Annotated in this window: 47 protein-coding genes (2 of these 47 cut by a window edge); 20 read left to right on the forward strand and 27 right to left on the reverse strand. The window is 53.0% G+C overall.

All coding sequences use genetic code 11. The annotated features are described in order from the left end of the window. Positions 1-48 carry the start of a PTS ascorbate-specific subunit IIBC gene (locus KAJ71_RS15130; RefSeq protein WP_248946578.1) on the reverse strand. Its footprint begins 1,350 nt before the window's first position, so only the first 48 of its 1,398 coding nucleotides appear in the window; its start codon is at positions 46-48; its stop codon lies beyond the left edge, outside the window. A gap of 410 nt (positions 49-458) precedes the next feature. On the opposite strand from KAJ71_RS15130, the gene ulaG reads away from it, so the two are divergent. The 7 genes from ulaG (at position 459) to glpD (ending at position 7,788) form a co-directional block, all read left to right on the forward strand. Continuing rightward, entirely contained in the window at positions 459-1,523 is a 1,065-nt protein-coding gene (ulaG, locus tag KAJ71_RS15135) for an L-ascorbate 6-phosphate lactonase (protein WP_248946504.1), read from the forward strand. Positions 1,524-1,666: 143 nt separating this feature from the next. Beyond that, the gene (gene ulaR / locus KAJ71_RS15140; protein ID WP_024527599.1) at positions 1,667-2,422 is read left to right on the forward strand and encodes an HTH-type transcriptional regulator UlaR; all 756 of its coding nucleotides are present in this window, start codon (positions 1,667-1,669) and stop codon (positions 2,420-2,422) included. A 217-nt stretch (positions 2,423-2,639) separates the two neighbouring features. Next, entirely contained in the window at positions 2,640-3,629 is a 990-nt protein-coding gene (locus KAJ71_RS15145) for an autotransporter family protein (RefSeq protein WP_248946505.1), read from the forward strand. Positions 3,630-3,796: 167 nt separating this feature from the next. Continuing rightward, positions 3,797-4,123, forward strand: a complete 327-nt coding sequence (gene glpE / locus KAJ71_RS15150) for a thiosulfate sulfurtransferase GlpE (RefSeq protein WP_248946506.1) — start codon at positions 3,797-3,799, stop codon at positions 4,121-4,123. 158 nt (positions 4,124-4,281) lie between these two features. Beyond that, positions 4,282-5,118, forward strand: a complete 837-nt coding sequence (gene glpG / locus KAJ71_RS15155) for a rhomboid family intramembrane serine protease GlpG (protein WP_248946507.1) — start codon at positions 4,282-4,284, stop codon at positions 5,116-5,118. Positions 5,119-5,151: 33 nt separating this feature from the next. Next, on the forward strand, positions 5,152-5,910 hold the full coding sequence (locus tag KAJ71_RS15160; protein ID WP_021181740.1) for a DeoR/GlpR family transcriptional regulator: 759 nt from the start codon (positions 5,152-5,154) through the stop codon (positions 5,908-5,910). Between the two features lie 369 nt (positions 5,911-6,279). Then, the gene (gene glpD / locus KAJ71_RS15165) at positions 6,280-7,788 is read left to right on the forward strand and encodes a glycerol-3-phosphate dehydrogenase (protein WP_248946508.1); all 1,509 of its coding nucleotides are present in this window, start codon (positions 6,280-6,282) and stop codon (positions 7,786-7,788) included. Positions 7,789-7,884: 96 nt separating this feature from the next. On the opposite strand, the gene glgP is transcribed toward glpD, so the two are convergent. The 6 genes from glgP to asd all read right to left on the reverse strand — a co-directional run bounded on the left by glgP (position 7,885) and on the right by asd (position 18,877). Continuing rightward, on the reverse strand, positions 7,885-10,332 hold the full coding sequence (glgP, locus tag KAJ71_RS15170) for a glycogen phosphorylase (RefSeq protein WP_248946509.1): 2,448 nt from the start codon (positions 10,330-10,332) through the stop codon (positions 7,885-7,887). A 24-nt stretch (positions 10,333-10,356) separates the two neighbouring features. Next, positions 10,357-11,790, reverse strand: coding sequence for a glycogen synthase GlgA (glgA, locus tag KAJ71_RS15175; protein ID WP_248946510.1), 1,434 nt, complete (start codon positions 11,788-11,790; stop codon positions 10,357-10,359). An 82-nt stretch (positions 11,791-11,872) separates the two neighbouring features. Further along, positions 11,873-13,150, reverse strand: a complete 1,278-nt coding sequence (gene glgC / locus KAJ71_RS15180; protein WP_248946511.1) for a glucose-1-phosphate adenylyltransferase — start codon at positions 13,148-13,150, stop codon at positions 11,873-11,875. 12 nt (positions 13,151-13,162) lie between these two features. Further along, positions 13,163-15,148 carry a glycogen debranching protein GlgX gene (gene glgX / locus KAJ71_RS15185; protein WP_248946512.1) on the reverse strand — a complete coding sequence of 662 codons (1,986 nt, stop codon included), beginning with the start codon at positions 15,146-15,148 and terminating at the stop codon, positions 13,163-13,165. Beyond that, a complete protein-coding gene (glgB, locus tag KAJ71_RS15190; protein ID WP_248946513.1) occupies positions 15,148-17,331 on the reverse strand; it encodes a 1,4-alpha-glucan branching protein GlgB in 2,184 nt (727 codons plus the stop codon). The genes glgX and glgB overlap by 1 nt, the downstream gene beginning before the upstream one ends. A 439-nt stretch (positions 17,332-17,770) precedes the next feature. Then, on the reverse strand, positions 17,771-18,877 hold the full coding sequence (asd, locus tag KAJ71_RS15195; RefSeq protein WP_248946514.1) for an aspartate-semialdehyde dehydrogenase: 1,107 nt from the start codon (positions 18,875-18,877) through the stop codon (positions 17,771-17,773). Between the two features lie 202 nt (positions 18,878-19,079). On the opposite strand from asd, the gene KAJ71_RS15200 reads away from it, so the two are divergent. Beyond that, positions 19,080-19,673 (forward strand): YhgN family NAAT transporter, encoded by a 594-nt coding sequence (locus tag KAJ71_RS15200; RefSeq protein WP_025119274.1) that lies wholly within the window; start codon positions 19,080-19,082, stop codon positions 19,671-19,673. A 43-nt stretch (positions 19,674-19,716) separates the two neighbouring features. Here the strand turns inward: KAJ71_RS15200 and gntT are convergent, their stop codons facing one another. Further along, positions 19,717-21,033, reverse strand: coding sequence for a gluconate transporter (gntT, locus tag KAJ71_RS15205; protein ID WP_248946515.1), 1,317 nt, complete (start codon positions 21,031-21,033; stop codon positions 19,717-19,719). A gap of 306 nt (positions 21,034-21,339) precedes the next feature. Between gntT and KAJ71_RS15210 the strand changes: the two genes are divergently transcribed. After that, positions 21,340-21,846, forward strand: a complete 507-nt coding sequence (locus KAJ71_RS15210) for a gluconokinase (RefSeq protein WP_248946516.1) — start codon at positions 21,340-21,342, stop codon at positions 21,844-21,846. 36 nt (positions 21,847-21,882) lie between these two features. Here the strand turns inward: KAJ71_RS15210 and gntR are convergent, their stop codons facing one another. Beyond that, positions 21,883-22,878: a gluconate operon transcriptional repressor GntR gene (gene gntR / locus KAJ71_RS15215; RefSeq protein WP_248946517.1), complete on the reverse strand. Its 996-nt coding sequence runs from the start codon at positions 22,876-22,878 to the stop codon at positions 21,883-21,885. 135 nt (positions 22,879-23,013) lie between these two features. Next, positions 23,014-23,709 carry a pirin family protein gene (locus KAJ71_RS15220; RefSeq protein WP_248946518.1) on the reverse strand — a complete coding sequence of 232 codons (696 nt, stop codon included), beginning with the start codon at positions 23,707-23,709 and terminating at the stop codon, positions 23,014-23,016. A gap of 387 nt (positions 23,710-24,096) precedes the next feature. Between KAJ71_RS15220 and KAJ71_RS15225 the strand changes: the two genes are divergently transcribed. Beyond that, positions 24,097-24,594 carry a GNAT family N-acetyltransferase gene (locus KAJ71_RS15225; RefSeq protein ID WP_248946519.1) on the forward strand — a complete coding sequence of 166 codons (498 nt, stop codon included), beginning with the start codon at positions 24,097-24,099 and terminating at the stop codon, positions 24,592-24,594. 75 nt (positions 24,595-24,669) lie between these two features. Here KAJ71_RS15225 and iolE read toward each other — a convergent pair whose 3' ends face one another. The 4 genes from iolE to iolD form a co-directional block, all read right to left on the reverse strand. Further along, complete coding sequence (gene iolE / locus KAJ71_RS15230) at positions 24,670-25,566, reverse strand: myo-inosose-2 dehydratase (protein ID WP_248946520.1); 897 nt, start codon at positions 25,564-25,566, stop codon at positions 24,670-24,672. A 62-nt stretch (positions 25,567-25,628) separates the two neighbouring features. Beyond that, on the reverse strand, positions 25,629-26,021 hold the full coding sequence (locus KAJ71_RS15235) for an IolE/MocC family protein (RefSeq protein ID WP_248946521.1): 393 nt from the start codon (positions 26,019-26,021) through the stop codon (positions 25,629-25,631). A gap of 40 nt (positions 26,022-26,061) precedes the next feature. Further along, positions 26,062-27,075, reverse strand: coding sequence for a bifunctional inositol 2-dehydrogenase/D-chiro-inositol 1-dehydrogenase (gene iolG, locus KAJ71_RS15240; RefSeq protein WP_248946522.1), 1,014 nt, complete (start codon positions 27,073-27,075; stop codon positions 26,062-26,064). 113 nt (positions 27,076-27,188) lie between these two features. Further along, positions 27,189-29,129: a 3D-(3,5/4)-trihydroxycyclohexane-1,2-dione acylhydrolase (decyclizing) gene (gene iolD / locus KAJ71_RS15245; protein ID WP_248946523.1), complete on the reverse strand. Its 1,941-nt coding sequence runs from the start codon at positions 29,127-29,129 to the stop codon at positions 27,189-27,191. A 593-nt stretch (positions 29,130-29,722) separates the two neighbouring features. Between iolD and KAJ71_RS15250 the strand changes: the two genes are divergently transcribed. Further along, positions 29,723-31,663 (forward strand): bifunctional 5-dehydro-2-deoxygluconokinase/5-dehydro-2-deoxyphosphogluconate aldolase, encoded by a 1,941-nt coding sequence (locus KAJ71_RS15250; RefSeq protein WP_248946524.1) that lies wholly within the window; start codon positions 29,723-29,725, stop codon positions 31,661-31,663. A gap of 208 nt (positions 31,664-31,871) precedes the next feature. After that, the gene (locus KAJ71_RS15255) at positions 31,872-32,708 is read left to right on the forward strand and encodes a MurR/RpiR family transcriptional regulator (RefSeq protein ID WP_248946525.1); all 837 of its coding nucleotides are present in this window, start codon (positions 31,872-31,874) and stop codon (positions 32,706-32,708) included. Between the two features lie 54 nt (positions 32,709-32,762). On the opposite strand, the gene iolB is transcribed toward KAJ71_RS15255, so the two are convergent. Continuing rightward, a complete protein-coding gene (iolB, locus tag KAJ71_RS15260; RefSeq protein WP_248946526.1) occupies positions 32,763-33,572 on the reverse strand; it encodes a 5-deoxy-glucuronate isomerase in 810 nt (269 codons plus the stop codon). A gap of 110 nt (positions 33,573-33,682) precedes the next feature. Continuing rightward, complete coding sequence (locus KAJ71_RS15265; protein ID WP_248946527.1) at positions 33,683-35,188, reverse strand: CoA-acylating methylmalonate-semialdehyde dehydrogenase; 1,506 nt, start codon at positions 35,186-35,188, stop codon at positions 33,683-33,685. Between the two features lie 561 nt (positions 35,189-35,749). Here KAJ71_RS15265 and KAJ71_RS15270 point away from each other — a divergent pair. Both KAJ71_RS15270 and KAJ71_RS15275 read left to right on the forward strand, forming a co-directional pair. After that, the gene (locus KAJ71_RS15270; protein WP_248946528.1) at positions 35,750-37,186 is read left to right on the forward strand and encodes a sugar porter family MFS transporter; all 1,437 of its coding nucleotides are present in this window, start codon (positions 35,750-35,752) and stop codon (positions 37,184-37,186) included. Positions 37,187-37,219: 33 nt separating this feature from the next. Beyond that, positions 37,220-38,056 carry a TIM barrel protein gene (locus KAJ71_RS15275; protein WP_248946529.1) on the forward strand — a complete coding sequence of 279 codons (837 nt, stop codon included), beginning with the start codon at positions 37,220-37,222 and terminating at the stop codon, positions 38,054-38,056. Positions 38,057-38,114: 58 nt separating this feature from the next. Here the strand turns inward: KAJ71_RS15275 and fetB are convergent, their stop codons facing one another. The 5 genes from fetB to KAJ71_RS15300 all read right to left on the reverse strand — a co-directional run bounded on the left by fetB (position 38,115) and on the right by KAJ71_RS15300 (position 43,120). Continuing rightward, entirely contained in the window at positions 38,115-38,888 is a 774-nt protein-coding gene (gene fetB, locus KAJ71_RS15280) for an iron efflux ABC transporter permease subunit FetB (RefSeq protein ID WP_248946530.1), read from the reverse strand. Beyond that, on the reverse strand, positions 38,875-39,552 hold the full coding sequence (fetA, locus tag KAJ71_RS15285) for an iron efflux ABC transporter ATP-binding subunit FetA (protein ID WP_248946531.1): 678 nt from the start codon (positions 39,550-39,552) through the stop codon (positions 38,875-38,877). The genes fetB and fetA overlap by 14 nt, the downstream gene beginning before the upstream one ends. 524 nt (positions 39,553-40,076) lie before the next feature. Further along, positions 40,077-40,247, reverse strand: a complete 171-nt coding sequence (locus KAJ71_RS15290) for a hypothetical protein (protein ID WP_248946532.1) — start codon at positions 40,245-40,247, stop codon at positions 40,077-40,079. Between the two features lie 741 nt (positions 40,248-40,988). Further along, the gene (locus tag KAJ71_RS15295) at positions 40,989-41,729 is read right to left on the reverse strand and encodes a hypothetical protein (protein ID WP_248946533.1); all 741 of its coding nucleotides are present in this window, start codon (positions 41,727-41,729) and stop codon (positions 40,989-40,991) included. Between the two features lie 191 nt (positions 41,730-41,920). Continuing rightward, the gene (locus KAJ71_RS15300) at positions 41,921-43,120 is read right to left on the reverse strand and encodes a BaiN/RdsA family NAD(P)/FAD-dependent oxidoreductase (RefSeq protein WP_248946534.1); all 1,200 of its coding nucleotides are present in this window, start codon (positions 43,118-43,120) and stop codon (positions 41,921-41,923) included. Between the two features lie 305 nt (positions 43,121-43,425). Here KAJ71_RS15300 and pitA point away from each other — a divergent pair, with 305 nt between their 5' ends. After that, complete coding sequence (gene pitA / locus KAJ71_RS15305; RefSeq protein ID WP_248946535.1) at positions 43,426-44,931, forward strand: inorganic phosphate transporter PitA; 1,506 nt, start codon at positions 43,426-43,428, stop codon at positions 44,929-44,931. Positions 44,932-44,995: 64 nt separating this feature from the next. Here the strand turns inward: pitA and uspB are convergent, their stop codons facing one another. After that, positions 44,996-45,331 (reverse strand): universal stress protein UspB, encoded by a 336-nt coding sequence (gene uspB / locus KAJ71_RS15310; RefSeq protein WP_248946536.1) that lies wholly within the window; start codon positions 45,329-45,331, stop codon positions 44,996-44,998. Positions 45,332-45,883: 552 nt separating this feature from the next. Here uspB and uspA point away from each other — a divergent pair. Together uspA and gdhA are read left to right on the forward strand one after the other, a co-directional pair. Further along, positions 45,884-46,318: a universal stress protein UspA gene (gene uspA, locus KAJ71_RS15315; protein ID WP_021181773.1), complete on the forward strand. Its 435-nt coding sequence runs from the start codon at positions 45,884-45,886 to the stop codon at positions 46,316-46,318. A 182-nt stretch (positions 46,319-46,500) separates the two neighbouring features. Beyond that, a complete protein-coding gene (gene gdhA / locus KAJ71_RS15320) occupies positions 46,501-47,844 on the forward strand; it encodes an NADP-specific glutamate dehydrogenase (RefSeq protein ID WP_248946537.1) in 1,344 nt (447 codons plus the stop codon). 69 nt (positions 47,845-47,913) lie between these two features. Here the strand turns inward: gdhA and KAJ71_RS15325 are convergent, their stop codons facing one another. The 3 genes from KAJ71_RS15325 to prlC all read right to left on the reverse strand — a co-directional run bounded on the left by KAJ71_RS15325 (position 47,914) and on the right by prlC (position 52,735). Further along, positions 47,914-49,806: a bifunctional metallophosphatase/5'-nucleotidase gene (locus tag KAJ71_RS15325; RefSeq protein ID WP_248946579.1), complete on the reverse strand. Its 1,893-nt coding sequence runs from the start codon at positions 49,804-49,806 to the stop codon at positions 47,914-47,916. A gap of 131 nt (positions 49,807-49,937) precedes the next feature. Continuing rightward, the gene (rsmJ, locus tag KAJ71_RS15330) at positions 49,938-50,684 is read right to left on the reverse strand and encodes a 16S rRNA (guanine(1516)-N(2))-methyltransferase RsmJ (RefSeq protein WP_248946538.1); all 747 of its coding nucleotides are present in this window, start codon (positions 50,682-50,684) and stop codon (positions 49,938-49,940) included. Between the two features lie 8 nt (positions 50,685-50,692). Then, complete coding sequence (gene prlC / locus KAJ71_RS15335) at positions 50,693-52,735, reverse strand: oligopeptidase A (RefSeq protein WP_248946539.1); 2,043 nt, start codon at positions 52,733-52,735, stop codon at positions 50,693-50,695. Positions 52,736-53,178: 443 nt separating this feature from the next. Here prlC and KAJ71_RS15340 point away from each other — a divergent pair, with 443 nt between their 5' ends. After that, positions 53,179-53,658 carry an Hcp family type VI secretion system effector gene (locus KAJ71_RS15340; RefSeq protein WP_248946580.1) on the forward strand — a complete coding sequence of 160 codons (480 nt, stop codon included), beginning with the start codon at positions 53,179-53,181 and terminating at the stop codon, positions 53,656-53,658. A 653-nt stretch (positions 53,659-54,311) separates the two neighbouring features. Here the strand turns inward: KAJ71_RS15340 and KAJ71_RS15345 are convergent. Both KAJ71_RS15345 and KAJ71_RS15350 read right to left on the reverse strand, forming a co-directional pair. Continuing rightward, positions 54,312-54,791 (reverse strand): DUF1240 domain-containing protein, encoded by a 480-nt coding sequence (locus KAJ71_RS15345; protein WP_248946540.1) that lies wholly within the window; start codon positions 54,789-54,791, stop codon positions 54,312-54,314. Further along, complete coding sequence (locus tag KAJ71_RS15350) at positions 54,788-55,663, reverse strand: hypothetical protein (RefSeq protein WP_248946541.1); 876 nt, start codon at positions 55,661-55,663, stop codon at positions 54,788-54,790. Before KAJ71_RS15350 ends, KAJ71_RS15345 begins: the two co-directional genes overlap by 4 nt. 302 nt (positions 55,664-55,965) lie before the next feature. Here KAJ71_RS15350 and KAJ71_RS15355 point away from each other — a divergent pair, with 302 nt between their 5' ends. Continuing rightward, on the forward strand, positions 55,966-56,808 hold the full coding sequence (locus KAJ71_RS15355) for a 23S rRNA (adenine(2030)-N(6))-methyltransferase RlmJ (RefSeq protein ID WP_248946542.1): 843 nt from the start codon (positions 55,966-55,968) through the stop codon (positions 56,806-56,808). Positions 56,809-57,000: 192 nt separating this feature from the next. Further along, positions 57,001-57,671, forward strand: partial view of a tagatose bisphosphate family class II aldolase gene (locus KAJ71_RS15360; protein ID WP_248946543.1) — the 5' portion only. 184 nt of this gene lie beyond the right edge of the window; the window shows 671 of its 855 coding nt (coding positions 1-671); its start codon is at positions 57,001-57,003; its stop codon lies beyond the right edge, outside the window.

Genomic DNA, 57,671 nt, shown 5'->3' on the forward strand with positions numbered 1-57,671 from the left:
CATCACCTGATTAAAAAAGACGGTGAAGATGGTGTAGAGGGTTTCCATACGGCTCTCCATGTAGCGTTTATGCGCCGTAGGGAACGCCGCTGGTCGCCAGGCCAACGCGTCACCATAACGCAGGGATAAGCTAACCATAGCAATCACAGTGAATCACCAAAAGATCATAAATGATTATTTGTGAACAACCTCTCAAGTTATAGGGTAAAAATTTGTACATTCAACGATCTGGATTGATGACCATTCCATTACCCATTGAATTAAATACAAGTTAATGAATGAGGCGTTGAGCACCAAGCCGAAAACCTGGGGTAAAAGGCCCGATTTAAAGCGACTAAACACCGGTTGTCAGAATAAATAAACGGTGCTAGATTCAGTAAAACAAATCACAACCAATCATAAAATGACTTATTGTGATTTAATATGATACAAAACGCCCTGATGATGAGGAACGAATCATGAGTAAAGTCACTACCATCACCCGCGAATCCTGGATCCTGAACACCTTTCCGGAATGGGGTTCCTGGCTGAATGAAGAGATTGAGCAAGAGCAGGTTGCCCCTGGCACCTTCGCCATGTGGTGGCTGGGATGTACCGGTATCTGGTTAAAATCAGAGGAAAATGCCAATCTGTGCGTCGATTTCTGGTGCGGTACCGGCAAGCAGAGCCACGCTAACCCGCTGATGAAAACCGGCCACCAGATGCAGCGCATGGCCGGGGTGAAGAAGCTACAGCCCAATCTGCGCACCACCCCGTTCGTCCTCGATCCCTTTGCCATCAGGCAGATTGATGCCGTACTGGCCACTCACGATCATAACGACCATATCGACGTCAACGTCGCCGCCGCAGTGATGCAAAACTGTGCCGCCAACGTGCCCTTCATCGGGCCGCAGAGCTGTGTGGATATCTGGCTCGGCTGGGGCGTACCGGCAGAGCGCTGCATTGTGGTAAAACCTGGCGATGTCATCAAAATCAAAGATGTGGAAATCCACGCGCTGGATGCGTTCGACCGCACGGCGCTGATCACCTTGCCGGTGGAGCAAAAAGCGGCGGGCATGCTGCCAGACGGCATGGATCAGCGGGCTGTCAACTACCTGTTCAAGACCCCTGGCGGCAATCTTTACCACAGCGGGGACTCCCACTACTCCAACTATTACGCCAAGCACGGTAACGATCACCAGATCGACGTAGCGCTCGGGTCCTATGGCGAAAACCCACGCGGCATCACCGATAAAATGACCAGCGCCGATATTCTGCGCATGGCAGAATCCCTGAATGCCAAGGTGGTGATCCCGTTCCATCATGATATTTGGTCGAACTTTCAGGCCGATCCGCAGGAAATCCGCGTGCTGTGGGAAATGAAAAAGGACCGGCTGAAATATGGCTTCAAGCCGTTTATCTGGCAGGTGGGGGGGAAATTCACCTGGCCGCTGGATAAAGACAACTTTGAATACCATTATCCACGCGGCTTTGACGATTGCTTTACTCTTGAGCCGGATCTGCCGTTTAAATCCTTCCTGTAACGGTTAAGCATGAGAACGTGATGCCATTGCAGCTTTATGCGCACTTCTGCACACCGATGATTCAAATCGTCAGCAGGTGCGCATATAATCACGGAATATCCCCTGACGACGGGGTAACGTTCTCATTTCCCGACGGAGCCAGCATGACCGAATCACAGCGCCATAATGCCATTCTCGATCTCTTACAGCGTAAGGGGCAAATCTCCGTGGCCGATGTGATTAGCGCCTTCGAGATCTCACCAGCAACGGCGCGCCGCGACATCAATAAGCTCAATGAGACCGGTAAGCTACGCAAGGTGCGTAACGGTGCCGAAGCCACCAGCACCCCACGCCCCACCTGGACGCCGCTCAATATCCATCAGACTCAGCATCTGGATGAGAAGATGCGTATCGCCAAAGCGGCCGCACAACTTTGCCAGGCGGGAGAGAGCGTGGTGATCAACTGCGGCTCCACTGCGTTCCTGCTCGGGCGTGAGATGTGCGGTAAAGAAGTGCAGGTGATCACCAACTACCTGCCGCTGGCCAACTATCTGATCGAACGTGAACACGAAAGCGTGGTGATCATGGGCGGCCAGTATAATAAAAGCCAGTCGATCACCCTGGCTCCCCAAGATGGCGATGCCACCCTGTATGCCGGGCACTGGATGTTTACCAGCGGTATCGGCCTCACCAGCGACGGGCTATATAAAACCGATATGCTCACCGCCATGGCCGAGCAGAAGATGCTCAACTACGTGGGGAAACTGGTGGTGCTGGTCGACAGCAGCAAGGTTGGCCAACGAGCGGGTATGCTGTTCAGCCGCACCGAGCAGATCGATATCGTCATTACCGGGCGCGATGCCGATCCGGCGATAGTCGAGCAACTGCGCCTGCAAGGGGTGGATGTACAACTGGTTTAACCTTTACTCCGCTGCCTTGCTCTATATTTTTGTCATCCTGGGAATATTTTCCCAGAATGACATCTATAAATTAGGAAATATATAACCCCCAACACATCAACCTAATAAATAGATCATCCATTAAACCCAGAGTTAATGCGAAGCCCCTCCATTTTCTCATGACTTTATCGTTTCATCTGGGTACTATTGCGGCAAATTTCCACATGGAGTTGGGATTGTGCCAATAAACAGGAAAACACTCATTGCGGTCGGGATTTATCTGACTACCTCTCCGGCCATGGCGAGCACGGATACCCTCATTGATTATAGTTATCGGCCCGATGCCGGAGTTTATCTGGGTAATCAGGTGGCCGCGTCAACGCTATTTTCTCATACCCTGCACCAAAGAAAGACCGCGCCAGGCGATAGTCAATTCTGGATGCGGCTGTCGGGTTATCACAGCAAGGATCTGAGCGCGGGCGATAACGGTGTACCCGTCGATATGGATCGCCAGGTCTTTATGCTTGGCGGGGATTTGTTGGCCTTGGATAACAATAAAGAGGAGTGGACGGCAGGCCTGATGACCGGCTACGGCCACGCCAAGAGCAGTGCTAACAACGCCACCAGCTCATCCGAAGGCAAGGTCGACGGCTATTCTATCGGCGCTTACAGCACCTGGTATCAGGATAAGAAAAAGCACTCCGGGGCATATGTGGATTCCTGGCTGCAATATGCCTGGTTTAGCAACAGCGTGACCTATGCCCAAGGTAAGCAGAATTATGACAGCACCGGCTTTAGCGCCTCACTGGAAACCGGCTATGCCTTGCAGCCTTTTTCTGCACTCGAGTTGATTATCGAGCCACAGCTGCAGATTATTTATAACCGCTTCGATACCGATAATTATCGGGATCCAGCGGGTGTCTATATTCATCAGGCCGATGTGCCGAACGTCACCTCTCGCGTCGGTATTCGCTGGTACAGCGATCAAGACGATTATACTACCGCGTATCTCGCCACCAACTGGTGGCATAATAGTGGCAAGAACGCGGTTAACTTTAATGATACGCGGGTAGAATCCAACTCTCTGGATGATCTGTTTGAGGTGAAGTTAGGCCTACATTCGCCTAGCACTTACAACATGCAGCTGTGGTTTGAGGGCGGGATCACCATGGGAGCCAACAGCTACCAGGATTACGGCGGCACCTTGGGTGTGAGCTATCGCTGGTAACAACGCTGTGCTGTACGGGGATGTATGAATACCGCAAGCGCATGGATGCGCTAAAGCGGCCAGCTTGAAAGATGACGGGTATAAAGACCCTGCTATTGCTCTGGTCTAAATCCGGCCAATGTTGGATACAATACCGGCATTCCCCCATTACCCGGTATTTTGCAGTTATGGAACAGTTTGAAACGATAGACGTTGTGCAAGCACACCAACGCCTGAAAGACGGTAGCGCCGCGCTGGTTGATATCCGCGATCCACAAAGCTTTGAGGCTGGGCATACGCCAGGTGCTTTTCATCTGACCAATGCCACCCTGTCCGCATTTATGCTGCAAAACGAGTTCGATCGCCCGGTGATGGTCATGTGCTATCACGGCAACAGCAGCCGCAGTGCCGCGCAGTATCTGCTGCATCAGGGGTTTGACGCGGTCTACAGTATTGATGGCGGCTTTGAGGCCTGGGCCCGCCAGTTCCCACAGGACGTTGAAACCTCCGCCTAATCCTCTTTGGGCCGCCTTTCCGGGTGGCCAATTACTGAATTCAGCACTGTTTTTGTCAGATCTCTTCCCTGTGCTCAGGATTTCAACGGTATAATCAGCCGCCAATGCCATCGGCGGTTTTGCCCGTGGCCAAAGTCATCTACTTAGACGGAATACCTATGGTTCGAGTGATCGCCGTATCCAACCCTCGCCTGGCGCAGGCCTTTGTCGATTATATGGCAACGCAGGGGGTTGTACTTGAAGTCCGCACCACGGGCGATACAGCCGAAATCTGGCTGGCGGACGAGGCTCATCTGGAGCAGGTGCAACACGAACTGCAACCGTTCCTGCTCGATCCGCTCAACCGCCGCTATCAGGCCGCCAGTTGGCAGGCAGGCAGCACCGATGCCGGTCTACAGTATCAACCGTTTTCTTACCTGCAAATCATCCGCAGCAAAGCCGGCCCGCTGACGCTTACGGTGATGAGCCTGTGTATTCTGATCTACATCCTGATGCAGATGCTGGGTGATGATACCGTCATGTTCTGGCTCTCCTGGCCGCAAAACAGCTCGCAATATGGCCAGCTGTGGCGCTGGGTCAGCCATGCGTTTCTGCATTTCTCGCTGCTGCACATTACCTTTAACCTGATGTGGTGGTGGTATCTTGGTGGTCCGCTGGAAAAACGCCTCGGCACCGGCAAGCTGTTTGTGATCGCCGTGGTGTCGGCCTTCTTCAGCGGCTGGGCGCAGTCGTTGTTCAGCGGTGCGCTGTTCGGCGGGCTTTCCGGGGTAGTTTACGCGCTGATGGGCTACGTCTGGCTAAGCGGAGAACGCGCACCGGAACGCGGTTTGAACCTGCCACGGGGCTTAATGGTCTTTTCCGCGCTCTGGCTGGTGGCCGGTTATTTCGATATTTTAGGAATGTCGATCGCCAATGCGGCACACGTTGCCGGTTTAGTGATAGGGTTATTAATGGCATTCTGGGATACGCGGCATCGCGCGCACAACGAACAATAACAACCAGGCACATCGGTGTATTAGGGGATTATCGTGAAGCAAACACAGCGTCATGACGCAATTATCGAGTTGGTGCGCCTACAGGGATATGTCAGTACGGAAGAGCTGGTCGAGCATTTTGCCGTCAGCCCGCAAACCATTCGCCGTGATTTAAACGACCTGGCCGATCAGAACAAAATACAGCGTCACCACGGTGGGGCTGCGCTACCTTCCAGTTCGGTAAATACCGCTTATCACGATCGCAAGGTGATGTGGTCGGAAGAGAAAGCCCGCATAGCCCAGCGCGTGGCCAGCCAAATTCCTGATGGCGCCACGCTGTTTATCGATATCGGTACCACGCCGGAGGCGGTAGCCCACGCGTTGATGGGCCATAAAAATCTACGGGTCGTCACCAACAACCTGAACGTGGCCACCCTGCTCACCGCCAAGGAGGATTTCCGTTTGATCCTGGCCGGTGGCGAAGTCCGTACCCGTGATGGCGGTATCATGGGCGAAGCCACGCTGGACTTTATCTCCCAGTTCCGCCTTGATTTCGGCATTCTCGGCATCAGCGGCATCGATATGGATGGCTCATTGCTCGAATTCGACTATCACGAAGTGAGAACCAAACGCGCGATTATCGAAAACTCCCGCTGCGTGATGCTGGTTACCGACCACTCCAAGTTTGGCCGTAACGCGATGGTGAACCTGGGGAACATGAACCTGATTGACTATCTGTTTACCGATCAGGCTCCGCCACCTAGCGTGATGAAGATTATCGAGCAATACGACGTGCAGTTGGAACTCTGCTGATCGCCCCTCACCCTAGCCCTCTCCCTGCGGGAGAGGGGACCTAACGCGCCACAGATTAGCTCCTGCGCCCTACCTCCGCACTGGCTTAACGCCCTCGTTCTGACCAGTCAAAATGCCACTTCCTCCAAACACAGCACCGTTGCAGCTCCCTCTCCCTGTGGGAGAAGGTTGGGGTGAGGGGCCTATGCCGCAGCTTTCGCAGAACCAATACCCCTGTTATTTGTATACCTACTATCACCAAACTGTTACCTCTATCACGCAAGAATGTTTTTGTTTGGTTAACTCTTGGCTTGTTTGTTGGTTTCCGATTACAATAATGAGCGAAAACGAACATAAAAGAGCTATTTCGAACACCTGGAGGAAGTGAACGTGGAAACCAAAGACTTGATCGTTATCGGTGGCGGTATCAACGGTGCTGGCATCGCAGCCGATGCTGCCGGGCGGGGGCTATCCGTTCTGCTACTGGAAGCGCAAGACTTGGCCTGTGCTACGTCTTCCGCCAGTTCAAAACTGATCCATGGTGGCTTACGCTACCTGGAACACTACGAATTCCGTCTGGTCAGCGAAGCGCTGGCCGAACGCGAAGTGCTGCTGAAACTGGCACCGCACATCGCCTTCCCCATGCGTTTCCGCCTGCCGCATCAGCCCCATCTGCGCCCGGCCTGGATGATCCGCATTGGCTTGTTCCTGTACGATCATTTGGGTAAACGCACCAGCCTGCCAGGCAGTAAAGGTTTGCGCTTTGGACCAGAGTCCGTCCTGAAGCCGGAATTAAAGCGCGGTTTCGAATATTCTGACTGCTGGGTAGACGATGCGCGCCTGGTCGTGCTTAACGCCCAAGCCGTAACTGAACGCGGTGGCGAAGTTCGCACCCGCACCAAAGTGACCCGCGCCTGGCGTGAAAATGGCCTGTGGATGGTAGAAGCCACCGATGTCGACAGCGGAAAAACCTTCACCTGGCGCGCCAAAGGCCTGGTGAACGCTACCGGCCCATGGGTAAAACACTTCTTCGACGATGGCCTGAAGCTCAAGTCTCCTTACGGTATCCGCCTGATCAAAGGCAGCCATATCGTGGTACCTAGGGCACACAATCAGCCCCAGTCTTATATCTTGCAGAACGAAGATCACCGTATCGTGTTTGTCATCCCGTGGTTGGATGAGTTCTCCATCATCGGCACCACCGACGTGGAATACCATGGCGATCCGAAAGACGTGAAGATCGACGATAACGAAATCGACTATCTGTTGAAGGTGTATAACGACCACTTCAAAAAACAGCTGGGCCGTGATGATATCGTCTGGACCTACTCCGGCGTGCGCCCGCTGTGTGATGATGAATCTGACTCACCGCAAGCCGTGACCCGCGACTATACGCTGGATGTGCATGACGAGCAGGGCAAAGCCCCGCTGCTTTCCGTGTTCGGAGGCAAACTCACCACCTACCGCAAGCTGGCCGAACATGCGATGGAAAAGTTGGCTCACTACTATCCTGGCTGTGGCCCGGCGTGGACCAAAAACGGTTCCCTACCAGGGGGCAACATTGACGGTGATCGCGACAGCTATGCCGCTAAACTACGCCGTCAGCACGGTTGGATGACGGAGTCCCTGGCTCGTCGTTACGCCCGCACCTACGGCAGCCACAGCGAAATGATCCTGGCCAATGCCAATAGCCTGAACGATTTGGGGGAAGACTTCGGCCATGACCTGTACGAAGCTGAACTGCGTTATCTGGTAGAGAAAGAGTGGGTTGTCGAGCTGGATGATGCCCTGTGGCGTCGTACCAAACTGGGGATGTGGCTCAGCGAAGAGCAGCAGGCACGGGTGAAAACCTGGCTGGCAGAAAATGCCAAACCAAAAGCGTTGTCATTAGCGTCTTGATTGAGGTGTGAGTAGACGGGCGCAGTATGCAGCGCCCCTACGGCATACGGGACGCAACAAGTTAAATTCAAGGGCCGGTGATCCGGCCCTTGGCAATTACAGCTTTATCGGTTTGATATTCCAAATCTCATCCGCGTACTCCTGAATCGTCCGGTCGGAAGAGAAATAGCCCATATTGGCGATATTGAGTATCGCACGCTTGGTCCAGTCGTCCTGATTGAGATATACCTCATCCACCTTATCCTGCGTATCCACATAGCTACGATAGTCGGCCAACAGTTGATAGTGGTCGCCGAGATTGACCAGTGAATCGAACAGGCTGCTGTAACGCTTAGGCTCTTCGGGGCTGAACACACCGGTAGCGATCTGCGTCAGCGCCAGATGCAGCTCTTCATCCTGCTCGTAATACTGACGTGGGTTATACCCATCGCGGCGCAACGCTTCCACCTGATCGGCGGTATTGCCAAAGATAAAGATATTATCTTCACCCACGTGTTCCAGCATTTCGACGTTGGCCCCGTCCAGCGTACCTATGGTCAAGGCACCGTTGAGAGCAAACTTCATATTACTGGTGCCCGACGCCTCGGTCCCCGCCAGCGAGATCTGCTCGGAGAGATCGGCAGCCGGAATGATCATCTGGGCCAAGCTCACCCCGTAGTTAGGGATAAACACCACCTTCAAATCATCATGCACTCGCGGATCGTTGTTGATCACCTTCGCCACGTCGTTGATCAAGTGGATGATCTGTTTAGCAGCATAGTAGGCCGAAGCGGCTTTACCCCCGAAGATCACCACGCGCGGCACGCGTTTAGCATCGGGATCTTGCAACAGACGGTTATAACGCGTGATCACATGCAATACGTTCAGCAGTTGCCGCTTATATTCGTGGATCCGCTTGATCTGTACGTCGAACAGCGCGTCGGGATCCACCACCACGTTGAGCTTTTTCGCGATATACGCCGCCAGCCGCTCTTTGTTCTGCCGTTTGGCAGCCTGCACGGCCTGCAAGAAGCTCGGGTAATCCGCGTTCGCTTTGATTTCACCGAGCTGGCTGAGATCGGTACGCCAGTTATGACCGATGCTGTCATCCAGCACTTTGGATAGTGGCCGGTTAGCCAACCCCAGCCAGCGGCGCGGCGTTACCCCGTTGGTTTTATTGCAGAAGCGATCGGGGAATACGCGGGCAAAATCAGCAAACAGGGACTGTACCATCAGTTCGGAGTGCAGTGCCGAGACGCCATTCACCTTATGGCTGGCGACCACTGCCAGCCACGCCATCCGCACCCTGCGCCCGTTGGTTTCATCAATGATGGAGACCCGTGCCAGCAATTGATTATCGCCCGGCACCACTTGCTGTACCTGCTTGAGGAAATGATCGTTGATTTCGAAAATCAGCTGCAGGTGGCGCGGCAGGATCTTGCCCAGCATATCGACCGGCCAGGTTTCCAGCGCTTCGCTCATCAAGGTGTGGTTGGTATAGGAGAACACCTTTTCCACCACAGTCCAGGCATCCAGCCAGCTGAAATTGTGCTCATCAATCAGCAGATGCATCAGCTCAGGGATCGACAACACCGGGTGGGTATCGTTGAGGTGAATGGCAATCTTGTCGGCCAGATTGTCGAAGGTTTTGTGCATCGTCCAATGGCGGTTGAGGATGTCCTGGGTGGTGGCTGAAACCAGGAAATACTCCTGCCGCAGGCGCAGTTCACGCCCGGAATAGGTGGAGTCATCGGGATAGAGCACGCGCGAGACATTCTCGGAGTGGTTTTTATCTTCCACCGCGGCAAAATAATCCCCCTGGTTGAATTTACCCAGGTTGATTTCATTACTGGCCTGAGCGCTCCACAAACGCAGCGTGTTGGTAGCATCGGTATCAAAGCCCGGGATCACCTGATCGTAGGCAATGGCGATAATCTCTTCGGTTTCCACCCAGCGGGCCTTCGCCCCTTCCTGCTGAACACGGCCGCCAAAGCGCACTTTATAGCGGGTATTGTGGCGCGGGAATTCCCACGGGTTGCCGTATTCCAGCCAATAATCCGGCGACTCCATCTGTTGGCCATCGACGATGTTCTGCTTGAACATGCCATATTCGTAGCGGATACCGTAGCCCCGGCCAGGCAGCGCCAGCGTGGCCAACGAATCCAGGAAGCAGGCAGCCAACCGCCCCAGGCCGCCATTGCCCAGGCCAGGATCGTTCTCTTCCTCAAGCAGTTCACTCAGGTTAAGACCCATCTCATCGAGTGCGTCCTCAATATCCTGGTAAATTCCCATCGATAACAGCGCATTCGACAGCGTACGACCAAGCAGAAACTCCATCGACAGGTAATACACCTGCCGAACATCTTGCGAAAGCTGGGCGCGATTAGATCGCAACCAACGTTCCACCATCCTGTCGCGCACCGCAAACAGCACAGCGTTAAGCCAGTCGTGCTGGGTGGCAATAGCCGGATCCTTACCGACAATAAACATCAGTTTATAGGCGATGGAATGTTTCAGCGCTTCAACACTGACCGTGGGTGAGGTGTAACTAAACGGTGAAGTCATAGTAATTCAATCCCAAGTACGTGATTACGACAAGCGTTGATAGAGCGACAAATATTCCTTTGCCGCGACTTGCCAGCCAAAATCCAGACTCATGGCGTGGCGTTGTACGTGCTGCCAATGTCTCGGCCTGCTCCACAGCACCAGAGCACGCCGAATGGCATTGCCAAGGGCAACAGCATCACAATCATCAAACACAAACCCGCTGGCAGTGCCGTCGGCCAGGTTCTCCAGCGCACAGTCCACCACCGTATCTGCCAACCCACCGGTGCGGCGCACCAGCGGCAACGTGCCATATTTCAGGCCATAAAGCTGTGTTAACCCGCAAGGCTCAAAGCGGCTGGGCACCAGGATCACGTCCGCACCGCCGATAATGCGGTGGGAAAAAGCATCGTGGTAGCCAATCTGCACGCCGACCTGTTCTGGATAATCGGCCGCAGCTGCCAGGAAAGCCTGCTGCAATACCGCGTCACCCGCCCCCAACACCACCAATTGCCCCCCTTGATCCAACAAGGCTGGCAGGGCTTCCAGCACCAAATCCAACCCTTTCTGGTTGGTCAAACGGCTGACCACCGCAAACAGTGGCAACGATTCATCCACCTGCAGCCCCATGGCTTTTTGCAGATGAACCTTGTTCTTGGCCTTGTTTTTCAGGCTGTCGGCGTCATAGCGTGCCGCCAGGCGCGCATCGTGTGACGGGTCCCAAATCTTGTCATCAACACCGTTGAGAATGCCGCTCAATCTCCCCTGCCGCTGCCGCTCCTGGAGCAACCCTTCCATCCCGTAACCAAACTCCGGCTGGGTGATTTCACGCGCATAGGTCGGGCTGACGGCGGTGATATGGTCGGCGTAGTACAGACCAGCCTTCAGGAAAGACATCTGACCATAAAACTCCAGGCCATAAATATTCAAGAATGACGATGGCAACCACAGCTCCGCCATATGGTGGGCGGAGAATAGCCCCTGATAGGCCAGATTGTGTACGGTGAAGATTGAACGTGCCGGGTGGCCATTAGCCGCCAGATAGGCGCAGGCCAAGCCAGCATGCCAATCGTGAGCATGGACCAGTTTTGGCCGCCAGTAATGATCCAACCCCTTCGCCAACTCGCAGGCGATCCAGCCCAGCAAGGCAAAACGGCGGTGGTTGTCCGGGTAGGCGTACATCGACTGATCGTGGTACGGGCTGCCCGGCCGGTCATACAGCCAAGGGGCATCGATCAGGTAAACGCCCACGCCATGATAGGTGCCATAACGCAGGCCTACGCGCCCGGCAAAAGAGTCGATCTCGGCAACCAGTACCGTGTCCGGGATACCGTTGCGCACGTCAGGAAAAGCCGGTAATAGCACCCGAGCATCAGCTCCTGCGGCAATCTGCGCCGTCGGTAATGCGCCAACCACGTCTGCAAGCCCGCCGGTTTTAAGCAGCGGGAACATCTCGGAACATACGTGTAAAACCTGCATTATCACTCCTGAAATTCGGTAAAAACGTCTTTACGGAGATAAGGGGCGTGGCGTGCCGCGCCCAAGGTTCTGGCCGGAATGACTACAGTTTTGCCAACATTTCGCGCGTCACCAGCACGATCCCCTCTTCCGAGCGGTAAAAACGCTTGCTGTCTTCCTCGGCGTTTTCACCAATCACCATGCCTTCTGGAATATGGCAGGCGCGATCGATAATGCAGCGGCGCAGGCGGCAGGAGCGGCCAACGTTTACGTCGGGCAGTAATACAGAAGAGTCGATTGTGCAGAAGGAGTTCACCCGCACCTTAGAGAACAGCACCGAATGCACCACCACCGAACCGGAGACAATGCACCCGCCAGCCACCAGCGAGTTCATGGTCATGCCGTGGCTGCCGGAACGGTCTTGCACAAATTTGGCCGGCGGCAACGGCTCCATATAGGTGCGGATCGGCCAGGAACGGTCGTACATATCTAGCTCAGGCGTCACCGAAGCCAGATCGAGGTTAGCCCGCCAGTAGGCTTCCAAAGTCCCGACATCACGCCAATACGGTGGTAGATCCGGACCACATCCCACGCAGGAAATAGTAAACGGATGCGCCCAGGCAGCACCTTGCGCGGTAATTTTGGGGATCAGATCCTTGCCGAAATCGTGGGAGGAACCTGGGATCGACATATCTTCTTCCAGCAGTTGGTAGAGGTAGCTGGCGTTGAAGATATAGATACCCATGCTGGCCAGTGACATATCCGGGTTACCTGGCATGGCTGGCGGATCGGCCGGTTTCTCCAGGAACTCGAGGATCAGATCATTGTCGTCCACCTTCATCACGCCAAACTCGCTGGCTTCCTTGCGCGGTACGGGAATACAGGCAACCGTGCACTGCGCCCCTTTCTCGACGTGGTCGATCAGCATGCGCGAGTAGTCCATTTTATAAATATGATCGCCCGCCAAGATCACCACGTATTCCGCCTCATAGCGGCGAATGATGTCCAGGTTCTGGTAGACCGCATCCGCGGTACCTTTGTACCAGTGTTCGGTGCTGAGACGCTGTTGGGCTGGCAGCAGATCGACAAACTCGTTCATCTCTTCATTGAGGAACGACCAGCCACGCTGAATATGCTGCACCAGCGTATGGGAATGATACTGAGTGATCACCCCCATGCGACGGATCCCTGAGTTCAGGCAATTGGACATGGCAAAATCGATGATGCGGTACTTGCCACCAAAGTGGACGGCTGGCTTGGCGCGGGTAGAGGTTAAATCTTTCAAACGCGAGCCACGGCCGCCTGCCAATATCAGGGCGACGGATTTGTTCGGCAGCTGGCGTGCCAGCATCAGGGGGTCTTTACTGTCGTGCTTAACCATAACTGACTCCTTTTAATTTTTCTCTACCAGCACGCAAAGCGAATGCGCAGCCTGGCACCAGGCGGGTAGAACCGCCCGCGAATCTTCCTGAGTAAAGGGGGCGACAACCTGCCAATCACCCTCAGGTAACGTCATATCAACGGCTTGCTGGGTAGCGTTGATCACCATCAGCCAGCGTTGCGACAGGCGGATCTGCAAGCAGCGATCGCCCTGTTCCCACTGTTGCGCACTGAGCGGCTGCCCCTGCGCGTTCAACCACTGCACGCTGCCGTCTCCCTCCTGCCACCAGCGGTCTGCCTGCAAAGCAGGAATTTGCTGGCGCAGGCGGATCAGCGCGGCGGTGTATGCGGTCAGTGACTCATCCGCATTGGCCCAGTCGAGCCAGGTGGTTTCGTTATCCTGACAGTAAGCATTGTTGTTGCCTTGCTGGCTATTGCCATGCTCATCACCGGCCAGCAACATCGGTGTCCCCTGTGCCAGGAGCAGCGTGGCAAGCAGTGCCCGCTGGCTGGCCTGGCGGCGTTGCAAAACGGTTTCGTCGGCAATCAGGCCTTCAACCCCGTGGTTACAGCTAAAGTTTTGGTCACTGCCATCACGGTTTCCCTCTCCGTTCGGCTGGTTATGCTTCTCCTCGAAACTCACCACGTCCTGCAAGGTAAAGCCGTCGTGGGCCGTCAGCATATTGATGCTGACGTAGGGTGCGCGCCCACGTTGGTTGAATACCTCGCTGGAGGCAGCAAAACGCTGGGCAAACTGACCCAGTGACCGATCGCCCCACAGCCAGAAACGGCGGATATCGTCACGGAAATGGTCATTCCACTCAGCAAAACGGCCTGGAAATGCGCCAACCTGATAGCCCTCCGGGCCAATGTCCCAAGGCTCAGCGATCAGTTTGCAGCGCCCTAGCGTATCGTCCGCCAGCATCGCCTGAAACAGCGGTGCATCACGGTCAAACGCTGGTGTGCGGCCTAACACGGTGCCAAGGTCGAAGCGGAAACCGTCGACATGGCACTCCCGTACCCAAAAGCGCAGGCAATCCATCACCCACGCCACGCCTGCTGGCTGATCCAACCGCAGCGTATTGCCACAGCCGGTGAGGTTATCGTAATCACCATCAGGGGTTAGCCAGTAGTAGCTGACGTTGTCGATACCGCGCAGCGACAGCGTGGGCCCATCCACATCCAGTTCGGCACTGTGGTTGAACACCACGTCCAGGATCACTTCGATCCCCGCCCGGTGCAGCGCTTTCACCGCATCGCGAAATTCTCGTAGCGGCGTTGTCCCGGTGCTCAAACTGCTGTAGCGGTTGTCTGGCGCGAAGGGAGCCAGCACGTTGTATCCCCAATAATTAATCAATCCCAGGCGCTGCAGACGCGGTTCCGTGGTGTGCTGCTGCACTGGCAAAAGCTCCAGCGCCGTGATCCCCAACCGCTTGAAGTAGGCAATCATTGCCGGGTGGCCCAGAGCGGCAAAGCTGCCACGCAATAGGGCCGGGATCTCCGGGTGCGTTAGCGTCAGCCCCCGGACGTGGGCTTCGTAGATCACCGTTTTGCCCCAAGAGGTGGCAGGCGGGCTATCGTCCTGCCAGTCGTAGCTTTCGTCGATCACTACGCATTTGGGCATTAATGGGGCGCTGTCCTGCTGGTCTGGTTGATCGTACCCCCCATGCAAATGCACATGGTCGGCAACCGGCCCTTCTACCGCCCGCGCTGCCGGATCGAGCAGCAGCTTGTTGGCGTTAAACCGCAGCCCAAGATGCGGCTCAAATGGGCCATGCACCCGAAAACCATAACGTTGCCCCGGCTCGCCTCCCGGCAGATAACCGTGCCAGATATCACCGCTGCGGGCAGGCAGTGGCAGACGTGTTTCACGATATTGCGCATCGAACAGGCACAGCTCAACCTGCGTGGCATGTGCAGAAAACAGAGTAAAATTGATGCCATTACCGTCGTAATAGGCCCCTAAGGGCGCGGCGAGACCCGGCGTCAGTTCAGCCATCAAACCTCCCGCCGTAGATAAACCGTGGCCAGCGGTGGCACCATCACGCTGATCGAATGTTCACGGCCGTGGCTGCCGATCGGCTGCGAGATCACCCGCCCCTGATTACCCGCGTTGCTGCCGTGATAATGGTGTGAATCGGTATTGAGGATTTCCTGATATTCGCCAGCATGTGCAATGCCAATGCGATAATGAGGACGCGGTACCGGGGTAAAGTTGCTGATGGCAATCAGTTCATTGCCCTGCGAGTCGTAGCGTGCGAAGGCAAATACCGAGTTATCGTGATCGTCGACCACCAGCCACTCAAAGCCGTCTGGGCGATAATCTCGCTCATACAGCGGCGCATTCTCCTGGTAACAGTGGTTGAGATCGCGTACCAGCCGTTGCACTCCGTGGTGCCAACCGTCCAATCCTTCCAGCAGATGCCAGTCCAGGCTGGTATCGAAATTCCACTCACGCCCTTGAGCAAATTCGCTGCCCATAAACAGCAGTTTTTTGCCCGGATGCGCCCACATAAAGCCGTAATAAGCCCGCAGGTTGGCGAATTTCTGCCAGGCATCCCCCGGCATCCGATCCAGCACGGAGCCTTTGCCATGCACCACTTCGTCGTGCGAGATCGGCAGCACGAAGTTTTCGGTATAGGCGTAGAGCATGCCGAAGGTCATCAGGTTGTGATGGTATTTACGGTGCACCGGATCACACTTCATATAATCCAGCGTGTCATGCATCCAACCGAGATCCCACTTGTAGTGGAAGCCCAAGCCGTTGGCATCCGGCGGCAGCGTGACCCCCGGATAATCGGTCGATTCTTCCGCCAACGTCACCGCCCCTGGCCGCTCTTTGCCCAGCGTCTGGTTGGTGTAACGCAGGAAGGAGATCGCTTCCAGGTTCTCATTACCGCCATAGTAGTTCGGCACCCACTCGCCGTCGGCACGGCTGTAGTCACGGTAGATCATCGACGCCACCGCATCGACGCGCAGACCGTCGATGCCAAAACGCTCCAGCCAGTAAAACGCATTGCCCGCCAGGTAGTTACGCACCTCGTGACGGCCATAGTTGTAGATCAGCGTGTTCCAGTCCTGATGGAATCCTTCGCGGGGATCGGCATATTCATACAGCGCGGTGCCGTCGAAGTTGGCCAGGCCATGGGCATCGCTGGGGAAGTGCCCCGGCACCCAGTCCAGGATCACGTTGATTCCTGCATCATGAGCCGCAGCGACAAAAGCTTTGAACTCCGCTGGCGTACCAAAACGGCGGGTTGGCGCATACATTCCCAACGGCTGATAGCCCCAGCTGCCGTCGAACGGATGTTCGTTGATCGGCAACAGTTCAATATGGGTGAAGCCCATATCTTTAACGTAGGGGATCAGCTGCTCGGCCAGCTCTTGATAGCTGAGCCAGAAATTATTGTCGGTATGGCGACGCCAGGAACCCAGGTGCACTTCATAGATGGAAATCGGACGGTCAAAATCATTGGCCCGCTGCCTTTCCGGCGTGTTTTCCACCACCGCAGGCAGCGGTGTGATCAACGAGGCCGTTTCTGGCCGCATCTGTGCTTCGAAAGCATAAGGATCGGCTTTCAACTGCACGTTGCCATAACAATCGATAATCTCGTATTTATACAGCTGCCCGGCCTTCACGCCCGGTAAAAACAGCTCCCAAATCCCGTTCTCTCTACGCAGGCGCATGGGATGACGCCGTCCATCCCAAAAGTTGAACTCACCCACTACCGACACGCGCTGAGCATTCGGTGCCCAAACGGCAAAGCTGACTCCGTCCACATTATCCAGCGAACCAGGATGCGCCCCAAGCCGCTCATAAGGCCGCAGATGGGTGCCCTCGGCCAGCAGCCAGCTGTCAATATCCTGCAACAGGGTGCCAAAACGATAAGGATCTTCGAGAAGTTGTTGATGGTCGCGCCAGCTAACTTCAAGTTGATAGCGGAAAGGGGTTTTACGACGCGGCACGAGAGCGCTGAAAAAACCACGAGCGTCATCGCAATTGAGTTGAACCAGACGGTTACCGGTTTTACTCTCTACCAGCCACACGTTGCCCGCATCCGGCAACAGCGCACAAATCTGTAGGCCGTTTTCAGTTACATGCATGCCAAGCAAGGAAAAGGGGTCGGCATAGTGACCGGAGATGAGCTGATTGATCACGTCACGTTCGGGAAGTACAGGCATAGCATTCTTCCTTTGATTAAGAGCATGACTTTTAAAAGGCTACGCTGAACAAAAAGCAGCCGTTGCACCTATCATGCAATTCATTTGCTACCTAAAGCGTGATTCCAGTCGGTTATTGATTAATCGATCGCCTTCATGCTCGCAGTATCGCTCTTTATGCTTATTTTTAAGGCGAACTTTCACCATTGATGGAAAACTATTCATCCACCTAATAAGCATAGCCATGTCTGCTAAAAACACGGTGGCATTACCAAGGAAAATTTTTAGTCGGAAAACCGGCGGAACGGGCAACCTTCGGTGACTGTGTCTGATATAACGGCGGGCGTGACGTCACCTCGCTTACATCGCCTTTACTGCGACAGCAATCGAGAACAGAAACGTGGAAAACAGGACATTGGAGGGCTGAAAGAGATCAGCCCTCAGGAATTTCAGTTCAAGGTTACAGCAAGATACGCAGCATGCGGCGCAACGGTTCGGCCGCGCCCCACAACAGCTGATCGCCAACGGTGAAGGCGGAGAGGTATTCCGGCCCCATATTCAGCTTGCGCAAACGGCCAACCGGCGTGTTCAACGTGCCGGTTACGGCAGCCGGCGTCAGCTCACGCATGGTCAGTTCGCGGTCGTTCGGGATCACCCGTACCCAGTCATTGTGCGTAGCCAGCAGTTGCTCGATTTCCGGCAGTGGGATGTCTTTTTTCAGCTTCAGAGTAAATGCCTGGCTGTGACAGCGCAGAGCACCAACGCGCACACACAAACCATCAACCGGGATGATGCTTGACGTGCTGAGGATCTTGTTGGTTTCTGCCTGGCCTTTCCACTCTTCGCGGCTTTGGCCGTTATCCAGCGGCTTGTCGATCCAAGGGATCAGGCTACCCGCCAGAGGAACGCCAAAGTTATCGGTTGGCAGCTTACCGGAACGGGTGGCCTCCGTGACTTTACGCTCGATGTCCAGGATCGCCGAGGCCGGGTCCTGCAACTCCTTCGCCACATCGGCATGCAGCATGCCCATCTGGGTCAACAATTCACGCATATGGCGCGCACCGCCGCCGGAAGCCGCTTGATAAGTGGCAACAGATGCCCACTCCACCAGATCGTTGGCAAACAGGCCGCCCAGCGACATCAGCATCAGGCTAACGGTGCAGTTACCACCAACAAAGGTCTTGATGCCTTTGTTCAGCCCTTCCTGGATCACTGCATGGTTGACCGGGTCGAGGATGATAATCGCATCGTCTTTCATACGCAGAGAAGAGGCCGCATCGATCCAATAACCCTGCCAGCCGGTGGCCCGCAGCTTTGGATAGATTTCATTGGTGTAATCGCCACCTTGGCAGGTAATAATAATATCGAGCGCGCTTAACGCTTCCACATCATACGCATCTTGCAGCGTACCTTGCTGTTGGCCACCGAAAACCGGGGCGGCAGCACCGAGCTGCGAAGTGGAGAAGAATACCGGACGAATGGCGTCAAAATCGCGCTCTTGTGTCATGCGCTGCATGAGTACCGAGCCGACCATGCCACGCCAACCAATGAAACCAACGTTTTTCATATTTACAGTCCTGCCTTGGAGGATGACTATGCTCTATACCCTTTGAGGAAGGGTATGAGATAGAGTTAAGTTATGTGTTGTGTGCAATATCTACCCACCTTACAAAATGTCGGCGCGAGCGCAAAGTGAATTTATTCAATAAACGGGCAATTCTCAGCAATGCTGCTTATACCCGTCATTTTTTCTGATGTTGAGGCCTTAAATGACAGAGATGATTGCGGCGACGGTGTTGCTGTTTTTAATTATGGATCCGCTGGGTAACCTGCCGATTTTCATGTCGGTGCTGAAACACCTGGAACCGCGCCGTCGCCGGGCGGTGGTGATCCGCGAGTTGCTGATAGCCTTGGTATTGATGCTGATCTTCCTGTTCGCGGGCGAACATATTTTGGCATTCCTTAACCTGCGCACCGAAACCGTGTCGATCTCCGGCGGGATTATCCTGTTTCTGATCGCCATCAAGATGATTTTCCCTTCGCAGGAAGGCAGCGGTAGCGATCTTTCCGCCGGAGAGGAGCCTTTCCTGGTGCCGCTCGCCATTCCGCTAGTGGCCGGGCCATCGATTCTGGCAACCTTGATGCTGCTTTCACACCAGTACCCCAACCAGATTTCGCATCTGGTGGTGGCCTTGCTGATTGCCTGGGGATTGTCGGCGGCGATCCTGCTGATGTCGAACCTGTTCCTGCGGTTACTGGGTAGCAAAGGAGTGAGTGCACTGGAACGGCTGATGGGGTTGATTCTGGTGATGCTGTCCACCCAGATGTTCCTGGACGGTGTTCGGGCCTATCTGAACCTTTAGCAGTCAGGGCGCAGCAGAGATTGCTGCGCCCCACCTTTGAGACTTAAACCACCATCGCCAACAGCAGGCAACCAATCAGGCCGCAGACTGAAATGATGGTTTCCAACACCGACCAGGACTTGATGGTTTCCATAATGGTCAGGTTGAAATACTCCTTGAACAGCCAGAAGCCCGGATCGTTAACGTGAGAGAAAATCACGCTGCCTGAACCGACGGCGATAACCATCAGCTCCGGGCTGGCCCCGGTGGTGGCAATCAGCGGAGCCACAATCCCCCCGGCGGTGATCGCCGCTACGGTCGCGGAACCCAGCGCAATACGCAGCACTGCGGCAATCGACCAGGCCATCAGGATCGGTGACACGTCGCTGCCATGCATGATGCCAGCAATGTATTGCTCAATGCCGCTGTCCACCAGCACCTGTTTGAACGCCCCGCCACCGCCGATGATTAACAGCATCATGGCGATGATTTTGATGGAGTCACTGACGGTGCCCATCACTTCGTCCATGGTGCGGCCACGGTTCAGGCCGAAGGTAAAGATGGCGATCAGCACCGCGATCAGCGTTGCCATTACCGGGTCACCAAAGAACTCGGCGTAAGACAGGAACGGGTGGCCTTTAGGCAACACCATTTCCGCCACGGCACGCAACGCCATCAGGATCACCGGCACCAGTGCGGTCGCTACGCTAACGCCAAACCCTGGCATCTCTTCTTCGGTAAAGGTTTTTGGGTTATATAAACCGACCGGAACCGGCTTATCGATACCTTTCAGGAAGCGGGCATAGACCGGGCCTGCCAGGATCACGGTTGGGATCGCCAGCAAAGTGCCGTACAGCAGGGTTTTCCCCATGTCCGCATGGAAAATGGTAGCGATGGCCGTTGGGCCTGGATGCGGTGGCAGGAAACCGTGGGTAACGGACAGCGCCGCAGCCATCGGCACACCGACATACAGCAGCGGGATACGCGCAGAGGCAGCAATGGTAAACACCAAAGGCAGCAACAGCACGAAGCCCACTTCGTAGAACAGAGCAAAACCGACGGTAAAACCGGTCAGCACGATGGCCCATTGGATATGCTGTTTACCGAACTTGTCGATCAGCGTGGTGGCAATCCGCTGCGCACCGCCACAGTCCGCCAGCAGCTTACCGAGCATGGCACCAAAGCCCATGATCAGCGCCAGACCGCCGAGCGTTCCGCCCACGCCGGCCTTGATAGAACCAATCACTTTGTCTACCGGCATTCCCTGCATGATACCGACCGCCAGAGCGACCAGAATCAGCGAGATAAAGCCGTTCAGCTTAAAGCGGATCATCAGCAGCAGTAGCATGGCTACGCCGATGGCAACAATCACTAGTGGCATAATTTTTCTCCAACTCTTTTATCACTTGGCCTATGCGTAACGGCGGCGAAAGAAGGTGCTTTGTTTTCGTTGTACGACCCTATCCTGGTGGTCTAAGTAGGCAGCTGAGTACAGTGGTATAGCCAATGGATACAGATTGCAGCCCGCCACGTGGCGACATGAAAACAACGAGTATTCTCCCTGTTCTATGCTGTGTGATGACAATCACATCTCCATTTGTTACGCGTATCATGATACCGGTAACATGGTAAGATCCGAAACTAGGTAACCCAGCAAAATTCGCATTCTGAGATAGAGATCAAACTTATGGCGGGAAAAAGCATCATCCTGATGGGCGTCTCCGGCAGCGGCAAGTCCACAATTGGCGCGGCGGTAGCACGAGAAATCAAAGCAAAATTTATTGATGGCGACGATCTGCATCCACGCGCCAACATCCAGAAGATGGCCAGCGGCCAACCGCTGAATGACGAAGACCGTGCCCCCTGGCTACAACGCCTCAACGACGCGGCGTACAGCCTTCATCACAAGAACGAAAGCGGGATTATTGTCTGCTCGGCGCTAAAACGCCGCTACCGCGATCTGCTGCGCAAAGACAATGACAATATGGTGTTTATCTATCTGAAAGGCAGCTTCGAGGTGATCCTGGCCCGTCTGCAAGCCCGCTCCGGGCATTTTATGCCCACCGAGTTGCTAAAAAGTCAGTTTGAAGCGTTAGAAGAGCCAGGTGCAGACGAAAAAGATGTGATTTGCGTGGATATCGATACCGACGTTGAAGGCGTTGTTGGCCGCTGTGTCACAGCGCTGAAACAATAAGTTAGCCGCTCTGGGCGCTGGCTATTGCGCCCAGGTTCAGATGCTGCCACCGGGTGCTACGGTGAAACCAACATCCACCATGCGTGGAGAAACCGTTTCCCCGCGCAACCGAGCCAACAGACGCTCTGCGGCGATCTGGCCCATATGCTCACGCGGCGTCAGCACGCTCGCCAGTTTTGGCACCATCACCTGGCCGATATCGTGGCCGTGGAAACCGGCAATCGCCATATCTTGTGGGATCGATAATCCTTGGCGCTGGCACTCAAATGCTGCACCGATCGCCAAGTCATCGTTGGTACAAAAAATACTGTCGATCTGCGGGTAATCGCGCTGTGCCTCGCGCAACATCTCACCACCGGCCGAATAGGAAGAAGAGCGTGCGGTCATGATGCTGTAGGTTTCAAGGCCTGATTCACGCATGGCCTGTTCGTAACCCTGCTGTTTGATGATGGTACGTTCATCCTGACGCGCGCCAAAATACACCACATGACGGTGACCACGAGCGATGATTTGCTGGGTCATTTGGCGGGCCGCTTCAAAGTTGTTGAACCCGACCGCCAGATCGATACAGGGTGAGACACAATCCATCAACTCCACCACCGGGATGCCCGCCACTTCAATCATCTTCAGGGTACGCGCGGTATGGTGGCGTTCGGACAGGATCAGCCCATCGATATTGTAAGAAAACAGCGACGTCAGGCGCTCTTCCTCACGCTCCGGCAGATAGCCGTAGTGCGCCAACATGGTTTGATAGTTGTGTGCATCGGTAACACTTTCGATACCCCGCAGCACTTCGGCAAATACTTGGTTAGTCAGCGACGGTAGCAACACACCGATCGCCCGGCTGGTGGCGTTGGAAAGAATATCCGGGGCGCGGTTGGGGATGTAGCCAAGTTCGTCCAGCGCTACCGCAATTTTTTGCTGTAAAGCGGTAGAAACCTGATCGGGATTGCGCAAATAGCGGCTCACCGTCATTTTAGTGACGCCAACCTGATCCGCGACATCTTGAAGCACCGGCCGTTTTTTCTTCATTATCAATGAACTGGCTAACCATGAATGGGCAGCCATTTTAGCAAATAAAACGCCTTTCCGATATTGTTGGTTATCCGGCCAGCAGAGGCAAAAAATGGCCCGGTATTGCACCGAGCCATCGCCGTTACTCTGTCATCACACTGGTGGCAGATCGAACAGTAAAATCTCGCTATCTTCATCGGCATGGATCGACAACGTTGTCTCATCCCAGATGGCAAACGCATCGCTAATACCCGCTTTGTGGCCATTGATGGAGACATTGCCGTTAACCACCTGGATCCAAACGCGGCGTTCTGCCTGGATTGGATAGACCGATTGCTCATCTTTTTTCAGCGCCCAGCGTGACAAGGTCATATCTTGGAACACCTTCAGCGACCCTTCACGGGCGTCTGGCGACAGCACCAACTGGCGGCCTTGTGGCGCATCAAACATCCGTTGCTCATAACGTGGCTCCAGCCCAACCTGATCCGGAATAATCCAGATCTGGTAGAGATGCAATGGCCGATCGCTATTGGCATTGTACTCGGAGTGACGAACACCGGTCCCTGCACTCATGATCTGAAACTCACCGGCATTGATCTGTTCTTTGTTGCCCATGCTGTCCTGATGCTCCACCGTGCCGCTCAGCACGTAGGTCAGGATTTCCATGTCTTTATGGGGATGAGTACCAAACCCCTGGCCTGCATCAATCACGTCTTCGTTGATTACCCGCAGCGCCGAGAACCCCATAAAATCGGGATCGTAATAGTCGGCAAATGAGAAGGTGTGCCAGCTGTCTAGCCAACCATGATTAGCATGACCGCGATCTTGTGCCTTACGTAAATAAATCATATTCAACTCTCCTCAACGTTTTCTACAGTCTAGACCTGACGGATGAATATGAAAGCGCAAAAATCTCACCCCTCTGTTCAAAAAATTAGGTGGAGTTTGGCAAGGAGTAGCAAAGGATTTGTGGGATGGGTTGGTCGCTGAATTTGGGCAAAAAAAAAGCCAGCACCCGAGCTGGCTAAGTAAACACTGGAAGCAATGTGAGCAATGTCGTGCCTTCAGCAAACAGTATCAAAGGTTGATACTCTCCCTGAACGCATGGCAATAATAATCATTATCATTCGCACTTGTAAAGCGTTTTTTTGACCAACCAGAAATTATATTGACTCATGGCAGTAAACGGATAATTTGGGAGTTTATTCAAATGGTAAACGCATAAGTGAGGAAAGAATGAGCGAGATTGTAGTCCGTCACGTGGAAAGTAACGATGCTGAAACTTTGCACCAGCTATATTCCCACCCGGCCGTTTACCGTGACACACTACAACTACCGCTACCCTCAAAAACTATGTGGCAGCAACGTATTGCTAATGTGCAGCCCGGAACCTACAACATGGTGGCCTGCATTGATGAGCGCGTGGTGGGACAGCTATTCGTGGAACTCAACCAGCGGGTACGTCGCCGTCATGTGGCCACTATTGGTATCAGCGTGGATGCCGGTTACCACGGCAAAGGCGTCGGCAGCGCGCTAATGAAGGCGATGATCGATATCTGCGACAACTGGGCAGGCATTGAGCGCATTGAGCTAACGGTGTTCACCGACAATCAGGGTGCCATTGCGCTGTATCGTAAGTTCGGTTTTGAAATTGAAGGCACCAGCCGCCGCTTTGCCATGCGCGATGGCGAGCTGGTGGATGCCTATCATATGGCCCGCTTTAAAAACCCGTAATCAGCACAGCCTTGTAGGTGGGGCGCTCATAGCAATGCCCCACCTGTTTAGACACAGCAATACGCATTAACTGACTTAAAGCCCGGCCGTTTCGCGAATATAGCGGCGTGCTTTTACAGCGTATTCAAAAGGATTGGCCAACGCCGGATCCTGCTCTGCTTCCACCACCATCCATCCCTTATAGCCACGCTCATCCAGCAGCTTAAATACCGGCCGGAAATCGATCACACCGTCACCCGGCACGGTGAAGGTACCTTTTTTCACCCCGTCCAGGAAGCTCAGACGCTTAGTCTTAACTTCTGCCACTACCTCGTCACGCACGTCTTTCAGATGCACATGGTTAATGCGCGGCAGGTATTTCTCCAGGATCGCCAACATGGCCTGTTGGCTACCTTCAGAGTAATAGGCATGCCCGGTATCAAACAGCAGGTAAACATCATCGTTCACCATGCTCATATAGCGATCTATCTCTTCGGTGGTCTGGATACCCGTGCCCATATGATGGTGCAGACAGACCTGCATCCCCTTTCCGGCGGCAATTTTCGCCAGCTCGTTATACCCCTGCGCCACCCGCTGCCACTCTTCATCGCTGAAGTAAGGCTTCTCTTCAAACACCGCCTTGGTGGTACCCTGAATGCTCTTGCTCTGCTCGGAGCAGCCAATCACTTTGGCACCCATCGCATGCAGGAAATTCATGTGGTTAATAAACTCATCAATGGTTTTTTCTTTTTGCCCATCGGCAAAAAACGTGCTGAACCAGGCATTACAGATCTGGATACCGCGAAGATCCAGCATTGGTTTCAATACCTTGTGATCGCGCGGGTATTTGCTACCCACTTCACTGCCAGTGAACCCGGCCAGCGCCATTTCGCTGACGCACTGCTGGAACGTATTCTCGTTACCTAGTTCAGGCATATCGTCATTCGTCCAGCCAATCGGGGCGATTGCCAGTTTTACATTGTCTTTGTTCATTTTTCAGCCTCAGTCATGTAGGCACTTACCGGCCTGCTTCCCCGCCGGCGTGGCCAAGAAAGTTATTTACCCAAAAGCTCTTTTTCGATGCACTCTCTGGTGGCCACCGTCTGGGCAGGCATTCTCTCCGGGTAGCCGAACAGCGAGGTGCAGATGATGGACTCCCCACCCACCTTGAAGGTACGGTTGGCAAACTCCATATCTCGCAGAGTTTGAAAGAGGGTCGCGAAGTCCACTTCCCCTTCGCCAAAGGAGGAAATCTCTACCCCGGTGGCTTTTAGCGCCCGTTGATATTCCGCCTGAACTTCACGACCGGCTTTTGGATGTTTATAGAATGGGTTGATCTGCGGGTGCAGTGACTGCTCAATGCACTTATAGTCCCAGTCAGCCACCTGCTCCACCATTTGGGTAATACCCAGATCTTTAATCACATCGACATCAAAAGCGATTTTCATTGCCGCCCCTCTTCAAAGCATCAAGACAATACCTACCGGCTTATTTGCCATAGAAGCCAGGGCGGGCGGGCAAGGTGACTGGCACCACTTCACCGCTGGTCTGTGCGGCGATACAGGCATCCGCCGCCACCGCAGCCGCAAAACCATCCCAAGCGGAAGGCCCGGTGAGCTTGCCAGCCTGGACGTCATTGATAAAAGCTTGCAGCTCAACGTCATAAGCGCCGATAAAGCGGTCTTTCCAGTCGACCAGGATCTCGGTGGAAAGTTTGGCACCGCTACGCATTTGCACCGCAGAAGGCTCTGGCAGCTTGGCGATGCCAGTTTCCCCCACCACTTCACACTGAATGTCGTAGCCGTATTGGCAGTTAACAAAGATTTCGACGTCAATTCGGGTGCCCTTGGCGGTTTCCATCAGCACAACCTGCGGGTCTCTCAAATGTGGCAGGGCTTTGCTGCTCTTGCGTGGGAACACCACCTGTACCGAAACGTAATCGTCGTCCAGCAGCCAACGCAGCACGTCCAGCTCGTGAATGAGCGTATCGGTAATGGCCATATCCGTGGTGTAGGCTTCCCCGACCCTTGGGTTACGGTGGGCGCAATGCAGCATCAGCGGCTCGCCGATCTGCCCGCTGGTCAGCACTTGTTTCAGTGCCCGATAGCCCTGATCGTAAGGGCGCATAAAGCCCACCTGTACCAGACGTTTGCCGTGCTTGGCTTCGGCATCCACGATGTTCTTGCAGCCCCGTGCCGTGACTGCCAGCGGCTTCTCGCAAAATACCGGTTTACCCGCAGCAATGGCGGCCAGCACAAACTCTTCATGGCTCGGCCCCCATGACGTGACCAGTACCGCCTGTACGTCTGGGGAGCTGATCAGATCGTGGGCATTGTCATAAACCTTGGCGTCCAGTTTCAGTTCACTGACCACCTTGGCGGCACTGTCTCGGTTGATATCATTCACCGCGACGACGCGGCTACCCTGCAACACCTGACTACAACGGCGAATATGATCTCTACCGATAGCTCCGGTACCAATAACCCCAATGTTCAATGTCATTTTCGTTATCCTCGTGGACTGTAAACGGCAGACGCAAGGTCTGAAGTAGATCGGATTATTTACATCAGCGCGGCATGCTCCACCGCCCCAACAATTTCTAAGACATCGCGTTATCAGTAGCTGCGGGCTTTATCGATGTTCTCTTGCAGCTTGCGAGCTACGGCGATAATTTTTTCACTTTCAGCCACCTGGGCACCGCCCACGCGCCACCAACTGAGATATTTGTGCACCATGGTTTTTGGCAGCACTTTGATATCCAGCAGGGTAGAAACCTGTTGCTTGCGGGCATCCGCTAACGCATCGATCAGCTGTTGTTCGGTGGTAATGCTGTAGGTTTTGCAACCATAGGCCGCCGCCAACATGGCAAAGTTAACCGGAACCAGTTTGCCATCCAGCTTGCCCCCGTGTGGGTTGCGGAAGCGGAACTCGGTGGTATAGCTCCCCATGCCGTGCTCTATCTGCAGGTTGTTGATGCAGCCGTTGGTCATGTTGTCGAACAGCACCACGTTAATTTTGCAACCTTCCTGGATCGAGGTGACCAACTCAGAATGCAGCATCATGAACGCCCCATCCCCCACCATGGCGTAAACTTCGCGCTGTGGCTCCGCAAGCTTGACGCCTAACGCGGCATTAACCTCATAGCCCATACAGGAGTAGCCGTATTCCACGTGATAACCGTGCTCACCCCGATTTTGCCAGACTCGTTGCAGATCGCCCGGCAGGCTGCCAGCGGCGGCAACGATGACGCTATCCTGTGGTAAATGCTGATTCAGCACCCCCAGCACTCGGCTCTGGGTTAATACAGAGTCGGTTTGTTCGATAAACTCGGCAAACACCCGTTCACGATCGAGACTATCGTCGATTTCCGGCACAAAGCCTTTGTTGGTATAAGTCACTTGATAGACACGCTCAGTCTCTTTTTGCTGTTCGCCAAGCGCCTTGCTGATAGTTTCTTGCCAATCGGAACGATAATCCGCCTGAGCCAACAACGGGCTGAGAGAGGCCAGCGCCGTACGGGCATCCGCCAAGACTTGCAGACCATCCAGTTTGCCGGCATCAAACACGCTGACGTTGATGTTAAGGAAAGCCACATCCGGATTTTGGAACAGCCATTTTGACGAGGTGGTGAAGTCGCTGTAACGGGTGCCAATGCCGATCACCAGGTCTGTCTGCTTCGCCAACATGTTGGCCGCCAGGCAGCCGGTTTCACCGATGCCACCCAGGTTATAAGGATGGGCGGAAAACACCGTGCCTTTACCGGCCTGAGTTTCGGCAAACGGAATATGGAAGCGTTCGGCAAACTGCTGCAATTGTTCCCCAGCCTGTGAATACTTCACTCCTCCACCGCAAATTATCAACGGCTTGCGTTTACCCACCAGTAACGCCAGGGCATCAGCCAGCGAATTCTCGCTGGCTGGGCGACGTTCAAGGCGATGTAGCCGCTTGTGGAAGAAATAGTCTGGGTAATCGTAGGCTTCGCCCTGTACGTCCTGTGGGAGACATAACGTGACGGCGCCGGTTTCTGCCGGATCGGTCAGCACACGCATGGCATTGATGCAGGCGCTCATCAGCTGTTCCGGGCGCACAATGCGATCCCAATATTTACTGACGGCACGGAAAGCGTCGTTGGTACTGATGCTCAAATCGTAGGATTGTTCGATCTGTTGCAATACCGGATCGGGTTGGCGAGAGGCGTACACATCGCCCGGCAACAGCAGTAAAGGAATGCGGTTAGCCGTGGCAGTGGCCGCAGCGGTGATCATATTGGCCGCGCCGGGGCCGATGGAAGAAGTGCAGGCGTAGATCTGCTGGCGCAGCTTCTGCTTGGCAAATCCGGTAGCGGCATGCGCCATCCCCTGTTCGTTGCGCCCCTGATGCACCACCAGCTCGCCACAGTCTTGCTCCAGAGCCTGCCCTAGGCCAAGTACGTTACCGTGGCCGAAAATGGCGAAAATACCCTTTACGAATTTGGTTTCGACACCGTCTACCAGCAGGTACTGGTTGTCGAGAAATCTGACCAGCGCCTGTGCCATGGTCAACTTGATCTTACCCATTTTACTCACCCTTTTCTTTTGGCGTTATCCCAAGCCTGCAGCAGGTGGTAGTTTGCGAGCAGGCAGGCGTATCTGGTAGCGTGACGCTGACTTTCGTTACACAAAAGCAGTGATAATCTTGTCTGGGTTGTTACACACTGCTCATGCAATAAGCGGTTTGAAACGTGTATTGATTATAAACAAATATATTTTTCATAAAATACAAATACAGAAAAAACATTTCATTTTGCGATAAAGATCGCATAACATCGAACCACGAAATTTATAGTTATATATACAATTCAATTAATTAGAAAAAAATAATCATGATTTTCTTTCGTTCGACGCGCCTACTCGACGATCAAACCCGCTGGCATCATGATGGCGCTCAGTTGAATAGCTAATTTCTGCAATTCATTGTTATATAAATAATAATATACAATCTCTGTAGACTACCCGTTGCAAGCTGCTTTTAAATGCATCACATTTTCGGGGTGTAAATTTCACTTCATATTGAAATTGAAATTTTTATTCCTCATACTTCAACCATGCTTCCTACTTAGCTTTTTTACCGGGTCGCAATCGGTTTTGCTTAATGACAGAAGGAAACGGGTATGGCCACACAACAAAAGCAGCTTGATGTCATTTGCCTCGGGCGCATCGCTGTCGATTTCTATGCTCAACAAATCGGCGCACGCCTGGAAGATGCCAGCACATTTTCTAAATACCTCGGCGGCTCTTCCGGCAACGTGGCCTATGGCACCGCGATCCAGGGGTTAAAATCCGGCATGCTCGCTCGCGTAGGGGATGAACACATGGGCCGCTTTCTGCGCGAAGAACTCCAGCGCGTCGGGGCCGATACGCAGAGCCTGATCACCGATAAACGGCGCCTGACCGGCCTGGTGATCCTGGGCATCAAGGATCAGGAAACCTTCCCGCTGATTTTCTACCGTGAAAACTGCGCCGACATGGCGCTGACACCCGATGATATCGATGAAAACTACATCGCATCATCACGAGCCTTGGCAATCACCGGCACCCACCTTTCCCACCCCAAAACGCGTGCGGCGGTGCTCAAAGCGTTGGAATATGCCCATCGTCACGAACTGCGTACCGCATTGGATATCGATTATCGGCCAGTACTATGGGGGTTGACCTCATTAGGCGATGGCGAGACCCGCTTTATCGAATCGGAAAAGGTGACCCGCGAGTTGCAGGAAGTTCTGCACCATTTCAATCTCATCGTGGGGACTGAAGAAGAGTTCCATATCGCTGGCGGCAGTACCGATACGCTGATTGCGTTGCAAAACGTCCGTAAGGTCACCCAGGCCACCTTGGTGTGCAAGCGAGGGGCGCAGGGATGCTCGGTATTTGAAGGCGCGATCCCTACAGATTGGCAGCAAGTCAAACTGCATTCTGGCGTTCGCGTTGAGGTTTTGAACGTGCTCGGCGCGGGTGATGCCTTTATGTCTGGCCTGCTACGTGGCTATCTTAATGATGAGGGTTGGGATCAGGCCTGCCGTTACGCCAATGCCTGCGGTGCACTGGTGGTGTCACGCCACGGCTGCGCCCCCGCGATGCCAACCAAACTGGAACTGGACGATTACCTGCAACGCGAACGAGAGGTGAAACGCCCGGATCTGGATGCCCGGCTGAACCATCTGCACCGCGTTACCACGCGTAAACAACAGTGGCCTGAGCTGTGCGTATTTGCGTTTGATCACCGCAAGCAGTTGGCGGATATGGCGCGAGAGGCAGGAGCGAGTACGGAGCGGATCCCACAGTTAAAAACGTTGTTGTTGGCCGCCGCACAGGCTGCCGCTGCTGAGGCTGGGCTACACGGCAACAGCGGCATTCTGGCAGATACCACCTACGGCCAGGCGGCGTTGAATGCCATTACAGGCCAGGGCTGGTGGATTGGCCGCCCGGTGGAGTTGCCAAGCTCCCGCCCTTTGCGGTTAGAACACGGTAATATTGGCTCGCAGCTAGTCGACTGGCCACAAGAGCACGTGGTCAAATGCCTGGTGTTTTATCATCCACAGGATGCCGAAGCACTGCGCCGTGAGCAGGATGAGCTGATCGTTGACGTATATCGTGGCTGCTGCAAATCGGGCCATGAATTGTTGCTGGAAGTCATTCTGCCAGAAGGTAATGCCGACAAAGACGAACGTAACTATCTGCAGGTGATGGAACATTTCTACCAACAGGGCATTCTGCCAGACTGGTGGAAACTGCCGCCGCTTAGCGCTGCCAACTGGCAAAAAGTGGGTGAATTGATTGAAACTCACGACCCATTCTGCCGCGGGGTGCTAATCCTCGGGCTAGACTCTCCACAGGAAACGCTGAAAGCCGGGTTCGCCGCAGCCGCAGATGCCCACTGGGTAAAAGGCTTCGCGGTTGGCCGCACCATTTTTGGCACTTCTTCACGCCTTTGGCTACAAGGTGAGATCGATGACGCCGAGCTGGTCGAACAGGTGAAACAAAAATACCTGACGCTGATCGGTTTCTGGCGGCAATATCGCCCGCAGCCTGTGAGTAAAACTAGCCGTAGTTAAGCTGGCGTTGTTAACGAACCTACCCCTTAAAGTGATTTTCGCTGCTTTAAGGGGATTTTTTTGCCCATTCTCTGTGAAGTAACGCAACTGGCGACGAAATAAATCGCTTTTTGTAGAAATGAAATGTCCACTCCATCTGTTAGAATAACCGGACAATATTTTCAGCGTATAAACCAATACGCCTCAGCCAATACTGCGAGCCGAATGGATGACTAACCCAACTCAACTTTCGCTGTTACAGGACGAAATCCGCCGCCGTTATGAAACGCTGAGCAAGCGCTTAAAACAGGTGGCACGTTACATCCTGGATAACAGTAACAGCATTGCCTTCGATACCGTTGCCTCCATCGCCGCACAGGCCAGCGTGCCGCCTTCTACCCTGATCCGTTTCGCCAATGCCTTTGGCTTTAGCGGTTTCAACGAAATGAAGCAGGTCTTCCGCCAGCATCTGATGGAAGAAACGGTGAACTATACCGAGCGTGCACGCCTGTTCCGCCAAACCTCTACCGACGACAGCGTTGCCCCGGAAAAGCCAGCAGAAATCCTCAATGTATTTACGTTGGTCAACTCGCAGGCGCTGCAGCAGCTAGCGATGCAAACCAGCGCCGAGCAGTTGGATCGGGCGGTAGAGCTGTTGAATGACGCGGAAAATATCTACGTGATCGGCCTTCGCCGCTCATTCAGCGTGGCTTCTTATCTCACCTATGCCCTGCGCCACCTGGAAAGGCGTGCCTTCCTGATCGACGGGTTAGGCGGGATGTTTACTGAACAGCTCAGCATGGTGAAGCCCAAGGACGTGGTGATCGCTATCAGCTATTCGCCTTATGCCAAAGAAGCGGTGGAACTGGTGGAGTTGGGTGCCAAGCAAGGAGCACAGCTCATCGCCATTACCGACAGCCAAGTCAGCCCGCTGGCCGCCTTCAGCGACGTCTGTTTTGTGGTGCGCGAAGCGCAGGTAGATGGGTTCCGCTCGCAGGTAGCCTCAATGTGCCTGGCACAGACGCTAGCGGTATCTTTGGCGCTAAATAACGCCAAAGAACTGTAATTTTCGAAAAGGCACGATTAAACGGGCGCAGCATGCTGCTGCTCGTTGTCAGTATCAATAGCTTTCGCTGTTGATCCAGACGTGATCTTTTTCCCAGGTGAACTTCCACAGGCGTACCGGCCCCGCCATCACGTTGAGATAATAGCTGTCATATCCGGCCAGGGTAGCCACCGGATGGTAACCGCGCGGCACTTTCACTACGTCTCGGTTATAGACCGGCATACACTCATCCAGCGAACGATCGTCGGTATAGACGCGTTGCAGACAGAACCCTTGCTCAGGGTTAAGACGGTGATAATAGGTCTCTTCCAGGTAAGTTTCGTTCGGTGAGTTTTCCTGGTCGTGCTTGTGGCTAGGATAGGAGCTGGTATTACCTTCGTCGGTATAAACCTCAACGACCAGCAGGCTATCGGCCGGTTGGTTATCCGGCAGAATATTATGTACCAGCCGTTGGTTGCGTCCTTTACCCCGCCGTTCAACGCCGACGTCTGCCGGGGTGATCAAGCGTGAAGGCAGATGCCCGTTACCCGGCGCGCTGCATACCGCCAGTTCCAGATCGGTTTCTGCCCGAACTTCAACATGGTCGCGGTGCGGAACATAAACGGAATAGGGTGGAGTACGCTCAAACGGGCTCATCCGTTTACCTATGTGTGGGTACTCCGCTCGTTGAGTTGCCACAGAGGCAATACCCGCCACCAGCACCAGGCAAAGTTCCTTATCGCCACTATCCAGCTGCAACGACTGCCCTGCCGCTAACCGATAGACCTCAAACCCGACAAAACGCCAATCGGCATTTTCCGGGGTGACGGAATGAATACGCCCCTGGGCATCTGGTTGCTGACATTTCGCAAGTAGTGATGACATGAAAATTCTCCTTAAATCCTGTGCTTGTGAGTGTTGCTGCAATTCATTGATACCAGCAACAGCGGCCGCTATCCCGGTGGAATAACGGCCTCGGCATACCTGGCTGCGGTTTAGCCCAGCGTTGGCATACTGTATTCGGATACCGTTTGCTGGCCGGTTGGCCAACGTGCGGTGGCCGTCTTCATGCGGGTATAGAATCGCACGCCATCCGTGCCATGTACGTTAAGCGCACCGAATACTGAACGTTTCCAGCCGCCAAAACTATGGAAAGCCATCGGCACCGGTACCGGCACGTTAACCCCCACCATCCCCGCCTGAACCTCGTGTACAAACTGACGAGCATAGTGGCCGTTATTGGTGAAAATGGCGCTGCCGTTACCAAATTCATGGCTGTTCACCGTATCGATGGCCGTTTGATAATCTGCCACACGCACAATGCCCAATACCGGCCCGAATATCTCTTCGCGGTAGATACGCATATCCGGCTGCACATTATCGAACAGCGTGCCACCCACGTAGTAACCTTCCGGATAACCCGGCACCTGATAATCACGGCCATCGACCACCAGTGTTGCGCCCTCTTTAACGCCGATATCAATGTACCCCAGCACTTTTTTCTGGTGGGCAGATGAGACCAACGGCCCCATTTCATTTTCCTCGCCACCTTGCTGCATGCCGGGGCCAACCCGCAGTTGGGCGATCAGCGGTTTGAGTTTGGCAATCAGCTTATCTGCGGTGCTATCACCAACTACAACGGCCACCGGCAGCGCCATGCAACGCTCACCGGCCGATCCAAATGCCCCCCCCATCAGCGCATTGACCGTGGCATCCAGATCCGCATCCGGCATGACGATAGCCTGATTCTTGGCAGCCCCAAAGGCCTGTACACGCTTGCCATGGGCACTCGCGGTGGTGTAAATATGCTCCGCAACGGTGGATGAACCAACGAAGCTCACCGCCTGAATGCGTGGATCGGTACACAGCTGCGAGGCCTCTTCATTGCCACAATGCACGACGTTGAACACCCCATCCGGCAGGCCCGCCTCTTTCAGCAACTCTGCCAGACGCACGGAAGCAGAAGGCACCAATGCAGGAGGCTTCAAGACGAAGGTATTGCCGCAGGCTAGCGCGATAGGGAACATCCACATCGGCACCATGGCCGGGAAATTGAACGGAGTGATCCCAGTAACTACGCCCAACGGCTGCATCAGCGAGAAGCTGTCCACGCCGGTGCCCACATCTGCGGAGTATTCCCCTTTGATCAGGTGCGGAATGCCACAGGCAAACTCCACGACTTCCATGCCACGGGTCAACTCACCCAGCGCATCGGAATAGACTTTGCCATGCTCACTGACGATCAGTTGCGCCAACTCTTCACGGTGCTGCTCTAGCAATGCTTTGAAATTGAACATGATACGCGCACGGCGCAGCGGCGTGGTACGTGCCCAGTCGGTAAATGCCTGATGGGCGACATCAATAGCCTGTTTCACCTCGGCGGCGGTGCTCTGCGTCACACGGCGTTCAACCTGACCGCTAGCCGGATTGTGCACGTCGACAGTTTGGTTACTGCTGCTCAAGCAAACCTGCCCACCAATAAAGTTACCCACGGTTTTCATGTTTCACCCTCTTTTAAGTCCGCTATCGCCCGGCTTGAAGCATTGCCGCATACCGTGACGCTCATCGTGCCGCCTGCAAGAATACAGCCCACAGGCAGATTAAATCCTGACCAGATGAATCAAACTCTATTTCATTGAAAAAAAAGTTTCAAATAAAATATTTTAGAAAATTTGTTTTTAGTGCCGCCGATCGCAAATTTGCCATACCCGTAGGTAGAGCAGGGGGTGGCAAACGAATCTATCCGCGATCGGCCAGCTACGTGGCTTTACACAGTAATCCCTATTTTTTATACAGATACGATTTCTCACCTTGGCGAGTCAATTTTCCAATACGCCATACAAATCGGGGAGAGAACTTGCCGTATTTATGCTCAATTTTTTGAACTGGGTCTAAAAATCAATATTTCATTATTCACTAAATATGAAATAAATGTTCTTGTTTGCTACAGGATCCTCCTGAAAAGCACCGCCTTGATGACAGGCACGGTTCACCCTTCTGCCTCCCTACACCCTACAAGTCAGCGAAGTGGGCAGAAGCCAGGATAAAAATCGGAGCAACATATGTCACATCAGCGTAAACACAATACTGGGTATATCCTGCGTATCTGCGGGATTGCGGCACTCGGCGGCATTCTGTTTGGTTATGACACCGCCGTGATTTCCGGGGCGATCGAAGCCCTTAAAGCCTACTTTGACCTCAGCCCGGCAGAAACCGGCTGGGCCGTTTCCAACGTGGTGATCGGTTGTGTGGTCGGTGCCTTTGGGGCCGGGCCGCTGGCCGGGCGCTATGGGCGTAAAAAGGCCCTGGTGGTCGCCGCACTGCTGTTTACCATTTCTGCGGTCGGTGCCGCTCTGGCCACCACTTTCACCTCGTTTGTTATCTACCGCATCATCGGGGGCCTGGCCGTCGGGCTGGCCGCAACGGTATCCCCCATGTACATGTCAGAAGTCTCACCGAAAGATATGCGGGGCCGAGCGCTCAGCATGCAGCAGTTCGCCATCGTGTTCGGTCAGATCGTGATTTTTTACGTTAACTTCAAGATTGCCAGCTATGCCAGCGAAGCCTGGCTGGTGGAGATGGGCTGGCGCTGGATGATCGGCTCAGAGGTTATTCCCTGCCTGCTGTTCACCGCCTTGGTCTTTATCATTCCCGAATCGCCACGCTGGAGCGTAATGGTGGGCCGCGACGATCAGGCATTAGCTATGCTGACCCGTGTTTCAAATGCCGAGCATGCTAAAAGCGTACTGAACGAAATTAAAGACTCAGTGCGCCAGGACGAACGGCACCGCAAGCAAAAGCTGAATTATGGTGACGTGCGCGTACGCTTCATCCTGTTTGTCGGCTGTATGATCGCCATGCTGCAACAGGTGACTGGGGTTAACGTCATGATGTACTACGCCCCGGTAGTGCTGAAAACCGTGACCGAAAACGCGCAAGAAGCCCTGTTCCAAACCATCTGGATCGGCGTATTGCAACTGGTCGGCTCGGTGATCGGTGCCATGCTGATGGATCGCATAGGCCGTATTCCACTGATGCGCTGGGGCACCCTGGGCACCATCGTTGGCCTGCTGATCACCTCTTATGCCTTGTATATCCAGGCAACCGGCTACTTCGCGTTGTTCGGCATGCTGTTCTTTATGGTGTTCTACGCCATGTCATGGGGCGTAGGTACCTGGGTGCTGGTCTCCGAAATCTTCCCAAACCGCATGCGTTCACAGGGGATGAGCATTGCCGTTGGCTGCATGTGGCTGGCCAACTTCGTCGTGGCACAGAGCTTCCCGATGATCAATGACCAACCCTATCTGTTCTCCACCTTCCACGGGGCGTTCCCAATGTGGGTTTTTGCCGCCTGCTGTCTGTTCAGCTATTGGTTTATTGCCCGCTTTATTCCAGAAACCAAGGGCGTTTCACTGGAAAGAATGGAAGATGTCGTGATGGCAAAACGCTATCGCCAACCGCTGTCTGAAATCGTAACGGTAGAAGACGGCAAAGCCTAAACCTACAGCCAACAAATCCAGGAGCGATGCATCATGGTCATTGCATTAGAACGTTTTTGTATCAACCGGAAGATCGCCCCGAACCTTTCGCTGGAGAACTTCTTCCGCCTGGTGAAAAGATGTGGGTTAAACAAGGTCGAGCTGCGCAACGATATGTCGGGTGGCAAAGTGGCCGACAACCTGAGCAACGAGCAGTTAAACGCACTGACCGCAGAGTTCGGCATTGAGATCGTCACCATCAACGCACTGGGAATGTTCAACCTGTTAGAAGATCAAGCTGCGTTGCTGAAAAACGCCGAAACGCTGCTGGTTCAGGCGAAAGCCATCCATAGCAAGGCGGTGGTGATGTGCCCACATTGCAACGCGAGCGACCGGCGCAGTGAGTCACAAAAGAGGGAAGATACGCAGGCCGCACTACGGCTGCTCGCCCCGCTGTTCAAACAGTACGGCATTGAAGGCTATGTGGAACCATTGGGATTTGGCATTAGTTCACTACGCTCTTCCTTGCTGGCGCAGGCAATCATTCGTGATTCTGGCGCCCGCTACAAGATCGTGTTGGATACGTTCCACCACTATCTGAGCGACGTAGCACAACCGGAGTTTGATGCTCAGATTCGGGTTGAGCAGATTGGTTTGGTGCATCTCTCCGGCGTTGAGGATCCGCTCATTAAAGGCGCATTGAGCGATGAAGAACGCATCATGCTAAGCGATAAAGATCGGTTGGCGAGCGTTGCCCAAGTGCGGAACCTGGAACGCCTGGGCTACCGGGGTATCTATGCCTTTGAGCCGTTCTCTTCACAGCTGACAACCTGGGCGGAGGGCGATATCGAACGCGAGATCCACCACAGTATCGCATTGCTGCAAGGATAAACGCACAGGCTGCCCCATAAGGGGCAGGGAATCTCGCTTTACGCATGGCGAGAAGTGCCTATTTGAGCGTGCGAACCACCAGTTGCTCACGCTGGTTGTAAAACTTCCGATAAGCCAGATAGCAGGCGATGATGGTTGACAGGCTGGCGGTAGAAAGCAGCATAAATGTCACCATGATCTGATACTTGATGGCTTTTACCGGATCGATACCGGCAAAGATCAAACCGGACATCATTCCTGGCAGGCTTACCAACCCAACCGTTTTAGCTGAGTCTATCGTCGGGATCAACGATGCACGAATACTGTCACGGATCAGAGCCGCAGAAGCGAATTTGGGGGAAGCTCCCAGACTGAGCATTTCCTGGATCTTCTGCTGTTGGTCTTTAAAACGCTGCCCAAGGTTGTTGTAGCACAGACCCACCGCCACCATCGCGTTGCCAGCAATCATGCCAGAAATGGGGATCACCTGCATTGGCGTAAAGGCAATCGAGCCGCTCAGTACCAGCACCACCAGCGTCAACGTCGCCCCGGCAGTAATGGCAATAAACGAAATGGTAAACGCGTTATCTATATACTTACTGCGCTTTTTCGCGTTATATGCGGCATTGAAGCAGATAAACAGCACCATCAACACCGTTAATATTCCATTATCCAAATCAAAGATATATTTCAAAACGTAGCCGACGATAACCAACTGCACCACCGCACGGCAAATGCTCCAGATAATGTCTTTTTCCAGTGCCAATTTCTCTTTGTGGCTGATCAGAATGGCGATAATCACCAGGATCATCGACAGGCCTAATGACTCGTTGGTGATATTATGCTGGTTCATGGGCTTTCTCCTGGCTGTTGATGCGGCTCACCGGCAGGGTGATCACCTCATCCGCATTCGCGATTTCATCCTTATCGTGTGTGACCCATAGCACCCCCAGACCTTGCTCGGTCACCAGGCAGTGGATCAACTCGTTGACGTTACGTTTGTTGTCTTCATCCAGAGCACTGGTGATCTCATCAAGCAGCAGTACCTTTGGCATAAATTGCAGATTCCGGATCAAGGAAATACGTTGTTTCTCACCGCCGGAGAGCTCGTTGATACCTTTGTTCAACATGCTATCCGGCAAGGCCAACTGTGCCAGATCCTGGCGCATTTTCTTCTCATCGGGTTTCAGTTTGCGAATTTGATAGGGTAACGCGAGGTTATCGTAGACGGTGTCACCAAACAGGGCTGGCGTTTGGAAACAGTAAGAAACCTGCTTGCGGTACTCTTCTGGGGCAACATCATCAATATTTTTACCGTTGAAGGTGATGTTGCCACGGGTTGGGCTAAGCAATGAGGAAACGATCTTCAACAAGGTACTTTTACCACACCCCGAAGGCCCGGTGATCAACTTAAATTCGCCCGGTTTCAGGGTGAAAGAAACGGCATCCAGAATAACCTGCTCGTCAATTTGATAATGGATGCCTTCCAATACCAGTAATTCATTACTGCCCTTCATGCTCACTCCGACCTGTTGCGCGGCTCTCCTCTTTCAGCGGCGACTGCTGGCTGCCAGCTGAAATCCATGAGGGTATTTTCTGCCTGTAAAAACATTCAGGCAAGCTGTTAATCGGTCTGCAAGCTGGCCAGCTCAGCGCATGTCGAGAGCGGTTGATGCAGTGTAGAACCAAGCTGAAAAAATGTTGCTGAGCCGAAAGGAATCGAGATAACTCTTGGCACATTATTAATACTGTGCATATACGGCTGGCAGTATTAATAATGTAGTAATAGTTTAGCTCCACTCACCACAACGACATGACATTTATATTCGCGCAGAAGAAATTAATAATACTTTCGGCGGAAATCGAATTATATCGATAAAACACCCGAGCCTTTTAGCCTATATTGGCTCCCCCCCTTGCCCAATAAGTTAATTACTGCATAAGTTCAAATCACGATGAAATAAATAGCTCGCCAATGATGAGGGGTGCCATACTAACCAAAAGTAACCCCTCGCTAAAATAGAAGGGGTACTAATGGATTTCAGTGTTCGACCTGCGCACGTAAGTACTCTAATGCGCTTTGGCTGTAGCTCTCCCCTTGGGCCAGTTTTTTGATCAGGCCTTGTGCCTCCAGCACCATACCAAGACGATGTAACTCCTGATGCTGCGGAAGCACATCAGCAAACGCATTAAGCAGGATAATCGACGGCATGATTTTTTCTGCGCAAGTGCCGATTGCGCCAGGTTCATCCCCCCTGGCCGGACAGGGCAGACTGTCCGAATGGCGATGTTGGCACGCCTTTAACAAGGTAATTGCCTTTTGAATTTCATGACTCCATGGCATAACCACTTTCCTCTAAGACTGATTGCCTTGCCAAGATATGAGTAATAAGCAGCACGTTAACATACATTAACGACTCACAACAAAACACAAACGCCCCTCACCAAGCTGGCCCCATACAAGATAGATTTTTCTAGCCATGGTTTATTGATATAGGTCACATTGCATAAAGATCGCCAATCTTTTATATTGCATCAAAAAGTAGGAAAATTCGCAGAATTACGTTTACGCCACTTTTTTTCACTGAAAAAAAGATAAAATTCCTATTGCGATTTTTACCTACCCTAACCTAAATTGAGTAAAAAAAACAGGCTTTCGGCAAATCCCTCTTAAAACCAATAGGAAAACACGATCACTATATGCAGTAGAATATTCTCAAAAAAAACACAGTAATTGTGAAAATAAAATTATTACACACCAGATTATTCCAGTACACCATTGATTATCTCGCAAAACGGCCAAGAGCAAGGTCTTAGTGGCCGAACGGTAAGTGCTCACCCTACAACATGGCGATAGATGCTTCGGGTGTCAGGAAATGCTGGTGTTTGAAGGAGATGGAAACAGGCCTGAAGCCTGAACATGGCCTCAGATTTTGAGGCCATGTTCACACAATTACGGTTTCTTGCAGGGAGCAGGGGCGTATTTAGAATCCCCAGGGAACGCCTGCGGTTGGCAATCAGGCAGCCCCGGCAGGGTCATTTCATAAACCGCCACGCCAATCACGCCGATATTCTCTTTTTCGCCTGCCAGTGAACTCGCAGCGTAGGAGTCATCGGGTTTTGCGAAACGGAATGCAGCAACGGACGAATCACTTTTACGGAAGCCCTCAATTACCAGGGTTCCTTTTGGTGAGACCAGATAGCCGGAATTGCGCAGTGAACCGCTGCGGCCAGAAATCACGTCCAGGCCGTCAACAGCGGTTACTACCTCATAGGTTTTATTAGGGCTGGTGTTATAGAAGAACAGCTGGTAGCGCTCGCCATCATTGGCAGAGAATGAATACTCACCATTTTTATAGCGATTGAGCGCGAAGTCACGATTATTTTCGGTCTGCACTCGCATTCTGACGGATGACAACACGATCTCATTGGTGTACTGCCCATTACTGGAAGACGCCGCGCTGTATAACACCTTGGCGACACTGTCTGGAGAGGAATACACACGCTTCGCGTCAACAGTGGTCACTTTGGAGTAAACATCCTCCCCCCATGCCGTTCCCAGTTTATGTTCTTGGGCTACCGGAGCCGGCGCAGAGGCAGGATCAGCCGCCGCGCGTGAAGAGGAAATCTTTTGGCTACAGCCGGAAACCAGCACCAGAGAAGCCAGTAATGCCAAACCGCATTTGATTTTCATGAGCAGAACTTTCCTTGTTATTATTTGAATAAGAGTGCGCTTGTCTCAACGCACGAGCCGAACCCATTATTCTGAATTACTTCCGCTGTTCCTATCTCTAAAGCTCTTAAAGCAGACGATAGATTATCTGAACAGGTGCTGCATGCTGCGCCCCTACATGGCGATCTGGTTCAGGAATGTCTGCCGTCTATTTAGGATTTCTGCGCAGCCAAAGCCTGCGCGCAAGCCCAGGCAGAACTCCACGCCCACTGGAAGTTATAACCCCCCAGCCAACCCGTCACGTCCACCACCTCACCGATAAAGTACAGGCCCGGCACCTTACTCGCCTCCATGGTTTTGGAAGAAAGCGCCTTGGTATCCACACCGCCCAAGGTCACTTCCGCAGTGCGGTAACCCTCAGTGCCATTCGGCTGTACGCGCCAGTCTTGTAAACTCGCTACTAATGCCGCCTGCTGCGTTGGATTGAGTTGCTTGAGCGTCGCTTCCGGCAGTTGCCCCAACTCTTGCAGCAATTCCACCAGGCGTTTCGGCAGGTGTAAAGCCAAAGTATTTTTCAGACTCTGGTTGGGATGTGCCTGGCGTTGTTCGTTAAGGAAGCCCACCAGGTCTAGCGTTGGTAGTAAGTTAATGCTCACAAACTCACCAGGCTGCCAGTAACTGGAGATCTGCAAAATAGCCGGACCTGAAAGCCCCCGGTGCGTAAACAGGATGCTTTCCCGAAAGCTGATGCCATCTTCCGCCGTGACCACTGCTGGAACCGAAACGCCGGACAGCGCCTGGGATTGCTCCAACAGCGGCTTATGCAGCGTAAAAGGCACCAAACCGGCCCGGGTCGGTAACACTTTCAAGCCAAACTGTTCCGCCAGCTTATAGCCAAAGGGAGTAGCCCCCAGGCCAGGCATAGAAAGCCCACCGCTCGCCACCACAAGTGAGCGAGCACTCACACTCTCTCCGTTAAGCGCCAATTCGAAGCCCTGATCGGTTTTTTCGACGCTCAGGACCTCGCTGCGCAGACGTGTTACCACCTGACCCAATTCGCACTCTTGCACCAACAGATCGACGACCTGTTGCGCAGAATCATCGCAGAACAGCTGCCCCAAGGTTTTTTCGTGATAGGCGATGCCGTAGCGGTTAATCAGATCGATAAAATCCCATTGGGTGTAACGCGCCAATGCCGATTTGCAGAAATGGGGATTATTCGAGAGGTAGGCCGCCGGTTCAACGGACATGTTGGTGAAGTTACAGCGCCCACCGCCAGACATCAGGATCTTGCGGCCCGGTTTTTTGCCGTTGTCGAGTAACAGCACCCGGCAACCCAGTTGCCCTGCCTGCGCAGCACAAAACATCCCTGCGGCACCCGCGCCAATCACGACAACATCAAACTGTTCCACCCAGACCTCTCTTTACAATAACCACAACAATCGCAGCAACAAGCGCGCATTTTACGCCATTTCACTGCCTGTATACCGCTAAATCCGCGGTGAGGGATTGTAAAGACATCGACGAGGAACGCCAACGTAAGAAAATGTTAACGAGCGTAAATGGCGGTAACATGCTGAAATTGCATCGATTCAACACTGTTCCCCCTCCCTTGTATATCAGAGAAATCAAAAAAACGTCATATTTTCCTTTTCCCCGACACCGGTTGTCGCCGATAATGCGCGGCGTTCATGTCCACAAACCTGGCGTAACGCTTATGCTGCATTTGTTCACTGGCCTGGATTTCCATACCGGCCTGATGTTAATTCTCGCATTGTTGTTCGTGCTGTTCTATGAGGCCATTAACGGCTTCCATGATACGGCCAATGCGGTCGCTACTGTAATTTACACCCGTGCTATGCGCTCGCAACTTGCGGTCGTTATGGCTGGCCTGTTCAACTTTCTTGGCGTGATGCTCGGCGGTTTGAGTGTTGCCTACGCCATTGTGCACTTGCTACCAACCGATCTGTTGTTGAACGTCAGTTCAGCACACGGGTTAGCCATGGTCTTCTCCATGCTGTTGGCGGCTATTATCTGGAACCTCGGTACCTGGTATCTTGGGCTACCGGCCTCCAGCTCCCACACCCTGATTGGCGCCATAATCGGTGTCGGCTTGACCAATGCGTTGGTGACCAACACCTCCGTGGTCGACGCGCTGAACGTGCCCAAAATGATCAGCATCTTCCTGTCGCTTATCTTCTCCCCGTTGATCGGGATGATAATTGCCGGGCTGATGGTGTTTATGCTGCGCCGCTATTGGAGCAATACCAAAAAGCGTCAGCGTATTCATATGACTCCGGCGGAACGTGAGAAGGTCGATGGCAAACGCAAGCCACCATTCTGGACACGTATCGCTCTGATCCTATCTGCTATCGGCGTGAGCTTCTCACACGGCGCGAACGACGGTCAGAAAGGTATCGGTCTGATTATGCTGGTGCTGATTGGTGTTGCCCCTGCAGGTTTCGTGCTCAATATGAGTGCGACCGGTTACGACATTACCCGTACCCGTGATGCCGTGAGCCACCTGCAGCAATTCTACCAACAGCATGGCGACTCTCTGGCGCATGTGGCCACACAGACGCCGTTGGTTCCTGCGCCTCAGAATACGGCTCCAAAGCCTGATCAACCGGTTGAGTTCCACTGTGACAGTTCACGTGCCCTGATCGCCGTTGAGCGCTCCCTGGACCTGCTGAACAATCTGCAAAGCTACGATCAACTGACGGTTGACCAGCGCAGCCATCTGCGCCGCCTGTTGATGTGCGTAACAGAAACCGCAGACAAGGTTGCCAAGCTGCCGGAAACCTCAGTAGACGATCAGCGCTTCCTGAAGAACCTGCGCTCCGATCTGTTGGAAACCGTTGAATATGCACCAACCTGGATTATCGTCGCGGTAGCCTTGGCGCTGTCTCTCGGTACCATGGTGGGTTGGCGACGCGTTGCTACCACTATCGGTGAGAAAATCGGTAAGAAAGGCATGACCTACGCTCAGGGGGTGTCGGCACAAATGACCGCCGCACTGTCGATTGGCGTGGCCAGCTATACCGGTATGCCAGTTTCCACTACCCAAGTACTGTCTTCGGCTGTAGCCGGAACGATGCTCGTGGATGGCGGCGGTGTGCAGAGCAAAACCATCAAGAACATCTTGTTGGCCTGGGTACTGACCCTGCCAGTCTCGATCCTGCTTTCCGGCGGCCTGTACTGGCTGGCGCTGAAAGTGATCTGACGATTGCCCAATACAAAAATGGCGGCCAAAGTGGCCGCCATTTTTTTGCCTTGCTATCGCCGGGCTAATACCAGATCGTCAGTGCCACCAGGCTGATCACCACTAGCCCACACAGCGAAGACGTCAGCACAAACTGGCTGCGAACACGCTGACAGCGACGGATAAATTCCGGATCGTGGTGCTCCATATAGCGTTGCGTAAAGATATAGCGCACCAGCCGTATCTGCTTGCTCGGCTGGCCGTGCGAAGTAAAGAACCCTCCGCCATCGACGTATTGGTAAAGTAACGGGTCGCAGCCGCGCAAAACAAACAGCAGCGCACGCAAAGAAGAAAAATACCGGGCCATGTTAATCACACAGACCACACACAATGCCCAAAACAGCGCGACGGTACTAATCATGATAGCCCCCTCAAGGCGTTGTTATCCCGGACACCCGCCGGGCCAACGGCCCTACTTCATACCTTATGCTGCCGGAGCCTTGGCTCCCATCCCCCTAGCACCTTACGGACCCGAAGATACCCACAACCTCTGACCGCTTGATGAACAGGCCTTGCAACGATCAGAGGAAATAAGTGGGGCCCACAATCACTAGTGTAGAATAATGAAACGCAAACAGATCCCGGTGCCGTATAAAATTTACAGTCAGGGCTAAATTCTTCATCTACCCGCTCTCCGCTCGGATAACAGACATAAGCTATACTTTGAGCAACAATGCTTATAATTCAATCATTCAAACGGTGGATAGCCGTATAAACCATAGGATTTTTTGCCCTGGCGGTGTAAAACGGTGGGGTAAACGTATAAACAAGGGTGATTGATGCGACGCAGTGTGATCGCCCCAACATATCATTGTGTTATCTGGATGGTACTATGCAGGTAAGGCGAAAACGCCAAGCTGGAACACTGAATGCCTGCCCCCTTTAATCGGCATTATATGGAAGGAGTATTCTCATGGCTTACAAACACATACTGATTGCGGTTGACCTATCACCGGAAAGCAAAATCCTGGTCGAGAAAGCAGTTTCAATGGCGCGGCCGTACAATGCCAAAGTCTCTCTGATCCACGTTGATGTAAACTATTCCGATCTGTATACCGGCTTGATCGACGTCAATCTTGGCGATATGCAAAAACGTATTTCTGAAGAAACCCACCATGCGTTAACCGAGCTGTCGCAAAATGCGGGCTATCCAATAACCGAAACCCTGAGCGGTAGCGGCGATCTGGCGCAGGTGCTGGTTGATGCGATTAAAAAATACGATATGGACCTGGTACTGTGTGGACACCACCAGGATTTCTGGAGCAAATTGATGTCATCTGCGCGCCAATTAATCAATACAGTACACATCGATATGCTGATTGTGCCGCTGCGCGACGAAGAAAAGTAAGTATTCGCTAACCTGTTTGACCAACGCCCGCCCTGCGCGGGCGTTTTTCATGGTTTCCTGTTATTTATTGCTTGTTAATCAGCCACCCCACAGTGATATAGTCGAGGTAGACACAACATCCACCCCAACTGTGAGACACATCATAAAAACAGGGGAACCAATATGCTAAACAGGAGCTATCCATGGAACAGGCTGTATCGCTAGAATCCTTTCTAAAATCCTTACAACGTCATAACTCGCATCAACCAGAATATCTGCAGGCAGTGCGTGAAGTCTTTACCTCTCTGTGGCCATTCATCGAACGTAACCCCCATTATCGTGACCACGCCCTGTTAGAGCGCCTGGTAGAGCCTGAGCGTATCATTCAGTTTCGCGTCAGTTGGGTCGACGATCAGGGCAAAGTTCAGGTAAACCGCGCCTACCGTATCCAGTTCAACTCCGCCATTGGGCCGTATAAAGGGGGGATGCGTTTCCACCCTTCGGTTAACACCTCCATTCTGAAGTTCCTCGGTTTTGAACAGACCTTCAAGAATGCCCTGACCACGCTGCCTATGGGCGGCGGCAAGGGTGGCTCAGACTTTGATCCCAAAGGCAAAAGCCAGGGCGAAGTCATGCGCTTCTGCCAATCGCTGATGACTGAGCTTTATCGTCATCTGGGCCCAGATACTGACGTGCCAGCCGGGGATATCGGCGTAGGTGGCCGCGAAGTGGGCTTTATGGCCGGCATGATGAAAAAACTGTCCAACAACACCAGCTGCGTATTTACCGGCAAAGGCCTGTCGTTCGGCGGCAGTCTGATCCGCCCGGAAGCCACCGGTTACGGCCTGGTCTACTTCACCGATTCAATGCTGCAGCGCCATGGCCTGGGCTTTGAAGGGATGCGCGTCGCGGTTTCTGGCTCCGGTAACGTGGCGCAATACACCATTGAGAAAGCGTTGGAGCTGGATGCGCGGGTGATCACCGTTTCCGATTCCGGCGGTACCGTGGTGGATGAAGCAGGCTTCACCACTGAAAAACTGGCGCATCTGGCAGAAATCAAAAACCAGCGCTATGGCCGGGTTGCCGATTACGCCCGCGAACGTGGCCTGACCTATCTGGCCGGTGAAAGCCCGTGGAACGTGCCGGTAGATATCGCCTTACCTTGTGCCACCCAAAACGAACTGGATCTGGATGCCGCACAGGTGCTGATCCGCAACGGGGTCAAGGCCGTGGCTGAAGGCGCTAATATGCCAACCACCATCCAGGCTACCGATGCCTTCCTGGAAGCGGGCGTGCTGTTCGCACCGGGCAAAGCCGCCAACGCCGGTGGTGTTGCCACTTCCGGGCTGGAGATGGCGCAAAATGCCGCACGCCTTAATTGGCGGGCAGAGAAAGTCGATATCCGTTTACGTCACATCATGGCGGATATCCATCAGTCCTGCGTTGAGTACGGTGGCGAAGGCAAGCAAACGCATTACGTTCACGGCGCCAACATTGCCGGGTTCGTTAAGATTGCCGATGCGATGCTGGCTCAGGGCGTGCTCTAACCTTACCCTGAATGAAAAATGCCGGCAGATTCGCCGGCATTTTTTTATCTGGTTAACAGTGAATTAGCCTCAGTTAATGGCTTCAATAATCACCAGCCGATCGTTCAGCCGCTGTTTGATGACCGGATCAGTTGCCGCTTGCGCCTGCTGTTGCAGTGCCGCAACCTGTTGCTTCATCATTTGCGGATCGCTAAACAGTAATGCTTTGACGTTGATGGAGGCCACGTTGGTATAGCGCCCATCATCGGTGGTCGGCACGCTGATTTTGCCGTCATTGAGCAGCTTGTCCACAATCTTGCGCTCACGTTCGTATCCTTCCAACCCCACCAGCTTCCAGCGGTGCATCGCCTTGCCCTGATACTCGCCCTTCTTCACCTCGGTCAGATAGCGAATGGTGAGATTACGGATAGTCCCCGCTTCTTCACCAAATTCCGCCTTGGTATCTGACAGCACCGGGAACTGCATACCTTCCAGTACACCGCCTTTCTGCGTCAGGTGACCCATGCGATAACTGTTCATCCCCAACTGGATCGGCGTGCTGTCGGTCACCGGAGTGCCGTCGTTCAATTTCAACTCGGTGATGCGTTGCCCTACGGGTTGGCGCAGATCGATGGTATAGGTCACGCCATCGAAGAAGTCATTGGTGGAGTACTTGGACGCACGGCGCTGTGGGTTGAAGCTGTAGGTAACATCGCCATCATGCTGCTGGTTAAAGTAGTCCGCTGACCACTCCATGTACTTTTTCAGCTCTTTACCCGTCAGTTGGTAGACAGTGATTTCACCACCAGCATACTGATAGTTGAAGGCGATATCCTTGGCGGTGATGGTGCCCACGTTCAGCTTCGGCCTGTCGTTATCAATCTGCAACGCTATCACCTGCGCCTTAGGTGCGAAGTGACGGGCCGCTTCCTGATACAGAGCACTGATGCCGGTATCCTGAATATGCACCTGTGGAATACCTTTCACCGCGTCCGGTGGCACCAGATCCTGGCCGGTCAGTTGAGCAATCGGCCGGTTGGCGTTGGCCCGCAGGATGGTATGGAATGGCTGGTAGATCTCTTCGAGCTTTTTATCAGAGGTGACGCCTTTGATCGGGTAGGTGTAGCTGTCTTTATTGATCAGCACGTATTTGCCGTTTTGCTGCTCAAATTGTAGATCGATACGCGACAGCGCACGGCCATATTTGTCCGGCTCGGTGACGATCACGCCGTTGATCACCTCTTTATCCACCTTAACGTGCATATGGCCAGCAACGATCGCTGCCAGTTCTGGGTTGGCCCGCGCGATGTCGCCCACCCCGGTGCCCGGCCGCTGGTTCTCATTATCGATCCCCATATGGGCCACCAGCACGATGGCGTCCACCTGGCCGTGGATCTGCTGGATCACCTTTTTCACCGCCTGCACCGGATCGGTAAACGTTAGGCCGTCGATACGGTCGGTGCCCTTGGCAAACTCGGCGGTCATCGGCGTATCCATACCGATAATGCCAATCTTCACCCCCTGGCGCTCTACGATCTTATAGGCGGGCAGGTAAGGCTTGCCGCTGTCCCAGAAGATATTGCCCGCCAACGCGGTGCCTTTGAACTGGCTGAGTGGGGTTGCCAGCACCTTTAGGCCAAAATCGAACTCGTGGTTACCCATCACCCACACGTCGTAGTCCAGCGCGTTAAAGCCGAGGATCATCGGGCTGGTTTTGTCATTCTTGAAGGTTTCAACAAAGTTGCCCTGAATAGTGTCCCCGGCGTCTACCAGGATCACGTTCGGCTGTTGGGCACGGACTTTATGCACCTGGGTGGCAATCTGGCTCAGGCTGCCCGCCAGGTTCTCGGTGTCGGTGGAATAATCCCAAGGCACGAAGGTGCCATGCAGATCTGAGGTGCCTAGAATGGTGATATTTACCGGTTCAGCGGCCATGGCAGAGGTACTCAAGCAAAGCAGTAGGGAAAGCAGCGTCTTTTTCATCATGAAATTTCATTATAGTTGATTGTAATTAAACAGGATTATGCGACGCACATCTCAGCGTTACCAGTGACATTGCAGAATGAACATGGGAAATGTGAGGGGGCTCAATGAATGCCCCCCTAAAGCTTATCTTACAGCGGCATATAAATATCGAAACGGTGATTCTTGGTGGTCGTGGCAGCATGGGCAGGAACATCGGCCAGCGGCGGAGCATAATCCGGTCGTTTCACCACGACCCTTTTGGTAGCCAGCCTGCGGGCTGGCTCCAGCAAGCCGTCGGCATCATCATCACTGCCCACCAGCGACTGAAATACCCGCATCTCTTTTTTCACCAACGCACTCTTCTGCTTATGCGGATACATTGGGTCGAGATACACCACTTCCGGACGTGGATCGAGATCGCTCAGCGCCGTCAGGCTGGAAGCATGAAGCAACGTCATGCGTTCACGTAGCCAAGGGCCGATCTCCGTGTCCTGATAGCCCCGTTGCAAACCGTCTTCCAGCAACGCAGCGACGACAGGATCACGCTCCAACATGCGAACCTGGCAACCCAGCGATGCCAAAACAAACGCATCACGCCCTAACCCGGCAGTGGCATCCACCACGCTAGGCACATAGCTGCCTTTGATGCCTACCGCTTTGGCCACCGCTTCGCCACGGCCACCGCCGAAACGCCTGCGGTGCGCCATCGGGCCAGAGATAAAATCGACGTAGATAGCGCCAAGCTTTGGCTCGTCGCGCTTACGCAGCTCCAACCGTTCTGGCGTCAGCACCAGCGCCATCGTCGCATCTTCGTCGCTGGTTAGTTGCCAACGATCGGCCAAAATAGACAAGGCGCCGGGATCGGCGCCTGCTTCACACAATAAAAACACGCTCACTTGGCGGGTTACCCTTTAATACCGTAATGGCGCAGCATAGCATCCAGCTTCGGTTCACGGCCACGGAAGCGTTTGAACAATTCCATCGGCTCTTCGGAACCCCCGCGTGACAGGATGTTATCGAGGAAGGATTGACCGGTTTCAGCGTTAAAAATCCCTTCATCTTCAAAGCGTGAGTAAGCATCTGCCGACAACACTTCCGCCCACAGGTAGCTGTAATAACCCGCCGCATAGCCGCCGGCAAAGATGTGGCTGAATGCGTGTGGGAAACGGCCCCAGCTTGGTGAAGGGATCACCGCCACCATTTTCTTCACCTCAAACAGGGTCGGCAGGATCTGCGCCCCTTTTTCCGGGCTGTATTCGGCGTGCATACGGAAATCGAACAGGCCAAACTCCAGCTGACGCAGGATAAACAGCGCCGCCTGATAGTTTTTCGCTTCCAGCATTTTGTCCAGCAGGGCTTTCGGCAGTGGTTCGCCAGTCTGGAAGTGACCAGAGATAAACGCCAATGCCTCCGGCTCCCAGCACCAGTTTTCCATAAACTGGCTTGGCAGTTCCACCGCATCCCAAGGCACACCGTTGATACCAGAAACCCCGGCGGTATCGATCTGCGTCAACATGTGGTGCAGGCCGTGGCCAAACTCATGGAACAGCGTAGTGACTTCGTTATGGGTAAACAGCGCCGGCTGATCACCCAGTGGGCGGTTAAAGTTACAGGTCAGATAGGCGACCGGCTTTTGCAATTCGCCATTCGCTTTGCGCAGGCTGCCGACACAATCATCCATCCATGCACCACCGCGCTTGTTCTCGCGAGCATACAAGTCCAGATAGAAGCTGCCGCGCAGTTCACCTTTGGCATCGAACAGATCGAAGAAACGTACCTCTGGATGCCAGGTATCGACACCCTGACGCTCTTTGGCGGTGATGCCGTAAATACGGTTAACCACTTCAAACAGCCCTTCCTGCACGCGCTGTTCCGGGAAGTATGGGCGCAGTTGCTCATCACTAATGGAGAACAGATGTTGCTTCTGTTTTTCTCCGTAATAACTGATATCCCAAGCCTCTAGCTCATCCACACCATAGTGCTGCTTGGCAAAGGCTCGTAGCTGTGCCAATTCCTGTTCTGCCTGAGGGCGAGCGCGCTTGGCCAGATCGCTCAGGAAACCGAGCACCTGCTCCGGGCTTTCTGCCATCTTGGTCGCCAGCGATTTGTCCGCATAGCTGGCAAAACCCAGCAACTGTGCCAGTTCATGGCGCAGAGCCAGCGTTTCCGCCATCACTTCGCTGTTATCCCACTTACCGGCATTTGGCCCCTGATCGGAGGCACGGGTGGTGAAGGCACGATACATCTCTTCACGCAGCGCCTGGTTATCGGCATAGGTCATCACCGGCAAATAGCTCGGCATGTCCAGCGTCAGCAACCAGCCTTCCTGCTCTTTGGCCTGTGCCATCGCCTGGGCTTGGGCCAGTGCACTTTCCGGCAGACCACTCAGCTCATTCACATCGGTAATCAACTTGCTCCAACCCATGGTGGCATCGAGCACATTGTTGCTGTAGGTCGAACCCAGTTCGGACAGACGCGCCACGATCTCGCCGTAACGCTTTTGTTTTTCCTTTGGCAGGCCAATGCCCGACAGCTCAAAATCACGCAGCGCGTTTTCTACCGATTTGCGCTGTGGCGCGGTCAGTTTGGCAAAGCCTTCACCCTCTTTCAGATTACGATAGGCCTGGTACAGCCCTTCATGCTGGCCCACCCAAGTACCGTATTCAGAAAGCAGCGGCAGCGCCTGTTCGTAAGCTTCGCGCAGTTCCGGGCTGTTTTTTACCGAGTTTAAGTGACCAACAGGTGACCAGATGCGTGACAGGCGATCGTCAGATTCGGCCAGCGGCTGACACAGATTTTCCCAAGTAAACGGCCCCGGCTGTGCCACGACGCGCTCAACCGCAGCACGGCAGTCAGCCAGTGCGGATGTCACCGCAGGAACGATATCTTCAGGGCGAATGGCAGAAAACGGCGGTAAGGCAAACGGTGTCAGCAACGCATTGGTCATAGAGGAAGTCCTGATTAGGGTGGTGGACCCGATGCGCACATCAGGCCAGACAAAGATAAGCTTCTCTCTAACATGGTGCCAACCGGCGGGAAAATCAATGGTCATGCGTGTGATTGAATCTGTTTCTTCACTCACGCGGCTCGTTTAGTGAGAAAGATAGGCCACGATTGCATGTAAGTAGATTAAGTAGGAAGGTGACAAACATATCTCTCCGCTAAGTATATATAAAATGCTCTCACTTTCGTTAATATCCGTGTCGAAATACGCTCATATACATACAACGCACTTGATAAATCATTTTCATTTATTGATAAAGCTTATATTTCGATTTAAAAAAGTAAGCCTGCGCGCTAAAAACCATGTTAATTGAGGTTGTTTTGATACAAAATGGTTTAGGTTGATTTTCAATCGAGTTCAGTCACTTACATTACAAGGAGTTTATGATGGCAAATAATATTTACGTGGCGATTAACGGAAAACAGCAAGGGTTGATATCGGCAGGGTGTTCTACAGCGGATTCAATCGGCAACAAACACCAATTAGGCCACGAAAACCAGATACTGGTTCTTAAGCTCGCGCATAACATCAGCCGAGGTGAAAATGTGATGCATAATCCGGTGATTTTTGTAAAGCCACAGGATAAGTCATCCCCCTTATTTTTGCTGGCTATTTCAAATAATGAGCCACTTAACCTTAAGTTTGATTTTTACCGTACAGCGCAAAATGGCGCCCAGGAGTTGTACTACACGGTAGAACTCAGAGAAGCTACCATCGTAGATATCAGCGTGAACTATCCACACTGCTTAACGCATGCTAGCGCACAACCCGAAGAGATTATCTCTGTACGTTATAAGGATATTATTTGCCAACACCATATTGCTGGGACTTCAGGCTACAGCGTATGGGACGACAGGGTTTATTAACGACTAGCTGGGTCTCTTTTACCAAGAGGCCCTAACCTCTATAAACAACTCTGGGTCTTTTAAGTACTTGGGCCCCTCTTTTCTTACATTCCCTGGCATCTTTGATATAGAGCGTCTCCCCATATATACTTTTTTTTCCAACAGATACCATAACCATGTTGATCCAATGCGGTGGTAAAATGCCAATTAAATAGAGTCGCAACAATCATACCAAGCATGGTGATTCGACAAGACCATATCGTTATCATTTTAAATCTAATGAAATTCTTATCACCAGTAAAAAAAGCATACCCTCCTATAATGATAAGCAAGACACTGACTGGCCACGCAGAGATAATATAAGTACCGAGTCTATTGAACGACACGACCGAGGGAAAACTAAAGCTAACCATGTAGTTACCTACCAGCGGGAAAACCAATAGAATACCCATAACACCGATGAACAAAACTAATAATGCACTTAGTCTTTCTTGCATTGTGGTATTTATCGTATCTTTCCTTTGTGATTTTTTCATATTTTATTATAAATCAATTAATTATTGATTACTTATCAACCACAGTTTTTTCATCACCCACTATGACCTAAGAGACAAAAAATCTATTTTATGCCTATGATCAAGACCCTACTACCACCTGCACAATTTGCATATTTTTTAGTAAGCTGATCTTGGTTTTCTAAGCACCTCTGTACCTCTTTTTTTACATTCCTCGGCGTCTTTGATATACAATGTCTCTGAATACAAACTTCTTTTCCAACATGTGCCATAGCCATGCTGATCAAGCACAGTGGTAAAATGCCAATTAAATATAAAGGCGACAACAATCAAAAAAACAGTAATCCGCAAAGAGTATATAAGTATAGACTTGAATTTAGCTAGATAATTCCTGCCGGTAATAGACAGGTGAAGAAACATAATAAAATATACGGTACTTGTTGGGGTAATTGCCAAAATAAAAGTTTCTAATCTGTTAAATGAAATAATATCAGGATAGGTAAAGCTGATGATATAGTTACTAATAATACTTGGTGCAAAAACACACCCTAAAGAAAAAATTCCGGCAGCCAGAAAAGAACTTAAACGCTCTTTTATTGAAACTGTCCCGCCAACTTTGATTACTGATTTATTTTTCATAGTTTATTGTACAAAAGTTGGCTATTTGTGCCCAACACACTTGAAACTCGTGGTGTCTGCGCTTCCATTTCAGTTATTTTCTCTATGACTTTATTAGTGATCCCATATTCCCGATCTAAATACTCCAACCCCATCGTAAAAAGAAATGCTACAATGGCGACACCAATAATAGCCCCACCTAAGGTAACAGCTGCCCCCATTAACAACGCGGACGATGTTGCTCTCATGATAATAGTAACAACGACAGCTTTAGCAATATCACTAGTTACATTTCCTAAAAAGCTAGCCGCAGTGCTTTCATCCTTTAGTATAAACTCCAGGCTACGATAGGCCAAGGAGACATATATACTCCATTTCATGCCCTGCACAGCAGTATGATTGAGCCCTTTTACCCCGACCCCAATTTGCACAACCTGCATATTATTTAACGAATAACGCGTTCCATTTAAAATCCGTCTAATACCTGGGTAGCCGGTGATCTTGATTAACTTCTCACCGTTTCTTCCGACATAAATGATGGCGGCTATCCCAAAGCCCCCCAACTTCCTGACCAGATCCGCCGCAGAATAAAAATCCTTCGCGTTGCCGCTATAGGTGGCAGTATATCCCAGATAGTCCAGGCCTTCATCACGCGTGATATTTAGAAAACCCTCATCATGCTGCCGATCGCCTCGGCCAAACTCACCAAAACACTCCAGAACATCATAGGCTTCTTCTTTGGTAAGCAGCATGATGTGGCGCTGTTCGGCATTCATGCAGGCCTGGAATTTTTCTTCCGCAATTCGTCGGGCATAGGCGCCATGATCGGGTGGTGTGGGAAAGAGAGTGGAATTATTTCCCGTGAGATAGTTGGGGTATATTCTGTCTTTCATCTCGGCCTCCGGTTGCCTTATAAGAAAGTATTTCCATTTACTCATCCACTAATATAATTGAAATTCGGCATTGTATAAAGAACAATCAAGGCAATTTCCTCATAGCTATCACCTATTCTTGACTATACCGGCGTAGATCCCTCCAGGCTGCAACGCTTTTCGCTTTTTACCAGCAAGGCGGTTTATACTTGGTAGCTTAAATTCGTTGATCTACGAGTTTGCAGTAAACACGCAGAACTCTTTTGCATTTAATGAGTTGATTTTATTGAAAATAACTCGAAAATCAGGAAACACAAAACGCCATGTTAAGTTACCGCCACAGTTTTCACGCCGGCAACCACGCCGACGTGCTCAAGCACACCGTTCAGAGCCTGATTATTGAGGCGCTGAAAGAGAAAGATAAGCCGCTGCTGTACCTGGATACCCACTCCGGTGCCGGGCGCTATCAGCTGAGCGGTGAGCATGCCGAGCGCACTGGGGAATACCTGGAAGGCATCGGCCTGCTGTGGCAACGTGACGACCTGCCGGAAGAGCTGGCGGCCTACATGAGCGTGGTGCAAAACTTCAACCGTTCCGGCACCCTGCGTTACTACCCAGGCTCACCGCTGATCGCCCGCCAGTTGCTGCGCCCGCAGGATAAAATCCATCTGACAGAGCTGCACCCAAGTGATTTCCCGCTGCTGCGTAACGAATTTCAGAAAGACGAGCGCACTAAAGTGCAGCGTGCCGATGGTTACCAGCAGTTAAAATCCCAGTTACCACCTCCGTCCCGCCGTGGCCTGATCCTGATGGACCCGCCGTATGAGATGAAAACCGATTATCAAGACGTGGTGAAAGGCATTCAGGAAGGCTACAAGCGTTTTGCTACCGGCACCTATGCCCTGTGGTATCCCGTGGTGATGCGCCAGCAGATCAAACGCATGCTCAAAGAGCTGGAAGCAACCGGCATACGCCGTATCCTGCAAATCGAACTGGCGGTGAAGCCCGACAGCGATCAACGCGGGATGACGGCTTCAGGCATGATCGTGATTAACCCACCTTGGAAGCTGGAACAGCAGATGAACAACGTGCTGCCGTGGCTGCACAAGGTTCTGGTGCCGTCCGGTATCGGTCACCACCTGGTGAACTGGGTCGTACCAGAATAAGTTCGATGATGGTCGCCTGCCTGGGCGGCCATCCGTTTTTCCCTTCGCTATCCCCCCTGCTTGATCCTCATTTTGCCTCGATCTTTTGCCGATCCTCATCACAACCGCAAAATAACTGTTTGCTTATTTTAACTTTCGATTAGATGATGGATATCGAAAGATAACGTAACCAAAGAAAACAGGAGGCAGGCGGTGTACATCATTTCGACCAACAATATGCTGCAGAAGGCACAACAACAAGGCTATGCCGTACCAGCCTTTAACATTCATAACCTGGAAACCATGCAGGTGGTGGCAGAAACCGCCGCGCACCTGCGCTCGCCAGTGATCCTGGCCGGTACGCCCGGCACCTATCTCTATGCGGGAACGGCTAACGTGGTCGCCATTGTCAAACAACTGGCCGCCGAATATCGCATCCCGCTGGCGGTGCATCTGGATCACCACGAAACGCTGCAAGATATTGAAACAAAAGTACATGCAGGGATCCGCTCGGCCATGATTGATGGCTCGCATCTGCCCTTTGCGGAAAATGTCGCGCTGGTGCGGCAGGTGACCGAGTTTTGCCATCGTTATGACGTCAGCGTTGAGGCGGAGCTGGGGCGGCTTGGTGGCGTTGAGGATGGCATCAGCGTTGATGCCAAGGATGCCCGCTATACCTCGCCGCAGCAGGCCGAGGAGTTTGTGCGTTCCACCGGCATCGATTCACTGGCGGTGGCGATTGGTACAGCACATGGGCTTTACCAGGGCAAGCCAGAGTTGGATTTCACCCGCCTTGGGCAGATCCGCGACAGAGTCAGCGTACCGCTGGTGCTGCATGGTGCGTCGGGTTTGCCAGACGCTGATATTCAGCAGGCAATTCGGCT

The sequence above is a fragment of the Serratia silvae genome (assembly GCF_023282985.1).
Classification (GTDB): domain Bacteria; phylum Pseudomonadota; class Gammaproteobacteria; order Enterobacterales; family Enterobacteriaceae; genus Chania; species Chania silvae.

Coding starts and splice junctions, on each gene's coding strand:
- ulaG (WP_248946504.1), top strand. CDS start 459: ATGAGTAAAGTCACTACCATCACCCGCGAATCCTGGATCCTGAACACC.
- ulaR (WP_024527599.1), top strand. CDS start 1,667: ATGACCGAATCACAGCGCCATAATGCCATTCTCGATCTCTTACAGCGT.
- glpE (WP_248946506.1), top strand. CDS start 3,797: ATGGAACAGTTTGAAACGATAGACGTTGTGCAAGCACACCAACGCCTG.
- glpG (WP_248946507.1), top strand. CDS start 4,282: ATGGTTCGAGTGATCGCCGTATCCAACCCTCGCCTGGCGCAGGCCTTT.
- glgP (WP_248946509.1), bottom strand. CDS start 10,332: ATGACTTCACCGTTTAGTTACACCTCACCCACGGTCAGTGTTGAAGCG.
- glgA (WP_248946510.1), bottom strand. CDS start 11,790: ATGCAGGTTTTACACGTATGTTCCGAGATGTTCCCGCTGCTTAAAACC.
- glgC (WP_248946511.1), bottom strand. CDS start 13,150: ATGGTTAAGCACGACAGTAAAGACCCCCTGATGCTGGCACGCCAGCTG.
- glgX (WP_248946512.1), bottom strand. CDS start 15,148: ATGGCTGAACTGACGCCGGGTCTCGCCGCGCCCTTAGGGGCCTATTAC.
- glgB (WP_248946513.1), bottom strand. CDS start 17,331: ATGCCTGTACTTCCCGAACGTGACGTGATCAATCAGCTCATCTCCGGT.
- asd (WP_248946514.1), bottom strand. CDS start 18,877: ATGAAAAACGTTGGTTTCATTGGTTGGCGTGGCATGGTCGGCTCGGTA.
- KAJ71_RS15200 (WP_025119274.1), top strand. CDS start 19,080: ATGACAGAGATGATTGCGGCGACGGTGTTGCTGTTTTTAATTATGGAT.
- gntT (WP_248946515.1), bottom strand. CDS start 21,033: ATGCCACTAGTGATTGTTGCCATCGGCGTAGCCATGCTACTGCTGCTG.
- KAJ71_RS15210 (WP_248946516.1), top strand. CDS start 21,340: ATGGCGGGAAAAAGCATCATCCTGATGGGCGTCTCCGGCAGCGGCAAG.
- gntR (WP_248946517.1), bottom strand. CDS start 22,878: ATGAAGAAAAAACGGCCGGTGCTTCAAGATGTCGCGGATCAGGTTGGC.
- KAJ71_RS15220 (WP_248946518.1), bottom strand. CDS start 23,709: ATGATTTATTTACGTAAGGCACAAGATCGCGGTCATGCTAATCATGGT.
- KAJ71_RS15225 (WP_248946519.1), top strand. CDS start 24,097: ATGAGCGAGATTGTAGTCCGTCACGTGGAAAGTAACGATGCTGAAACT.
- iolE (WP_248946520.1), bottom strand. CDS start 25,566: ATGAACAAAGACAATGTAAAACTGGCAATCGCCCCGATTGGCTGGACG.
- KAJ71_RS15235 (WP_248946521.1), bottom strand. CDS start 26,021: ATGAAAATCGCTTTTGATGTCGATGTGATTAAAGATCTGGGTATTACC.
- iolG (WP_248946522.1), bottom strand. CDS start 27,075: ATGACATTGAACATTGGGGTTATTGGTACCGGAGCTATCGGTAGAGAT.
- iolD (WP_248946523.1), bottom strand. CDS start 29,129: ATGGGTAAGATCAAGTTGACCATGGCACAGGCGCTGGTCAGATTTCTC.
- KAJ71_RS15250 (WP_248946524.1), top strand. CDS start 29,723: ATGGCCACACAACAAAAGCAGCTTGATGTCATTTGCCTCGGGCGCATC.
- KAJ71_RS15255 (WP_248946525.1), top strand. CDS start 31,872: ATGACTAACCCAACTCAACTTTCGCTGTTACAGGACGAAATCCGCCGC.
- iolB (WP_248946526.1), bottom strand. CDS start 33,572: ATGTCATCACTACTTGCGAAATGTCAGCAACCAGATGCCCAGGGGCGT.
- KAJ71_RS15265 (WP_248946527.1), bottom strand. CDS start 35,188: ATGAAAACCGTGGGTAACTTTATTGGTGGGCAGGTTTGCTTGAGCAGC.
- KAJ71_RS15270 (WP_248946528.1), top strand. CDS start 35,750: ATGTCACATCAGCGTAAACACAATACTGGGTATATCCTGCGTATCTGC.
- KAJ71_RS15275 (WP_248946529.1), top strand. CDS start 37,220: ATGGTCATTGCATTAGAACGTTTTTGTATCAACCGGAAGATCGCCCCG.
- fetB (WP_248946530.1), bottom strand. CDS start 38,888: ATGAACCAGCATAATATCACCAACGAGTCATTAGGCCTGTCGATGATC.
- fetA (WP_248946531.1), bottom strand. CDS start 39,552: ATGAAGGGCAGTAATGAATTACTGGTATTGGAAGGCATCCATTATCAA.
- KAJ71_RS15290 (WP_248946532.1), bottom strand. CDS start 40,247: ATGCCGTCGATTATCCTGCTTAATGCGTTTGCTGATGTGCTTCCGCAG.
- KAJ71_RS15295 (WP_248946533.1), bottom strand. CDS start 41,729: ATGAAAATCAAATGCGGTTTGGCATTACTGGCTTCTCTGGTGCTGGTT.
- pitA (WP_248946535.1), top strand. CDS start 43,426: ATGCTGCATTTGTTCACTGGCCTGGATTTCCATACCGGCCTGATGTTA.
- uspB (WP_248946536.1), bottom strand. CDS start 45,331: ATGATTAGTACCGTCGCGCTGTTTTGGGCATTGTGTGTGGTCTGTGTG.
- uspA (WP_021181773.1), top strand. CDS start 45,884: ATGGCTTACAAACACATACTGATTGCGGTTGACCTATCACCGGAAAGC.
- gdhA (WP_248946537.1), top strand. CDS start 46,501: ATGGAACAGGCTGTATCGCTAGAATCCTTTCTAAAATCCTTACAACGT.
- KAJ71_RS15325 (WP_248946579.1), bottom strand. CDS start 49,806: ATGAAAAAGACGCTGCTTTCCCTACTGCTTTGCTTGAGTACCTCTGCC.
- prlC (WP_248946539.1), bottom strand. CDS start 52,735: ATGACCAATGCGTTGCTGACACCGTTTGCCTTACCGCCGTTTTCTGCC.
- KAJ71_RS15340 (WP_248946580.1), top strand. CDS start 53,179: ATGGCAAATAATATTTACGTGGCGATTAACGGAAAACAGCAAGGGTTG.
- KAJ71_RS15345 (WP_248946540.1), bottom strand. CDS start 54,791: ATGAAAAATAAATCAGTAATCAAAGTTGGCGGGACAGTTTCAATAAAA.
- KAJ71_RS15350 (WP_248946541.1), bottom strand. CDS start 55,663: ATGAAAGACAGAATATACCCCAACTATCTCACGGGAAATAATTCCACT.
- KAJ71_RS15355 (WP_248946542.1), top strand. CDS start 55,966: ATGTTAAGTTACCGCCACAGTTTTCACGCCGGCAACCACGCCGACGTG.